The following is a 57,671-nucleotide window of genomic DNA, read 5'->3' as shown; positions in this document are numbered from 1 at the left end:
GCCTTGCCAATCGAGGCAGAAAGGCGTTCTGCCTCGCCCCGATAGATCACATGCGAAACACCAATAGTCGCCTCGGCGGGACCATAACCGTGATACATCGGGATATCGAGCTGACGGCGGAACCGGTCGTAGAGATCCTTGGTGAGCAACTCGCCACCGCACCAGACGTGCTTCAGGCTGCTCAGCTCGTTGCCGTGCTGCGCCATTTCCAGCAGCACGTCGAGCATTGAGGAAACCAAGTAGGTGAAGCTGACTCGTTGCCGGTGGATCACATCAAGCAGATAATTCGGATCGCGCTCGCCGCCCGGTTTTGCGATCACCAAACGGCCACCGGTGACGAGCGGCAAAAAGACCTCATTAATGGAAATATCGAAGGCCAACGGCGCCTTGAAAAGAGCCGCGTCCTCCGGGCCGAAATGCAGAATTTCACCGGATTGCCAAAGCAGCCGCTCCGAAATCGCCTCGTGTCTGATCATCGCGCCCTTGGGCCGCCCAGTAGAACCCGAGGTGAAAATTACATAGGCCAGTGCAGCTCCGGGGATCTGTAGCTGCGGCGCGGTCGCCGGATAATCTCCAAAAGCCCATTCTTCGAGCGATACTTCGACGCCGGGCAGCGCCTCGGCAGCGGCTTCAGTGGCTTTAGTGGCTTTAGTGGCTACCGTCGTTGAAGCCGCTTCGGTTACCGCGCAAAGCTGAAGCACCGCGCCAGCATCGGAACTGACCAAGGCGCGACGCTCGGCGGGCCATTGCGGATCAAGCGGCACAAAAGCGCAGCCAGCTTTCAAAATGGCTAACAGCGCCACCACCATTTCCGCGCCGCGCGGCAAAGAGACGGCTACCACTGATTCGGCCGCCAGGCCGCGAGCCAGCAGGAAATGCGCCAGCTGAGCGGAACGCTCGCTCAGCTGGCGATAACTCAGAGTGCGTTCGCCGTCAATCACTGCCGGGGCTTCTGGACGAAGCTCCGCCTGACGTTGCACCAGTTCGACCAAGGTGGGTCGCGAGCGCTCCTGCTCGGTGTCGTTCCAGCGCGCCAAATCAGCCAGCCGACTCTGCGCGTTACCGGCGTCGATGGTACCCAACTGACGTTCCGGGAAATCGACAATATTGGCAATCACGCTCGGTGGTACGGTGAGTTCCTCCGACTCCTGAAGCGACCAGCCAGAAGTGCTCGCGCTCAGTTGCCACTCCTGACCCGCATACCGCACTAGATAGTGCTCGGCAGGCTTGGTCAGCTGCACCGCAATGGTCGCCGCAAGCTCGGCCAGTTCTGTCTGACTCCCAAGTGGCAGCTTGAAGAGGAGCTGCTCGCTCGGGCAACTGATCTCGGCCAGTTCTTCAGCTGTCTGTTCCGAAAAGTCTGGGGTTTGTTCCCCAACTTCGGGCTGTTGGGGAGCCGCCCAGTAAGCCACCGCCGCAGTAACGGTGATGGCTAAGGCGGCCGCTGAATGATCACCGAGCCTGGCAGCCATTTCCGCAAGGTGCTGTGCCGAAATGGTCAGCGTGCCAGGCAAGGCTGAGTTAGTAGTCTCCATTGATCGTTCAGGGCTCCGTTCATCCACTGTCGGTGGTGGCTGCTGAGCGAGGGGCACGGCGGATCGAGTGCCATGCGCTCAGCGGGTGGGAAAGTGCTGTGTCGAGTGTGCTGGCTTAGTTAGTCCTGCAAAACCGCAGGACGCATGTCTGTCCAGTTGCGTTCGGTGAAATCAAGGCATTCCTGCCGCGAAGCTTCACCAAAAACAATCTCCCAGCCTCCCGGAACGGCAGCGAATACCGGCCACAGCGAGTATTGCCGCTCGGCGTTCAGCAGCACATAAAAACGGCCGGAATCATCATCAAAAGGGTTGTTGGTCATGCTCCCCAGCATAACAACTAAGCAAAGCCTAACCTAACAAAATCCTTGTGGTTGACGCCACATTGCTTAGCGAGTGCGGTACAACAAGTAAACGAAATAAGGTGTACCGATCAGTGCCACAATCAAGCCAGCCGGGATTTGCGCCGGCGCGATCACGGTGCGTCCGATAGTGTCTGCGACGCTCACCAAAACCGCACCGATTAAAGCGGCCAAGGGCAGCACCTTGACCGAATGGGAACCCACTAAGGAGCGCGCGATATGCGGTGCCACCAAGCCGACGAAACCTACCACGCCAACCACCGAAACCGCACTGGCGGCCAGTAGCACTGAGACCCCGAGAGTCAGCAGGCGAACCGGCTCTAAGCGAATGCCGACAATTCGAGGCGTGTTTTCATCAAGCCCAATCACGTCAATTTCGCGACGGAAGAGGAAAAGTAAGGGAACCAGCAGCGCTAGCGCAACTCCAACCGGAATCAGCTGGTCGAGGCTGCGACCATAGGTGGTGCCGGAGAGCCAGGTCAACGCCAGCGGAGTGTTCCAGGGATCGGCCTTGACCAAGAGGAACGTGGTGATGGCACCGCCAGCCGCGCTAGCGCCCACACCAATCAGCATGATCCGAGCCGAATCAATACCGCCCCGCCAGGACAAGCCGTACACCAGCGCAAAGGCGAGCAGCGCACCAAGCAAGGCAACAATCGAAACCTGCCAGGGGGCAGCCGTCGGCACCACGATCAGTAGACCGATCACACCGACGCCCGCGCCCGCGGTGATACCGGTGGTGTAGGGCTCGGCGAGTGGATTGCGGCTCACACTCTGGATCACCGCTCCGGCGACGGCTAAAGCAGCACCCGCGGCCACCGCAGCCAGTACGCGGGGAAAGCGTTCATCCAGCGCAAAGGCCACTCCGGGCGGCGCCTGTCCGGTGATCCAATTGAGCACATCGCCACCGAGTAACCAGGTGAAACCACCCAACATGCCGAGCACCACTGAGGCGGTCAACACTAAGCTGGCCGAGCTGATCATCAGAGTGAATTTCAGCCGCGAGGCTGGTCGACCGGTCTTTGCCGCGCTGGGCTTGCCGGCCGCGCCGGCATCCTTGACACGTCGCGCCAGCACGATCAGGAAGACAGCCCCCACCAGGGTGGTGGTCACGCCGGTGGGAATCTCGATTCCGGCACTCACCCCGCCGATCCAGCGAATCAGCACATCGGCGCCGAGCACCACCACGGCACCCAACAGCGCAGAAAGCGGAATCAAGGCTCGATGTTTCACCAGCCCCGGCACCTTAGCGGCGAGCAGCCTAGCAATTGCGGGAGCGCTCAGCCCGACGAAACCAAGCGGGCCGCAGAGCGCCACCGAAGCTCCAGTGAGCAGGACTGCGAGCAGGATTCCACCCAAACGAATCGCCCCGGGGCGTGCCCCAAGGACCGTCACGGCGTCGTCACCGAGGGCCAGCAGATCAAATTTATGGCCGTAGAGAACGGCTAGCAGCAGGGCAATCAGCACGATGGGGCCGACTTGCCAGACGCCGCGTAGATCAAGTTGACTGAGACTTCCATTGCCCCAAGCGAAGAGCCCGATAGTTCGCTGCGCGAAGAGCAATAAGAGCAGCGAAGTGGCGGCTTGCAGGGCCATCGCCACCGCGGTGCCACCCAGCACCAACCTGGTCACTGAGGTGTTCCGACCGGCGATCAACAGGAAAACCACTGCAGCGGCAAGCAAGCCACCAAGGAAACCGACCAGACCGCCCAGCCAGACCGGTAGGGCAATGCCGAGGGCGGCCACCAAAGTCACTGTGAAGGCTGCACCGGCGGTGACCCCGAGGGTGTCCGGTGAGGCCAGTGAATTACGCGAGATGGACTGCAGCAGAGCGCCAGCGGCGCCGAGCGCCACCCCGGCTACTAAACCGGCCAGCAGCCTGGGCAACCTGCTGGAAAAGAAGGTATCGCTAGCGCCTTGATCTCCATTGCCGATGAGCATCTGGAAGAGGTCGCCAACTCCCACCGTCGAGCTGCCCTGGGTCAGATGAACCAGCGAAATTAATACGGTGAGAATCAAAGCGCCGACGAGCACGCTCGGAGCAGAGAGCTTGCCCAATAACCTGGGGAAACCGGGGTTCTGCTCCGAGCGTTCTGGCGCGGCAGTCGCCAGTGACACGACTTAGGAGGTTACTGCTGCGACGAAAGCGTCGATGACCTGCTCGCCGCTCTTCGGCCCGCCGAAGGTCCAAATCCCGCTCGGGAAGGCCTTCACCTTGCCGTCTTTGACCGCCGGGATGTTCTTCCAGAGCGCATTGTTCTCCAAGGGGGTGAGCCAGTCCTTCGATTCCTCAGCGGTGTAGAGGATGCGGGAAGGCTTCAGCGCCGAGAGACCTTCGACGTCGGTGGCAGCAAAGCCGTAAACCGGGTCGGTATTGCCGGTCCAGAGATTCTTCAGCCCGAGCTGGCTGCCCAGATCTCCGATGAACGAGCCCTTGCCGAAGATTCGAATTGAGATGTTCGAGCCCTCAAGGTAAGCGTCAAGGTAGAGGAAATCCTTGCTGCTGGGGGCTGCTTCTTCGATCTTTTTCTTACCCTCGGCCAGCTTGGCATCAAAACTATTGATAGCTTCCTTAGCCTTATCCTGCTTACCCAAAGCCTCGGCCACCAGTTGGAAAGTCTGCTTCATCTTGGCAATCGAGTCCTTGCCATCGGCACCTTTGGAGACCAGCACCGCGATACCTTTAGCGGAAAGCTGCTTGACCAACGGAGTTTCGCTACTTGCCTCCACGATCACCAGATCGGGGTTGAGCGAGAAGATCGCGTCGAGATTGGGTTCCTGGCGGGTGCCGACATCCTTGACTGAGTCGGGCAGCGACTCTGCGGTGTCCCAGACCTTATACCCAGCGATATCAGCAACGCCTACCGGAGTGACTCCTAAGGTCAGCACGTCTTCGGTCTGCTGCCACTCGGTAGTGACCACCCGTTCGGCTGGCTTGTCCAGTTTCACGCTGCGACCCAGATCGTCTTTCACGGTAATCGACTCAACGGCTGTCGAACCGGGAGCTGTGGCAGCGGGCTGCGTGGTGCCGCAGGCGGAAAGCGCGACTGCACCAATCAACAGGGCGCCGATGACGCGAAGTTTCTTCACTGTGCTGATGTCCATTCTCTTCTCATAAGTGAGCAACCCGGCATTCCCGAGTTGCAAGCGATTGCGGTCGCCAAATATGTCTTGCTTCCCAGCTAGACTCCCCGGCTAGTAGACTCCCCGGCTAGCGCTTCAGTTCAGCGCTAACGCTGACCGGGCACGACGCGCCATCGGATGGGTACGTACCAATCCGGTATTGGCATCGATCTCCACCCGGATTCCGATGCCATAGACATCGGAAAGCAATTCCGCTGTCAAAACCTCTTCGGGTTTGCCAACTACCCTGATGCTCCCCCGGTGCATCACGGCAATGGTGTCCGAAACTTCGGCAGCATGGTTGAGGTCGTGAAGGACCACGCCCACCGCTACTCCGTGCAATTCGGCCAATTCACAAATCAAATCCAGAAATTCGACTTGGTGCCGCAGGTCCAGAAAAGTGGTGGGCTCGTCGAGCAGTAGCACCTTGGCGTCCTGGGCAAGACAGGAAGCCAGCCAGACTCGTTGCAGCTCTCCCCCAGAGAGCTCATCAATCGGCCGATCAGCCATCGCAACGACTCTGGTCTTCTCCATCGCAGCCTCAACGGCGAGTAGATCCTCGGCGCTACTGCGCCCCCAACGACGCAGATACGGCTGCCTACCATAGCTCACTAAATCGCGCACGCTGATCCCGCTCGGATTGGGACGATGCTGGGCCAACAAGGTAACGCGCTGGGCGAATTCGCGACGACTGAGCAGCGTGGCGTCCGGATGTCCTGCTAAGGAAACGGTGCCCGAATCCAACTGATGCAGCCGCGCCAAGGAGCGCAGCAGGGTTGATTTGCCGCTGCCGTTCGGCCCCACCAAGGTAGTGACCTTAGCTGCTTCAAGGCTCAGTGAGGCAGCTTCCACTACCCGGCGCTTGCCATAAGACAGCGTGAGGCTCTCTCCGGCCAGCGCTGTAGGGATCATCACATCAACCATGTCTGTAATAGTAACTTAGGATAAGCTAACCTAAAAACCGCCCCACAATTTTGAGGAAATCTTTACCGCAACGCCTGCTGGTTCCTCTGCCCAGGGCGCTGCGTTGTGATGCCCATCTGCTGGATCACGACGCAAGCACTTCAACAATTGCAACCGACAAAAGGACTTGCTGCCATGACTCAGACACTCAGCGAAGCACCAGCCGACAGCACCTTGACCGATGCCGCAGCGGAAAAAACCGGGCAGCGTCAAGCTAAACCTCAGCGATATCTGATGTGCCGGCCGGGAAACTTCGAGGTCTACTACTCGATCAACCGCTGGATGGACGTTAGCGTCGAGGTCAATGCCGAGTTAGCAATGTCACAGTGGGAGAACCTCCGTCAGACCTACCTCAAGCTCGGACACACCGTCGAGGTCATGGAAGATGTTCCCGGCTTGCCGGATATGGTCTTCACCGCCAACGCCGGCATTGTGAAAGGCAATAAGGCCTTGATCAGCAAGTTCCGCTCCGAGTACCGCCAAGCCGAAGAGGCCTACTTTGCGCAGTGGTTTGCGGCTCAGGGCTTTGAGGTTGTCCACCCCAAATTGGTCAACGAAGGCGAGGGCGATTTTCTCTGGACCGGGAGCGTAATGCTGGGCGGTAGCGGTTTCCGCAGCGAACTCGGTGCCGGCGATGAGGTCACCGAGCTACTCGGCCTCCCCACTGAAACTTTGGAACTCATCGATCCACGTTGGTATCACATCGACACAGCCCTCACCATCCTGGACGAGCACACCATTGCACTGGTTCCTGAGGCATTCTCCGAGCGTTCCCGGCAAATCCTGGACGGCCTTGGCTTGCAGCAGATCCATGTTTCAGTGGAAGACGCGGAATGGTTTGCGCTGAACGCGGTGAGCGACGGTAAGAACGTCGTAGTGGCCGAGCAGGCAGTGAGCTTCCAAGCACAATTGCGCGAGCATGGCTTCACTCCGGTTCCGGTGGACATCTCTGAATTCCTGAAGTCTGGCGGTGGCGCGAAGTGCTGCACGCTGATCCTGAACCGTTAGCCTAGCGCCCCGCAACCAGCACACCCCTGCCCGTCGAATCAAACGATTCACTGGGGAGAACTGGCCCTGCCCACCGAAACTGCGCATTCAGTGGGCGGGGCCAGCGCCGTTCTAAGTGTCAGGTCACTCGGGAAGAAACGAATATTCTGGCTTTGCGAGCGCGCTGGCGATTACCTTCAAATCATCCAGTTCCCCCGCAGCGACGGCCATCGTAAGCTGATAAGCATCCTCTTGGGAGAGCATCAATGGCTCGCCGTTTGCCACAAGAAATACTGCAGTGCAAGCGAAGCCAAGCCGCTTATTGCCGTCAACAAGACAATAATTTTTCACCAGGGAATGCAGCAGCGCAGCCGCCTTGAGATGCAATTCTGGGTAGGCGTCGTCACCGAACAGCTGGGTCTGTGGTCGCACCAAGGCGGATTGCAGCAAACCATAGTCCCGCACCTCCGGCGCCTGCCCCATCGCCGCAGACGCCAGCAATAGGGCCTCCTCTGCGGAGAGGAAGAAGATCATTCGCCAAGACGCCTCAAAGTATCGGAATAACGTGCGAGGGTGTCCCGGATAGCGTTATCCAACAGCTCTTTGCGGTCGCTGTGACGCAAGTACTCCTGAACGGCGGCGCGAGCAACTTCTTGCATCGAAACGCCAATCTTGCTCAGCTCGCTGCCGAAGCATCTGAGTATCTTCCTCGTTGACGCGAAGCGTCATTGCCATAAGCAGAAGGTATCATCGCTGATACCACTTCTCCAGATCCGACTGACGTCCTTGGGTAGACTCGGAGACATGGGCAAAATATTCGATTCCATTGACGACAAGCTCAAAGCCTGGATCGAACAGCAGCCAATGTGGTTCGTGGCAACGGCCCCTCTCGACGCCGCAGGCCACGTGAACATCTCTCCGCGCGGCCACGACTCCTTCTCAGTACTCGATGCCCATCGAGTGGGTTGGGTCGATTACACCGGCAGCGGGGTGGAGACAATTGCACACCTGCGCGAAAACGGCCGGGTCTGTTTGATGTTCAACTCCTTCGACTCACGCCCTCGGATTGTCCGATTGCATGGTCAGGGCACGGTGTCGCTCCCGGGCGAACCGGCTTTCGAAGAAGTCACCGCACTGCATCCTAAGCATCCGAGCACCCGGGCAGTTATTACTGTCAAGGTGACCCGAATCAGCGATTCCTGCGGTTGGGGCGTGCCAATTATGCAGATGAGCGGCGAACGCGATTTACTTCGGCTGCAAGCCGAGAAGAAAGGCCCAGAGGGAATGGCTGAATACCGCACAGAGAGAAATGCCCAAAGCATTGACGGTTTGCCGGGATTTCCCAGCCTCGGCTAGTTCACTAGAGGTTGGCGCTAAACGTTTGCGGTAATCATCGCCTGTTCTTGCTGCGCCGTTCGGTGCCGCCCTACGAACCGACAAGCAACAATAACTATTAGACCCTCAAAATCGCATCAATGTATACCTTCCTGAGATTTTCTGGCACCAAGCCTCGATAATCTCGCTTTTTTGTATACACTGTAACTATGCGCGCCAGCGAGAAGGCCTATCAAAGCCTGCACGAGGACATCGTGGCGTGGCGCCTGCTTCCCGGCACTGTGTTGGCCGAAGTCGAACTCTCTGAACGGCTCGGCGTCAGCCGCACCCCGGTGCGCGAGGCACTCTCCCGACTCACCGCCGAAGGACTGACGACGGCGAAGGGTGGCCGCGGCGTCGTAGTTACCGAAATTTCGCTAGAGACCGTGCGGGAACTTTATGAGCTGCGCGAAACTCTAGAGGCGAAAACTGCGGCCTTGGCCGCCGAACGCGGTATCGGCCAAGTTTTCGCTGATTTGCAGCACCGCTTCGAACTGGCACATCAGAGCCTGGTGGCAGGTCAGGCCATTGAGGAGTACTACCAGCTTTCCGGCGATCTCGATGCGGCGCTCGACGCGCACTGCGGAAACCCTTTTCTGGTCAGCACTCTGAAGAACTTGCGCCCGCTCTTAGCTCGTGCACGCCGAATGGCACAAGAACACCCCCGACGCTTAGCAGCCACCGCCTCTGAGCACGCGGCAATATGCGCCGCAGTGGCGGCCAAGAACCCGTTGCTCGCCGCCGCCACCACCACCGTGCACCTGAACAATTCACTCCAGCACATCCTCGAGAACAGTCGCACCACGAACCTAGAACCCGCAAAAGCCTGAAATTGAAAACGGAACAGCAGCAGAAAGGCCTCACGCCGTGAAAAACCATCCCGTTCGCGTCTATAAGAGCGAAGAGAACCTCGCTCGCGAAGATCAGCTCGCTTACAAAATTGCCCAGGTCGCCGTCGACCCGGTCGAGGTGAGCGAAGAAGTCACCGAAATGATCATTAACCGGATCATCGACAATGCCTCGGTCGCCATTGCCTCGCTCAACCGGGCTCCCATTGTCGCGGTCCGGGATCAGGCGCTGACCCATCAGCCGTCAAAGAACGGCAACGGCGCGGGTCTGTTTGGTTTGGACAACACAGTGAAGACCAGCCCGGAATGGGCTGCTTTCGCCAATGGCGTCGCAGTTCGAGAACTGGATTACCACGACACCTTCCTCTCCGCCGAATACTCACACCCGGGTGACAATATCCCGCCAATTCTCGCGGTTGCCCAGCACGCTGGGAAGAGCGGCAAGGACCTGATCCGCGGTCTCGCCACCGGCTACGAGATCCAGGTTGACCTGGTCAAGGCGATCAGCCTGCATAAGCACAAGATCGACCACGTTGCCCATCTCGGCCCCTCCGCAGCCGCCGGCATTGGCACCTTGCTCGGTCTAGACACCGAAACGATTTTCCAGGCAGTCGGCCAGGCCTTGCACACCACCACCGCCACTAGGCAGTCGCGCAAGGGTCAGATTTCCACTTGGAAGGCTTACGCTCCGGCCTTTGCGGGCAAAATGGCGATCGAAGCCGTCGACCGCACGATGCGCGGTCAAACCTCGCCTGAGCCGATTTACGAAGGTGAAGACGGTGTGATCGCCTGGCTATTGGACGGCCCCGAAGCAGCTTATGAAGTGCCGCTGCCCGAAGCTGGAGAAGCCAAGCGGGCCATCTTGGATTCCTACACCAAGGAGCACTCCGCCGAGTACCAGGCGCAGGCCTGGATCGATCTGGCCCGCAAGCTGCACGGCGAGCATCCAGAGCTGGCTGAGCCGAAGAACGTGAAAGCGATAGTGCTGCACACCAGCCACCACACGCACTACGTGATTGGTTCCGGCGCCAACGACCCGCAGAAGTACGATCCCACCGCCTCGCGGGAAACCCTTGATCATTCAATCCCCTATATCTTCGCGGTGGCGTTGCAGGACGGCAGCTGGCACCACGTGGACTCTTACACCCCGGAACGGGCTGGCCGTGCCGACACCGTTGAGCTGTGGAATAAGATCACTACCGCCGAGGACGCCGAGTGGACCCGTCGTTATCACTCGCTTGACCCGGCAGAAAAGGCTTTCGGCGGTCGAGTCGAAATCGAGTTGACCGACGGCAGCAAGATCGTTGACGAAATTGCCGTTGCCGATGCACATCCGCTCGGTGCTCGTCCCTTCGCGCGGGAAAACTACGTGAACAAGCTGCGCACCCTGGCCGCCGAGGCGGTGGAGCCCGCCGAGCTGGACCGCTTCCTGACCGCCGTCGAACGGCTCCCAGAACTGGCCGCGGGCGAACTCGAGCAGCTGAACATTCGGGCCAAAGACGGCTTTGTGATCACCAATGCCACGGAAGGACTGTTCTAAATGTTGTATGCCAAAACCAGCGCGGCGCAGAAAAGAATCGATCTGCGCACAAAGCTGAACTCGGGGACGCTACAGCAGTTCCCGGGTGCCTTCAATCCGCTCTCTGCCAAGCTGATCCAGGACAAAGAGTTTGACGGCGTTTACATCTCCGGCGCGGTGCTCTCTGCCGATCTGGGCTTGCCTGACATCGGCCTGACCACGCTCAGCGAAGTGGCCGGGCGGGCCAAGCAAATTGCTCGAATGACCGATCTGCCGGCCATCGTCGATGCCGATACCGGCTTCGGTGAGCCGATGAACGTGGCCCGCAGCGTGCAGGAATTCGAAGACGCTGGGCTCGCTGGCCTGCACATCGAGGACCAGATCAACCCGAAACGCTGCGGTCACCTCGATGGCAAGGCGGTGGTGGATCTGGATACCGCGCTGAAGCGGATCCGGGCCGCCGCGGACGCCCGCAGGGATGAGAACTTCCTGATTATGGCCCGCACCGACGTGGCTGCCGTGGAAGGTACCGCTTCGGCGGTGAACCGGGCCAAGGCTCTGGTTGACGCCGGAGCAGATGCGATCTTCCCGGAAGCTATGCACACACTGGCTGACTTCGAGGCAATCCGAAAAGCCGTCGAGGTGCCGATTCTGGCCAATATGACCGAATTCGGCAAGAGCGAGCTCTTTACCGTTGAGCAACTTTCCGGCGTCGGCATCAATATGGTGATCTACCCGGTCACTCTGCTGCGTAGCGCAATGGGCGAGGCCGAGCGCACCCTCGATGTGATCCGGGCCGATGGCACCCAACAAGCGACAGTAGAACGGATGCAGACCCGTGCTCGTTTATATGAACTCGTAGACTACGAGGGATACAACCAGTTCGACTCCGCTGTGTTTAATTTTTCAGCACCAGTGCAGTTTACGACCCAGCTGTAAACGCCAGCTCGCCCGAGCTGAGCACAGCTAAAGAGCCAATAATCTCGAAGGAGAGTGAGAACAGATGGCCGAAGAAACACAGGAAATTAAGAAGGGCCTAGCCGGCGTCGTCGTCGATTACACGGCGGTCTCGAAGGTCAACCCGGAAACTAATTCGCTGCTCTACCGCGGCTACCCGGTACAGGACTTGGCCGCGCAGAAAAGCTTCGAAGAAGTTGCACTGCTGCTGTGGAATGGCGAACTGCCGTCCGAAGCGGAGCTCACCGAGTTCGAAGCTCTTGAGCGGGCCAATCGTGCCTTGGACAGCAACGTCAAGGCCGCTATCGATCTGCTGCCCACCAGCTGCCACCCGATGGACGTCTGCCGGACCGCCACCTCGGTGATCGGTGCCAATCATGCCCTGGCGGAGGACTCCTCCGCCGAGGCCAATCTGCGTAAAGCCCAGGAACTCTTCGCGGCGATGCCAGCGGTGGTCGCTTATGACCAACGACGTCGGCACGGCTTGGCTCCGGTGGATCCCCGTGAAGATCTGGGTTATTCAGCGAACTTCCTCTGGATGACTTTCGGCGAAGAAGCTGCGCCCGAGGTGGTCGAGGCGTTCAACGTTTCGATGATCCTCTACGCGGAGCATTCCTTCAATGCTTCCACCTTCACCGCTCGGGTTATCACCTCGACGCTCGCGGATCTGCATTCGGCGGTGACCGGGGCGATCGGCGCTCTGAAGGGGCCTTTGCATGGCGGCGCCAACGAAGCCGTGATGCACACCTTCGAGGAAATCCAGTCCACCGGTGTCGACGCCAAGAGCTGGTTGGATGACGCCTTGGCTCAGAAGAAAAAGATCATGGGCTTTGGTCACCGGGTTTATAAGAACGGTGATTCCCGAGTGCCGACCATGAAGGAGGCGTTGGAAAAAATGTCGGCGCACTATCAGCGCGCGGACATGCTGGAACTGTACTCTGCTTTGGAATCAGCAATGGGCGAGGCGAAGAACATTAAGCCGAACCTGGATTATCCGGCCGGGCCGACCTATCACCTGATGGGCTTCGACACCCCGACGTTCACCCCGCTGTTCGTGGCCTCACGGATCACCGGCTGGACCGCTCACATTATGGAGCAAGCGGCCTCGAATTCGCTGATCCGTCCGCTGAGCGCCTACAACGGCCCCTCGGAGAGAGAGATCTGAGAGAGAGATCTGAGAGACAGCTCTGAGCGCTCTTTCCCATCGAGTGTGCAGTTCTGCACCTTTTGACCGCGTTTTAAGGTGTAGAACTGCACACTCGATCTGGTTTAACGGAAGCGCAACGAGGTGAGGATCTTTTTGAGGGTCTGGTACTCCTCGGTATTTTGATAAGCCTTGGCCGCCGCCAGGTCTTTGAAAGTGAGCGGAGCGGCCGAGTCGAGCTTCGCGGGTGTCACCTCGTCGCCAAACCCAATTAGGGCGATCCCGTCCGGTGCATAGATTCGATCCGGCGAAAGGCAACCGCCAATATTCGGCGTGGAGGATTCATTGCGCAGCAAAATCGCGCCACGAACCTCCCCGGTGACCGCGTCAGGGCTGACCCGGAAGACAAAGCTCGGCTTACCGGGCAACATATTCGGGTTCTGGATTGACTTCACCGGTAATTGCAAAGGCACGGTGTCCACCAGCTGCACACCCTGGTTCAGCTGGCAAAGCTCTGGGTAGGCGACTCCTCTTTCTAGGCTTAGCAGGGCGATTTGCGCACCGGCCGGATTGCGCACCGCCACGGTACGAATCTCGCCGCCGTTCTGGTCGTTTTTAAAGCTTTCCTGGGCCTGCCAGCCTGGCGGGTATTCAAAACTCAGCTGCCCGGAACCTTCCAAGTAAAGCTGCCATCCGGAATTTTGCACCGCGGGCTGCCCCGAGGCTGGCGAGATGGGTGTGGGCAGTCTGTTCACATTCAAGAAGACCACCAGTACTGCCACCGCAATAACTGCCAGGGAGGCGGCGAGCACCGAAACCCTGGGCCAGCGGCGTTTCTTCGGCCGGATAGGACTGGGGCTGCCCGGAGCGCCCCCAATCAGCTGAGCTTTTGGTTCAGCTTCGGTGACCACAGCTCGCAATTCTGCTGCCGCCTCGGGTAGCCGGGCCGGATCTCGACGCATCGGATCGCTCTCCGAAATAAGCTTCGCTATCGGATCCATTTCAGGCCTCCTGCTGAGTTGATGTTGTCAGGCCAGTCCTGGGCATCGCGCGACGAAACGCTTCCCGGGCCCGGTGCAACCTCACTTTGGCGGTAGTGGGGCTGATCTGCAGCACCACACCGATTTCGGCGAGTGACAGTTGCTCCCAGTAGGCCAGTTGCAGAACCTCCCGATCGGCGTTTTTCAAGGTTTCGAGTACCTCCAGCACGTAACTTTCTGGTTCGTTGGATCCGGACTGAGCCACTGCCTCGGCACGTAACCGCGACTGCAGCTGGCGTCGCCGCTCTCGGCTACGGTATTCGTTGCCAATCACATTGCGCGCCACCGCATATAACCAGGGCAGCCGAGGGGCCTCGCCCTGCCACTTTTGCCAGACGATGCGGAAAACGTCAGCGGCTAGCTCTTGACTAGCTTCAGGGTCATTGATCCGACGCTGCACGAAGGCATAGATCAGCGAGTAGCAATCTTGATGCATCGCCACGAACTGACTTTCGCGATCGGGTTCCACAGCCGTTCCTTTCGGTGCCGCCCAGGTCATCGCTTACTGATTCGAATACAGTCTGAGTTTCCGCCTCCATCAAAAAGGTTACAAGCGGCGCGCCTTTGATTCCCTGGCGAAACGCAATGGGTCGCCGCACCGAGTCAGCGAAGTCACACTTCGGCCAGCTCTTCCGCGAGCTGCCGAAGGTCACTAAACTGCCTGAATGATCAGGGCCGAAGAAGACACAGTGAAGCACCCCACGAACGCGCTCATTTCCCTGCAAGCCGCTCAGGTCGCCCTGGTGCTTGACTGCCGCGAAGGCAGGCTCCCTGAAGTCGTGCATTGGGGTGAAGCGCTCGGAGCGCTTAGCGATCAAGAATTATTAGCTCTAGCTGAGGCGAATATTTCCCCGGTGGTCTCAAATATGGTCGATCTGCCGGTTCGGGTCGCAATATTGCCGGCGCACAGCGCGGGCTGGCTTGGTCGGCCGGGCCTCTCGGGTAGTCGAGATGGCACCGCCTGGTCCCCACAGTTCACCGTTTCTGCTCTCCAGCTCGACGGGCACGCCGTCGAGGGACTCCCCGAGCCTCAAGGCCCAGTGGTTTTACAAGGCCAACGACTCATCGTGCAGGCTTCCGACCCGGCGGCCCAACTGGGTCTCCGGCTGGAGATAGAAATGACCGATTCCGGTTTGCTCCGAGCCCGCGCCGAATTGCAGAACCAGTCCACGCAGCCGTATCAGCTCGATGAGCTAAATTTTGCTTTCCCGGTGCCGTTGGCCGCTCAGGAGTTACTGGACTTTGCCGGACACTGGGGTAAGGAGCGCGTTCCGCAGCGGAGCAGGATGACTGTCGGCAGCCATCTGCGCGAGGGCCGCAAGGGTCGTACCGGTTCGGATGCTGCGACTCTGCTTTGCCTGGGAAAACAGGGTTTTTGCTTCCAGCAGGGCGAGGTTTGGTCGGTTCACCTGGGTTTCTCCGGTAATCATCGGCACTACGCAGAACGCACCTTTCACGGTGTGCAATTACTTGGTGCGGGCGAACTACTGTTGCCCGGCGAGGTACGGCTGACTCAGGGGCAGAGTTACCAGAGCCCCTGGGTTTACGCGAGCTATGGGCAAGGCTTGGATGAGGTGGCTGCTAAGTTCCATCGGTTCCTCCGCGAACTTCCCGGCCGGGCCAGCAAACCGCGTCCAGCCACCCTGAACGTTTGGGAGGCGGTATATTTCGACCACGATCTGGAGCGGCTGCTCGGCCTGGCCGAGACCGCTGCCCACATCGGCGTGGAACGTTTCGTGCTCGATGATGGCTGGTTCCTGGGGCGCCGTGATGATCGAGCCGGCCTAGGCGATTGGTACGTCGATCCGGCGGTGTGGCCCAATGGCCTAGCTCCGCTGGTGGGCCGAGTCGGTGAACTCGGGATGGAGTTCGGGCTGTGGTTCGAACCCGAAATGGTCAATCTTGACTCGGAACTCGCTCGCCGCCACCCGGAGTGGGTGATGGCTACCGGAGACCGCTTGCCGGTGGAGTCTCGACATCAGCAAGTACTCAATCTGGCCATCCCTGAAGCCTATGAATTCATCAGGGATCGAATGGTTGAATTACTCACCGAATACTCGATCAGCTATATCAAATGGGACCACAATCGCGATTTGGTCGACGCCGGGCGGCAGCCCAGCGGGGTGCCGAGTGTGCATGAACAGACTTTGGCGACCTACCGATTGATGGATGAACTCAAAGCACGATTCCCGGAACTGGAAATCGAATCTTGCTCCTCCGGTGGCGCCCGGGTGGACCTGGGCGTGCTGGAACGCACCGACCGGGTCTGGGCTTCGGATTGCATCGATCCGCTGGAACGTCAACACATTGACCGCTGGACCGGTCAGCTCATCCCGCCTGAACTGATCGGTTCCCACGTTGCCTCGACTCGTTCGCACACCACTGGGCGACGCCACGACCTCTCTTTCCGCGCTGGCACGGCGCTGTTCGGTCATTTCGGCATTGAGTGGGATCTCAATGCGGCGAGCGCCGAGGAACTGGCCGAATTAGCTGACTGGATTCGGCTCTACCAGCAAGAACGCCCGCTGTTGCATTCGGGGAAGGTGGTTCGAGTCGATCATGCCGATCCCTCGCTGCTGATTCGAGGTGTGGTTTCAGCGGACCAGCGGCAGGGACTTTTTCAACTGGCCTATTTGAGCCGTTCGGAATTCGCGCCCAGGGGACGTTTCCAGCTTGCTGGTCTTGATCCGGAGGCGCGTTATCAGGTCCGCCTGCTGGCACCCGGCGATAAGCCACATGGCTTGGTGGCACCGCACTGGCTCACCCAGTTATCGGCCGCGGCCTCGGACGATACACAGTATTCCGGTGCTGCCTTACAGAAGGTGGGTCTGCAATTGCCGGAAGCTTCACCGGAGCAGATTGTGTTACTGAAGCTCAGCGCTCTCTAGCTTCACTGACTTGCCGTTCACTTTCAGTCTGCACCGATTCGACGCTTTCGTTGTCGGTGGCCATCCGCACGATGAAGCGTTGTGTTATTTGTTCGCCCTCCGGATAGCTGAGCATGAGAGGCAGCCAGTGCTCCGCGTCCTGCCACATCTGTGTCAACGGCAGCGCGTCGAGCCGGTGCCAACGCGGTGCAATCTCCGCGCTTTCTTGAGGCTCGCCCTGCCAATTCAGTGCACTAAAAACCTCGGTGTCCATATCCCAGTCAGGCATAGCCGGAAAACGGAACCGCACACTGCCTCGGTAGTACAAATCGGCACTCTGCACCCTGACGGAGGTTTCCTCGAACACCTCCCGCACCGCGGCGTCCCGGGCGCTCTCCCCCGTTTCCAGGTGACCGCCGATGCCGACGACTTTTCCGGTGCCGAAACCTGTTTTCTTCAGACCAAGTAATACCTCGCCGGAGCGGAGTAAAAACACCAGAGTCACTTTCGCTGCCGACACTTGTTACCTCAGAAGCCTTTGATTTTATCTTGCTGATAGCCGTCAAGTTGGAGAGTGGCAGTTTCCAAGGTCAGATTGCTTTCACCCTCCGGGAAGATGACGAAATAGCTCTGCTCGACATCGTTGGCAGGGCTGCCGGTATATCCGGCTGGCTGCAACGCCACCGCCGGCACATCCGCTAACAATAATTGGTCTAGCTTCAATATCACCACTAGATAGTCTCATGCCAAGCGACCAGTTAGTTTATCTGCTGACCACCAGGCCCCAGGAGCCGATGTTGATAGGCAAACGCCACTAGCTGAATTCGGTTTTGCAGATCAAGCTTTGTCAGCACGGCGCGCAGATGTGATTTAACGGTGGCCTCTGAAACAAAGAGGCTCTGCGCAATCTCTGTATTGGAGAGAGCTTTGGCCGCGAGCAGGAAGACCTCGCATTCACGACTGGAGAGTTGCCGCAAAACCGACGTGTCCGGTGCGGCAGCTGGCAAGGTGCGGGCCGCGTGCTGAAACAACTCGTGTACGGTGCTGGGTGCAATCACCGCGTAGCCAGAATGCACCGTGCGAATCGCAGAGAGCAAGAATTCCGGTTCTGCGCTCTTCAACAAAAATCCACTGGCCCCGGCCTGAACCGCGTCGAGCACGGCCTGATCCCGATTAAAGGTGGTCAGCGCGATAATTCGCGGTTTTTGCGCCCCGCTGAGTTTGGCCTGATACATGATTCGTTGGGTGGCACTCACCCCATCCAGGCGAGGCATCCGCAAATCCATCAACACCACATCGGGCTGGTAATCCAATACCCGGGCGATTGCTTCGAGGCCGTCGGCCGCTTCACCAACCGTTTCCATATCCGGTTGGCTGGAGATCACCTTGCTAATCCCGACTCGGAAGAGCTCTTGATCGTCGACCAGCATGACTCGGATCACCGAATCCAGTTCGGTCGTCATGCTGCTCCCCCGGCGTTAGTCAGCAGCGACTCTGCTTGTTGCTTAGCGCGATAGGGAATGAACGCGGTGAGCAGAAACAAGCCTTCGGACTCGTCCCGTTGGCTGGATAGCCAACCACCTGCGAGCCGGGCGCGTTCTTGCATCCCCGGTATACCGCGGCCCCCGCTACCGTTCTCTACCGGAATCGAGGCGGAAAGTTCGGAAGAAATTTGAAGTACTAGACCCGGTTCTTTCCAATCGAAATGCACCAAGATCTCACCATCGACCGCTCCATGTTTTAGGGCATTCGCGGTACCCTCTTGCACTATCCGATACACCGCGACCTGCTGACTCGCGGCGAGTTCTTCAGGCATACCCGAGTCCCGTCGGCGTAATCTGATGTTTCCGTTCGCCGTTTGATCCAACAAGTCTGAAAGTTCTCGGAGTCCTGGTTGCGGTGCCTGTGAGGTCTCTCCGGTCGCTCCTGCTATGACCAGCTGAGCGTCTATTAGTGCTCGACGCGCAGAATCGGCAATGCTCTCCAATGCGGCGCCCACCTCGGTGGGCTGTTCCGGATTAGCGTATCGAGTGCCATCAGCTTGCGCAGCAATAACCGCTAGAGAATGTGCCAGAACATCGTGCAGATCGCGTGAGATTCGCCCCCGCTCCTGTTGGATGACGAGCTCAGTCTCGGCGTTTTGTAAGGCTTTTTGAGTGATTACCTGGGTACGAGAAAGCGCCAGTCGACTCTCATAAAGACCGAGTAATAAGCCAATGGCTGCGGCAAGCCCAGAGACTACTATCAGAGTCAAAACACGGCTAATAAAAGCATTATTTGCGTCGGTCGGGTAGGGATAATCATGCCCGCGAATTGCGGAAAGATATGCTCCGGCAGCAATGAAAAGGACGTTGGCTGCAATGGCGATCCAACGAAGCCGCTCCCTGGCAGTCCAGATAATGAAACCCAGAGCAATGGAAATACCGAAGTAGACAGCCCAGTTCGTCTCTTCCGGGGAGGGCAGGATATGGACTCCCTGAGCCAGCAATAATAAAGCGGTCAAGGCCAGCGAGACTCCAGGTAAGACAACTGCAATCCCGATGGAGGCGGTGATCAGCGCTAAGGGCCAGGCCGCAGACCAGTTGAGAAACGCTCCGCCAAAACGTCCTGCCTCAGCAATACACCAGGCCGCTGAGAACCAAACCGCAACGAGTAATGGCAGCCAGGTTTTACCAAAGTTCAAGAAGCGAGTCATGCTCCCAAGGCTAAGCTGTGTTCTCGCTTCAGAGCGCATGATTCAGAGATTTTCAGCCCGGTAGCCAAGAGATTCAACCACCGGGTTGACCGCTCAGAAATGCGAAGAACTACCCGAACCGGAAAAACTACCGCCGCTACTGCCGTAGCCGGTGCTGCTGGAACTGCTGGAGGTCCTACTGGTCTCCACTGCGCTCTGGCCGGCGCTAATGCCACTCTGGAAACTCATGATTGAGATTAACGGGATATTCGGGTAGCTGGTATCCACAATGCTGCCAGGATAGCGATGGCTCTGCCTGTTCCGATTTTCCTCTTCCTGGAGTTTTTGTCTCATGAGTTCGGCTTCTCGATCACTCTTGGTATTCGCCGCGATCACCGCATCCGCATGGTTACTCAGTAAGCTAGCCAACAAAGTGCGGGAGTCCTTGAGTGAATCGAGAGCTTGGTCGGGCGTCACCGATCCGTCGGCCAAGCCCGCGCCGCTGTGTTCAAGCATTTCCTTGCTCTGAGTCACCTGGGCGGTCAGCGCAGCGGCGGTCTCCTCGGAGCCAGCGGTCCGGGAGTTCGCCAGCATGCCCTTGACGCTATCCAGTTCCTCACTAAAGTCACGAACCTGTGATTCCCAAGCAGTCCGCCAGTTCGAGGAAAGATTGAGCAGCGAATTTGCGTCAGCAATGGCATCGTCAAGGCCATCCAGTTCCTGACTGGCATTGGCGAAATCGGTGGCCGCTGACACCGCCGGTTTCTTTGAGCGTTGTTTCTTGCTCATCGACTCAAGCCGGTCCTTAGCCTCGGTGAGTTCGCGATACTTAGCGGAGAAAGTCTGCCAGCGTTCCAATAGCTTTGAACCATATTTGGAGGAGGCTGGGATGGTGCTGGCATCGAGCTCAGTCACTTCCAGGTTCAAGCTCACCGAGGTATAGGCCGTCGTCCCCAGCGCTAACTGATCGGCGAATTTTTGCCGATTATTGGCCCGGTAAAGCTGCCAGCCGCCGAAACTCAGCAGCCCGCCGCCGCCGATGATGCCGGAAGCCCAATAAAGACCCGGTGAGCGGTACCAGGGCCGGCCAATCAGCTCGGCCGCCGATTTCACGCCCTGCACTACGCCATCCGTCCATTGCGCTTCACGCAGCATTTTTTTGGTGGATTCCTGGATGTTCTTCTGATCATCAAGGGATAACTTGCGGTCTTCGCCGAAATAGGTACCGACCTGTCGACCGATTGGATCAAGCACGAAGATGTAGAGACCGTTCGCCCATTTTTGACCGTCGCCACTTATCCATTCGGGATGCTTGGTGCGCGCGAACTTGAGTAGCTCCTCGTTCAAATTATCCGAGTACTTGCCATTCCGGGTGTAGATCACCACCTGAGTGGGCAGGTAGAAATCTATTTTCTGCAGCTCGGCGAGGAGCTGCGGTTGATAGAGCACACCAGCGGTATCCTCCACCACGATTTTGCTTGGTGCCTCGGCGAAGGCCGCAGGTGCGCTGAGCATGCCAGCAAAAAACAACGCCGCCACAAAAGACAGCAATCTCTTCACGGTTCTCATACCGGTCCCCTCCGAGTGCCCGCTCAGCCGAGGGCACGCGGATGGGCAGCCGCATAAACCTCGCGCAGAGTATCTACAGTCACTAGGGTATACACCTGGGTCGTGGTCACCGAAGCATGACCTAGCAGTTCTTGGACCACCCGGACATCGGCGCCGCCCTCTAAAAGATGAGTCGCAAAGGAATGCCGCAGTGTGTGCGGCGAGACATCCTTGGTGATTTCGGCTTTTTCGGCGGCCACTTTCAAGATCGTCCAGGCACTTTGTCGACTCAGCCTACCGCCACGGGCGTTGAGAAACAGGGCGGGCGTCGCCTTACCTTTTGAGGAAAGCAGTGGACGACCACGCACCAGGTAGGCGTCCACGGCCCGCGCCGCATACGAACCGAGCGGCACTACCCGCTCCTTGGAACCTTTACCGAAAAGCCGAACCACCGCGCCCTCCGGATCCTCCGCCGAGGCCCCGAGCACATCGTCCACGTCCAGGCCGATGGCTTCAGAGATTCTGGCGCCGGTGGAGTACAAAAATTCTAGTAGCGCGCGGTCTCGCAAGCCGGTGGCGGTGTCATCACCCGCAGCTTCCAAAATGCTGCTCACCTCGGCCACGCTAATCGCTTTCGGCAAGCGGCGACCCGGCATTGGAGGATGCACATCACTCGCCGGATCGGAGGGGCTGATGCCTTCCAGCGCCCAAAATTTATGCAAACCACGGACCGCGACAATGGTACGAGCGGCCGACCGGACGCCAAGCACGCTCAGCCCGTCGGTGCCGGTGGCAATTGCCTGCGCAAAGGCGGTGACATGTTTGGCCGTCACCTCAGCTGGCGCACCGAGGCCTTGGCCCACCAGGAAGTTCAGGTAGCGCTGCAAATCTCGGCGATAAGCCGACATGGTATTGGCAGCAAGGCCACGCTCCACAGCTAGATGCTGCAGATAATCGCGCAGCGCACGGCGCAATGGCCCGGGCAGCTCCGGTACCGTTTGCTCCGGAACCGCTGCCGTCATGAAGTCTTCTGAGAGCCGGAATCGCCGCTAACCGCTGAGGCTGGGAAGCAGCTGGGATGTTCTGGCCAGGGAGCATCGGCCGGACGAAGCTGTTCGAAGCCCTGGCGCTGCACAGCGGCAGCCGCCAACACCCCGCTAATCGCGCTAAAAGAATGCAAGTCGCCACTGAGCGCGGCTGTGACGGCTTCGGTCAGCGGGACCCAGCGTAAGGTAATTTCTGCTTCCTCGGCGGTGCGCTGATGACGCTCGGCTTCAGGAACCGCGGAGATGCCACGTGCCAGGTAGATCCGGACCGCTTCGGCCGATGATCCAGCCGAATTGTTCACATCCAGCAAAACCTTCCAGTCGCTGGCGACCAGATCCGCCTCCTCGGCTAGTTCGCGGGCGGCCGCGATGTGGAAGTCCTCACCCTCAATATCGAGCAGTCCGGCCGGGATCTCCCATTGCGAAGCCCGTACCGGGTGCCGATACTGGCGTAGCAGCAGCACATTGTGTTCCTCGTCAAGCACCACCACGGCAACTGCGCCGGGGTGATCGATGTACTCACGGGTCAGCTGCTCGCTGCCCGGCGAGAGTTCAAAGGTGTCCCGCAGCACGTCCCAAATCCGGCCGTGAAAAGCCGTCTCACGGCTGACCACCTTGCGGAAATCAGGCTCATCCTTGACGCTCATCAGCTGGTCCGCTCAGACTTCCAGCAGCCGGGTTTCGCTCTGCCGCACCAAGGCCGCCTTGACCAGGCCGATAAAGAGCGCATTGGGTCGGGTGGGACGTGAAGAGAGTTCGGGGTGTGCCTGGGTCGCAACATAGTAAGGATGCACCTCACGCGGCAATTCGACGTATTCCACCAGTTTGCCGTCCGGAGAAGTCCCGGAGAAGACCAAGCCAGCCTCGGCGAGCTGGGGTCGGTATTTATTATTGACTTCGTAGCGGTGCCGATGCCGTTCGCTCGCAGTATTGGCGCCATAAGTCTCAGCGACCACGGACCCCTCCAGCAACTTAGCCTCGTAGAGTCCTAGCCGCATGGTGCCACCTAGGTCGCCTTTGCCATCAACAATCTCAAGCTGTTCTTCCATGGTGGCGATCACGTGATGCGGCGCGTCCGGTTCGAACTCTGAGGAAGAAGCGCCTTCCAGTCCGAGCACATTGCGGGAGTATTCAATCACCATGCACTGCAAACCTAGGCACAAGCCAAGCGCGGGCAGCTGGTTCTCCCGAGCAAATCTCAAGGCACCGAGCTTGCCTTCCAAGCCGCGAATCCCAAAGCCACCAGGCACGCAGATAGCGTCAACCCCGTCGAGCGCTTTGGCGGCGCCTTCGGGAGTGGAGCACAAATCGGAAGGCACCCAACGGATCGCGACCTTGGCGCTATTGGCGAAGCCGCCAGCACGCAGTGCCTCGGTGACCGAAAGATAAGCATCGGGCAGATCAATGTACTTGCCGACTAGGGCCACCTCAACCTCGTGGGAGGGGTTGTGCACAGCGTCGAGCAATTTATCCCAGGTGCTCCAGTCCACATCGGTGAAGGGCAAGTCAAGGGCCCGCACAATATAGGCGTCAAGGCCTTGGCTGTGCAGCGTCTTGGGGATGTCGTAAATGCTTGGTGCATCGGCGGCATTGATCACCGCATCAGTATCCACATCGCACATCCGGCCGATTTTGGCTCGCATCGCGTCCGGCACTTCGCGATCCGAGCGAATCACGATGGCATCCGGTTGAATACCGATGGAACGCAGCGCCGCCACCGAGTGCTGAGTGGGCTTGGTCTTCAGCTCCTGAGAAGGACCGATATACGGCACCAACGAGACATGCAGGAAGAAAACATTGGCACGACCGATGTCCTGACGAACTTGGCGGGCGGCCTCCAGGAAGGGCTGCGATTCAATATCTCCGACCGTGCCACCGATCTCGGTGATAATAATGTCCGGAGCCTTACTTGGATGCTCAGTGGCGGGCAACCGCATCCGGCGCTTGATCTCGTCGGTGATATGCGGGATGACCTGGACGGTATCACCCAAGTACTCACCGCGACGCTCTTTAGCGATCACCGTGGAGTACACCTGACCAGTGGTGACATTGGCCGAGCCTTCGAGGTTTTCATCGAGGAACCGCTCATAGTGCCCAATGTCCAGATCGGTCTCCGCACCGTCATCGGTGACAAAAACCTCGCCATGCTGGAAAGGGTTCATGGTGCCGGGATCGACATTGAGATAAGGGTCGAGTTTCTGCATGGTCACTGACAGACCACGAGCTCGCAGGAGATGTCCCAGGCTGGAGGCGGTCAGGCCTTTGCCGAGGGAAGAAGCCACGCCTCCAGTGACGAAAATATGGCGGGTAAGAGCCGCCGAAGAGTTGCTGGAGGGACTTGAGAACCGGGAGAATGATCGCTGCACCACGGAATTCAAGCCTATCATCGATTTACGACTTGACTAGACTGACACGCATGGAGCAACCCCGTTTTAGCTCGAGCGCATTGGCCGATATGCCACGTCCTGACTACGCCGACGTGATTATGGTGCCGGTTTCATCGAATTCGGCCGCGAGCAAGGTCACAGATCCGGAAGTCTGGGCACGCACCATGTTTTCGGCGCAGACGATGCCTCGTTGGGTGGTAACGCTCATGAGCTTACGACAAATGCTGGTCGGACTGATCGGAATCAAACGCGCACCGCGCACTGTCTTCGATCGGATCAAGGTGTACGGCGAAGAAGCGTTGATCATAGCCGACGACTCACATCTGAACTTTCGTTGCGGTGTCGCCTTCGACGCGGAACGCTTGTTATTGCGGACCACTACGGCAGTGGCTTTTCAGAACTGGCGAGGTAGGTTGTACTTCTTGCCGGTACGAGTATTCCATCCGCTCGTGGTGCACGCCATGATGGTCCGCACCGTCCGTGAACTTTCGCGGCTGAGCTGAGCCGTCCTATCTCAGCTGCCGAACTGGGACCCGATTAACCTCGTGCCTCGTCCAGCAGTTCCTGGGCGTGCGCTTGAGCATTCGCCGAATCTTCTTGGCCGGCCAGCATCCGGGCCAGCTCGCGGACTCGCTCGGCATCACCCAGCGCCCGCACATCGGAAGAAGTGAAGCCACCTTCCGATGTTTTGAGCACCCTGATGTGATTATCGGCGAAAGCTGCTACCTGAGGCAGATGAGTCACTACCAGGACTTGGACGTGCTTCGCCAGCATGGCCAATCTACGACCGATTTCCACTGCTGCCTTACCGCCGACGCCAGCGTCGACCTCATCGAAGACGAAGGTCGGCACCGGATCCACGGCGGCCAATACCACTTCGATCGCGAGCATCACCCTGGAGAGCTCGCCACCGGATGCCCCCTTACCGACCGGCCTGGCCGGGGAACCGGGGTGTGGTTGCAGGAGGAAGGCAATTTCATCGGCACCCTGTGGGCCGCGCGCGGCATCGGTCACCTCGATCTGCAATTTCGCCTCAGCCATTGCCAGGGCAGCCAATTCCTTGGTCACCCGGGTCGATAACTCAACCGCAGCACTTCGACGTTGCTGAGTCAGTTCATTGCTCAGCACGCTCAACTCGGCATCTGCCGCCTCAACCTCGGCCTGCAGCTCCTCGATTCGACTCGAATCATCCTGCAATTCATCCAGCCGGGCCCGTGAAGCAGCCGCCCACTGCAACACTTCATCGATACTCGGCGCGTACTTCCGGGTCAGGGCCCCGAGTTCACCCCGACGGTCCTCAATGGCTGCCAACCGCCCTGGAGCGTCGGCATCCAAAGTCGAGAGATAACTAGACAGTTCAGCAGCCGCATCAGCGATCAGATACCCCAACTCGGCTACCCGGGCCGCTACCGCCGCCAGACTTTCATCGTGTTCGGCAACCTGCTCCAGAGCGCGCTTCGCGGAGTCCACCAAGCTACTGGCATCGACGTCGTCGCCGTATTCACTGGCGATCAATGCTTCTTGCGCTTGCCCGGCCGCCAAGCGGAGCGACTCAACATTCGATAATTTAATCGCCTCGACCTTGAGATCTTCGTCTTCATTAGGCTGCGGGTCAACCTGATCGATCTCCGCGAGCGCCGTGCTGAGCTCGGCGGCTTGCGCTGCCCGTTCTCGGCCCTGGCTGCGCAAATGCTCGAGTTCCTGCTGCGCTTGGCGCCAACGCTGGTAACGGTTTTGGTACTCTTCCAGGGCTACCGCGAATTTCGGTCCGGCAAAGGAGTCCAATGCCTCGCGCTGCGCAGCCGCGCTCTTCAATCTGATCTGATCGGACTGACCATGCACCACTACTAATTGCTGACCGATTTCGGCGAGCACCGCGATCGGAGCCGTTCGGCCCCCTACTATCGCCCGGCTACGGCCATCAGCCGCAACCGTACGAGTGAGCAGGAGTTCAGCGCCCCCTTGGAAGCTTTCGATTTCACCTCCTGCGTCCGCAACCTGTTGCAGCACCGAATGTTCATTGGAGAGCTGCACAGTTGCTTCAGCGGCAGCGGCCTTTGCGCTCAGACGCACTGCACCAGCGTCGGAACGGGCACCCAACAGCAGACCGACAGCGGTTACCACCATGGTTTTACCCGCCCCGGTCTCACCGGTGACCACGTTAAAGCCGGGTTCCAAAGGCAGCGTCGCCTCGGCTATCACGCCGAGATCCCTGATTCGGATTTCTTCAATCACTGAGTGGCCTCCCCCTCTGAGCCCAGATCACCACTCGTTTCCGATCGTGCTGACATCTCTGTCGTCTCGGCTGCTTGCGCACCAGGGTTAAACGGCATCCGCCGCTTCGCCCGGACCACCGGAATCGGCTTGGTACCGGCCCGCTCAGCTTCGGGCACTGGTCCCCGCCAGCCCTGGATGGGCAATTGGAATTTGCGTACCAGGCGCGCCGAGAACGGCACATCAGAGGTGCGTGCCAGCCGAACTGGAATGTTTGAACGAGTCACTTCGATGCGCGACCCCGGCGGCAGCGGCCAGGAGCGCCTGCCGTCACACCACATCACCCCGTGCGCACCATTGCGCTCCAGGACTTCAACGGCAAGCCGAGACTGCGGCGAAACCACCAAAGGTTTAGCAAACAGCGCGTGGGCACTGATCGGCACCATTAACATGGCATCGACGCCCGGCCAGACAACCGGCCCGCCCGCCGAAAAGGCGTAAGCAGTGGAACCGGTCGGCGTTGCCATCACGACGCCGTCACAGCCGAAAGCACTGAGCGGCCTGCCGTCGACCTCGGTGACCACCTCCAGCATCCGCTCTCGGTCACTTTTTTCCACCGAAACCTCATTGAGAGCCCAAGTATGCGCTGCCTTTTCACCGGCCACCCAGAGCGTGACATCAATCGTCATCCGCTCTTCCACGGTGTAGGTTTTCTTCACCACCCAGTCAACTGTCTGAGCTAGATCGGCACGCTCACTCTCGGCTAAGAAACCAACATGTCCCAGGTTGACACCGAGCAGCGGCACGTCGAGACCGTGCACTAATTCGGCCGCTCGCAAGATGGTACCGTCCCCGCCGAGCACCATCACTAGCTCCAACTGGGCAAGCTCCACGCCCTGTCCCAAGGTCTGAGCCGGTACCTGTAGCGGGCCGAAGTGGGTCAGGATGTCGGTGATGTCCTCAGCGGTCATCACCGCGCGCAGTCCGGCTGCCTGCAATTGTTCACAGACCTGCAGGGCGGCGATCATCGAATCTTCCCTGCCGGTATGGGCAAGGATCAGCACTCGACGTTCAAGACTCATTCCGTTCCTTCCGCTTGCTTCGGCGATCCTTCAGCAGGCCAATGTTGCGCTAAGAACTGCTGCACTCCGAGCTTAGACTGCTGCGGCATTATTCGGCTCAGCCAAAGAAAGTACTCAACGTTCCCATCCTGGCCGGGAAGCGGACTAGTTGCCAAGCCACGCAGCGCGAGCCCAGCGGCAACCGCCGACTCGGCCACCCCGCTAACCGCTCGACGACGCTCCGCCGCCGCGGAAACCACCCCGGTCTTAGCCAACCGTTCTTTGCCGACTTCGAACTGTGGCTTGACCATCAGCAACAAATCACCGCCCGGAGCGGTTGCTGCTGCCAAGGCATCAATCACCAGTTTCAGTGAGATGAATGACAGATCGGCTACCGTCAGCTCAGCTTGGCTGCCGAGCTGGGATACCTGAAGATCCCGCACATTGAGGCCCTCGAAAACCTTCACCCGAGGATCATCCCGAAGTTCCGGGACCAGTTGCTGATGTCCCACGTCAACCGCGAAGACGCTGGCAGCTCCTGCCTCTAAAAGTACCTGGGTGAAGCCGCCGGTAGATGCACCGGCGTCGAGACAAGTTTTGCCCGGCACTGTCACCTCGGGGAAGCAGCTCAGTGCCCCAAGCAGTTTGTAGGCTGCCCTAGAGACGTACCGATTCGATAGGCTCGCAGTGACTTCAACGTGCTGCTCTGCCGCGATCTGCTGGGATGCTTTGCTGGCTTTCACGGCGCCGATTTGTACAGCACCCTCGGCGATCAACTTGGCGGCTTGGGTCCGGGACCGGGCCAAGCCGCGGCTGACTAGCTCCTGATCAAGTCGTGGCATTACCCGGGCCGGACTCGAGTTCGGCAAGCAATTCATCGTGCAACCGCTGATAGCTGGCGGGATGCTCGTCAATTGGCGTTTCAGGCAATTCGTCAAGACCGCCGAGCACCTGATCCACTGCTGAGTCCCCGGTCGCGGTGACCGCCTCAGGCCAATTCGCCGGTTCTGAATTGAGCAAGGAACTCTGGCCACTCGGTGCCTTGAATTCTTCGGTATCAGCCATGCTGCCAGTTTAGCCTTGGCGCGGTGGTTTGCTCGGTCTCGGGATGCTCGAACCACCAAGCAGCGCAAGCCGCTCGCCAACCGTCCAGATCACCTTCCGGCGCGGAGATGGTGATTCTATCGTCAGCGACGCTCGCCTCCGCAGCGCGGCAGCGCCAGCCAGTTCCGTCCCGATCAACCAAGGGATAAACCCGGCCTAGTTCAGCCAGTTCGCCAAGCAGGAAATTAGGCCGCTCAGCGCTCACCGCGGTCAAGGCATGCCAGGCAGAATCGATGCCGGTCAGCACCAGCGCGGTTGCCATCTGTGCCCGGTTGCCGCCCAGAATATCGGTGTCTAAGCGATCCCCCACCACCAAGGGCCGTTGTGCACCGAGCCGCTCCGCAGCCAGCCGGAACATGGTGGGCTGCGGCTTGCCTGCCACCGACGGCCGGGTGCCGGTGGCGTTGCTCACCGCGTCGACCAGAGAACCATTGCCGGGGGCAACGCCGCGGGACTGTGGGATGGTGAGATCAGTGTTGGTGGCCACCCAGAGCGCACCGGCGTTAATGGCGTAGGCTGCCTCGGCCAAGTCGGCCCAGCCCAGATTGGGGTCAAAACCTTGAATCACCGCATCCGGCTGTTCCTCGGCGCTACCAACCAGTTGCAGCCCGTGGCTTTCCACTTCAGCCGCCAGAGCTTGGCTCCCGGTGACTAGAACTTTAGCGCCGCGGGGCACTTTTTCGGCAAGCAGCGCAGCACCGGCCTGGGCCGAGCCGAACACCTCTGCAGCGTTGGCTGGCGCACCTAGTTGCCGCAGATGCTCGGCCACCTGCTCAGCTGTCCGGGAAGCGTTATTGGTGATGTACCCGAGCGCTAGCCCATCTTGTCGCAGCCGTTGCAGGGTCTCAACTGCACCCGGAATCGCCTCCGGCCCGGCGTAAATCACGCCGTCCAGATCGCTGAGCAGCGCGTCAAAGCCGCTAATCAGGCTCTGGGTCACTGTTCAGGTGCCGCCGAGTCGGTTTCTCCGTCTCCGTCTCCATCCTCATCGAGATCAATGATCTCGGGCTCCTCATCACCGCTCAAGGCATGATCGGCAAGTGCTGCCTGACGCCGCCAAGAACTGGCTTCCTCGGCACGCCCGACGGCTTCAAGGGCATCCGCATAAGCACGGAAGAGTCGCGGCGAGTAGGAGAACGCTCGGTTCTTATCCAGTTGAGGGATCTCCAAGGCAGCCAAAGCGGCGTCCTGCTGACCTAAATCGGCCCGGGCCCCGGAGACCACCATGGCAAGTTCCACTTGACCGGCCACATCCAGCTCGGCGACCTCCTCGCCACGGGCAATATCAAGTGCCCGATCCGGACGCCCCAGGCCACGTTCGCTATCCGCCATCAGCGGCAGATGCACATTGGAGCCGGAGATCCGCCGGAAGGTGCGGAATTCTCGTAGCGCCTCACCGTAGTGACCCGCAGCGTAAGCGGTCAGTCCGACGGCCTCGCGGACCGCGGCCAACCTGCCGCCACGTCGGCTGGCGGCGAGCGCGTGCTGGAAAGCGAGCTCTGGATCGTCGTCAATCAGTCGGCCTGCCATCACCAGATGCTTGGCCACCCACTCACCATTGCGAGTTTCCAAGGTGCGCAGCTGCGCCCTGGTGACCTTGTCTAGCTCCGCACCGGTAACGCCCTCTTCGATATCTGGCGAGCGCTCCCGCTCGGGACGATTGGCGCTGCGCAAGTCACGCGGATTGTGCACCTTCGCTGGGGCCTCGGACCGGTCCCTTTGCTCTGCGCGAGGATTGTGCTCCGATCCGCGATCATTGGCCGAGGCGAACCGCCGGTAGCCATTCGCATCGCGGTCCTTGTCGCGGTCCTTATTGAACCGCCGTTCACTGCCCCGGCCGGTTTTGTCGCCACGGTCGCCACGATGTGAGTGGTCTTGACGATCAGGCCGGTCTTGACGGTCTTGACGGTCTTTCCACGGGGCCCGGCGTTCGCCATTGAAAGGTCGATCCGAGCGGGCGTTGCGAGCAAAACGATCACCGTCGGGCCGTTCAGCGCGGTCGCTCTCGCTCGATCTTCCGCCCCGAGACTCCCACCGCTGGCCGGAGGATCGGTCCTGGCGCGAAGCGTCCGAGCGTCGATCTGAACGTCGATCTGAACTTGGTCGATCAGATCGGTCGCCCCCTTCAAATCGCGATGAATCATTACCGTAGCGTCGGTTAGTGGATTGCCCGTCTTTGGAATACTGATCGCGGCGCTGGCCATCACGAGATTGGCTGCCTCGGGCTTGACCATCACGGGCTTGGCCACCTCGGGCTTGACCTTCGCGCGGTTGTTCGCTTCTCGACCAGCCATCCCGGTTCCGCTCGCTGCCGGAGCGTTCGGATCTAGCACCGCCACGGTACTCACCATCGCGGGGGGCACGTCGCGGCGCATCGGAACGGGAATCTTTGCGGGGCGCAGCATTGCTTGATCGGGCAGGACTGCCATCTCCGTGCCGTCCACGGGAACCGCCCTCACGAGATCCACGGCTCCGGTCGTTGCTACCGTATTCAGCCATTAGTACTCCTCACCCGTGAGCAGCTCCAAGCACCGCTCTCCCCTATTGATCATTGTTTAGAGCTATATTCTAGTCGACTCAGCAGTACTGCACATCTGGCAGCGCCTCGCCGAAAAGTAAAGCTTCCGCTCTGCTTCAGCCCACCCCGCCCATGAATCGCGCATAGCGGCCAAGGATGAGCGGCCATTCTGAATACTTTTGGTATTGCGCCGCGCCGCGGGCACCAGTCGCCCAACCGTCATGAATCAGCCGGACCAAGGTGCCCTTTTCGGCGGCTTCGAAACTCACCGAAAGTCGGGTTGGGGTTGCTGGGTCGTCGCCCAGGTAAAACTCTAGGCGAAGAGCTGCGGCTGGTTGCCAGTCCCGCACCGTTGCCCACAGGTATTGCCTGCCGTCAAGCGCCTCCTCGACCAACGATTGTCCTTCAAAACCGAGATGCGATTCCGCTCCGAACGCGCTGTACTCGGCCAGCGGCCACCAGAGATGAATCAGCTCGGTAAAGCCTTCAAAAGCCTGTTCCTGATCCGCTGGAACCCTCACCTCGGCTTCCCTCGCGCCCAGATTCGGCGGCGAGCTGCTTTGCTGCGGCGCGCGGTCTGAGAACAATTCATCCATAAGCTCAAGCCTATCCCCGTTCCATCCGACCCCTTCTCCTCGCCGACTTCGGAGATCTGCACGGTATAGCGATCTGAGAACGTGCAGATCTCCGAACTCGGTGGGGGTTAGCGACTGAGGTCGTAGAGCGTGACGCTACCCACTGTGGTCGCCTGATAATTCTGCGCCACCCAGTTATTGATTTCGCTGGCGTCGTTGCTCCCGGAAGAACTAGCACCGGCAATGCTGCCGCCAATGAAATAGTGAATCTCCCCGGCCGCGACCAAGAGCTTGAACTGCTCAAGAGTTGGTGCCGGGTCGGTGCCATTGAAACCGCCCACTGCCATCACCGGTAACTCGCTGGCGAGTTGGTAGCCAGCAGCATTGTTCGAGCCAACCACGGCGGCCGCCCAGGTATAGCTTGAAGCGTCGGCCTTCAGCAGGGCCAGCAGCTCGGTGCTCGGCGTGCTGGAGTTGAGCAGCCCACCCATACCGCCCATACCAGCGCCACCGCCGCCAGCGGGGCTGCGCCCGTTCGATAACGGCTGACCGCCACCGAAACTCCCGGCTGGGCCGCCCGCTGAGGGGCCGGCGGTGACGATGGCCCCGCTGTGTCCGGAGCCCACTGTGGCCAAGCTGAAGGAGGCTGGGCCGAGTAGCGCGGCGACGATCGCCGTGACAAGCACTGCCTTACGCCACAGCTCGGGCAGGAAGGCATTGAGAATTAGCCCCACTCCGGCCAGCACAGTCAGTAGCAGCACTAGCCACTTCAGCCAGGGCAGAAATCCAGAAACCCGGCTGAGCAGGATCCAGCTCCAGATTCCGGTGGCGAACGACGTCGTCGCCAAGAGGATTGCGCTGAGCGGTTGTTCCCGCCGCTGCCAGAACAAAGCACCACCCAGTCCGATCAGCGCAGCAATCGCGGGTGCCAGCGCCACCGAATAGTATTCGTGAATGATGCCCGCCATCAGGCTGAATGTCAGCCCAGTGACCAGCAACCAGCCGCCCCAGATAACGAATGATGCCTTCCATCCTCGCCAGGAGGCACTGGCTTCGCGCTGCCAGTGATAGCCGAACTTTCCAACATCAGTTTCTGCGGGCCGCTCCGCAGCCGGTCGCGGGGAACCGAGCAATGCGCTCAAACCCTCAGCTCTGCTCCGCCACAGCATCACCACGCTACTGAGCAGCAAAATCAAGGCGGCGGGAAGCAGCCAGGATATCTGGCCACCGAAACTGGAGCTAAAAAGTCGACCAAGCCCGGTTTGCCCCCAACCGTTACCGCCGCCGACGCTGCCAACCTGGTTACCGTCGATCCGCCCCAAACCGTTGTAGCCAAAGGTCAGTTCAAGAATCGAGTTGCTTTGTGAGCCCCCAATATAAGGCCTCATACTCGCCGGGGTGAGTTCTACCAAAGCCACCCACCAGCCTGCAGCAAGCACCGCGGCGGCAGCCATGCTGAGCAGCTGCACAGCACGTTTCAGCCAGGAAACCGGGGCATAGAGCAGGTAAGCCAGGCCAAGGCCAGGCACCACCAACAGGACTTGCAATTGCTTGGTCAAAAAACCGAATCCGATCAGCAAACCGGTCAGGATTGCCCATTTCCAGGCGCCCGATTGCACCGCACGCACCGTGGTGTAAGCGGCCAGCGTGATCAGCAAAACCAGCAAAGCGTCCGGGTTGTTGTAACGGAACATCAACACCGCTGCCGGGGTGAGCGCCAATACCGCTCCGGCGAGCAGCCCCGCACCACGGCTACTGACGCGCTTGACCGCAAGATAGAGCACACCAACGGAAGCCACCCCCATGAGGACTTCTGGTACCAGAATGCTCCACGAATTCAGGCCGAAAAGCTTCACCGAAAGCGCCATAAACCACAACGAAGCCGGCGGCTTGTCGACGGTGATGGCGTTAGCGGCATCGGATGAACCGAAAATAAACGCTTCAAAGTTCGCCGAACCAGCCTGAGCCGCAGCCGAATAGAAAGCATTAGCCCAGCCAGAAGCACTGAGGTTCCATAGATAGAGCACTGCGGTTGCCAGCAGCAACACGACGATACCGCTGCGCTGACGCCAGCTTTCCCGGGGGTTCCTCTCGGCTGCGGCAGATGCTCGAGGGCCGTTACCGCGATCCCCCTTACCGTGCTCAGGTTTGCCCGGCGGCGATTGTTGTTCGGCAGAACTCCTGGTGGCTCTTCGACTCGTCGAACTGCCTAGGCTTAGCGGAGTCTCTGTTGCTGTCATATCGTTTTCCCGTTCACTTGCTCAGCGCATAGACGGTGCTGTTTCCCACCGTGCTTGAACTGAAGTTTTCGGCCACCCAACTGGCAATCGCCGAGTTCCCGCCGCCTGGACCGCCACCAAAACCACCCTGGCCGCCCACAATGAAGTAGCTGACCTCACCGTTGGCCACCATGGTCTTAAATTGTTCCAAGCTGGGGTAAGGGTCCCCGCCGTTCCAGCCGCCTAGGGCGATTACTGAAGTACCAGAGGCCAATTCGAGCTCGGCAGCACTGGACGCCCCAGAGGTGATAGCTGACCACTTAGTATCGGTCTTCGCCAATAACTGGCTTAGTGCAGTGGAGGAGCTAGTTGCCATGCCGCCACCAAAACCACCCATCCCCGAAGAACTGGGACCTGAGGTGGGGATTGAGCCGGTGTGCCCTTGGGCTGCTGTGGCCACAGTCCAGGCGGCACCGCCGAGCCCTACCGCAAAAACGGAGACGATAATGAGGGCCGAGGCACCGAACTTCAGCCCGGCAATTCGCCACCGATCCGCACCCAGCAGTACCCCAACGGCGGCGAGCACACCGAAGAAAATGATCAGATACTTCAGCCAGGGCAACCAGTTCGCGTCCCGGCTCAGCAGCACCACCGACCAGATCGCCGATGCAGCGATCAACAGTGCCAGCACGATTCGCACCGAAAGCATCGCCCTGCCCCGCCATAATTCGGCCGCCCCGATGCCCAGTAGTGCTGCAATCGCAGGGGCCAGCGCCACCGCATAGTAGGGATGAATGGTGCCGCTCATAAAACTGAAGGTGGCCGCGGTGACCAGCAGCCAGCCGCCCCACAGCAACAGTGAAGCCCGTACCGCATCGGTTCGGGCAGCCCGTCTGCTGAACCAAAAACCAGCGATCAAGGCGATCAACGCAGCCGGCAGGTACCAGGAGATCTCGCCGCCAAAGGCTGTGCTGAACATTCTGAACAGTCCAGTGGCACCGCCAAAGCCGGTGTTTTGGCCACCCATCCCACCACCTCCGCCGCCGTTCCCCTGGCCGCCGAAGATCCGCCCGAGGCCGTTGTAGCCTAGCGTGAGCTCCCAAAAACTATTGTTCTCGGAACCGGCCATATAGGGTCGCACGCTAGTTGGGGTGAGCTGGAAGACCAGTAAGTAGCTGCCGGCAACCGCCACGACGCCGCCAATCGCGACGAGCAAGTGCGCGATTCGTCGGCCCAGGCTGGTGTTAGCCGCCCATAAATATGCCAAGCCTAAGGCCGGAACGGTGAGGAAGCCCTGCAGCATCTTGGTCAGGAAGGCCAGACCAATCAAAGCACCGGCCAATGCCATCCACTGCCAACGGGGTTTAGCAATAGAACGCAGCACAGCATATCCAGCGGCGACCAAACACAGCGTCAGCATGGCATCGGGGTTATTGAACCGGAACATCAGAGCGGCCACCGGGGTCGCGGCGAGCGCCCCACCAGCGATCAGCCCTGCTGCAGGCCCGGACACCCGTTTAACCGCGGCATAGAGCAGGGCTACCGCGGCAACCCCCATTAAGGCTTGCGGTAGCAGCACCGTGAAAGAAGAGAACCCGAAGACTCGCCCCAGCAAAGCGGGCAACCAGAGCGAGGCGGGTGGCTTATCCACCGTAATGGCGTTACCGGCGTCCAGCGAGCCAAACAGCAACGCCGTCCAACTTTTAGTGCCCGCCTGCACGGCGGCCGCATAGAAACTGTTCCCGTAGCCGGAACTGGTCAAATTCCACAGGTACAGCAGCGCAGTCGCCAGGAATAGCCCAGCTGCTGAGGGGCGGACCCAAAGCGGTCGTTTGGCAGCGCTCCTGCCGCGTTTCAGGACGGCCTCAGCAGCGGCTGGCTGCGGCTGAACATCTAATGGTTTCGATGTTTGTGGGTTAATCGCTGTTGTTGACATCTCAGGCTTCTTTCGCGGTCGTGGAGGTTTCTTGGCTGGGCCGCTCGCGGAACACCCAGAGCCGGAAGAGCAGGAATTTCACCAAGGTGGCAAGCAGATTGGCCAATACCACGGCGAAGATCTCGATCAGCAGCGAAGGCTGAGAAAGCTGATGAACTGCCCATAACGAACCGGCGCTAAGTGCCCAGCCAATGCCGAAAACCAGCAAGCCATGAAACTGATGGCGCACCGCCCCCGAGCCACGGTGTCCGAAGGTAAAGCTCCGGTTGACCGCAGTATTGACCACCGCTGAGAGCAGTAGTGCGAACGCATTGGAAAGCTGAGCATCCATCGCCAGCCTGAAGAGCAGGAAAAGTACCAGGTAGAGACCAGTGGAAGCAACGCCGACAATACCGAACCTGACCAGCTGGCCGAAGAGGCCGCGCTTCGCCGCGACCGAGTCAGCCTCCGGGAGAGGCGCGCGGGCCACCGCCGCGCGCAATTGCTGTACCGGAATGCGCCCATTCACCAGTTCTCTGCTGATCCGAGCCATGCCCCGCAGATCAGCCCAAGCGGTGGCCGCTATATCCACTTTGGACAGCGGGTCATCGGTCCAATCAACCGGCACTTCGTAGACCCGTAGACCACAACGTTCCGCTAATACCAGTAGCTCGGTGTCGAAGAACCAAGCCGGATCGCTGGTGTGCGGTAATAACAGGTGGGCCACGTCTGCACGAATGGCCTTGAACCCGCACTGCGCATCGGAAAAACCGGTTTGCAAGAAGCCTCTCAGCATTAAGTTGTAGCACCGTGAAATGATCTCTCGCTTCGGGCCGCGAACCACCCGCGAACCCCGGGAAAGTCTGCTACCGATAGACAGGTCGGAATGCCCCGAAATCAGCGGCGCCACCAAGGGAGCTAAGGCGTTGAGGTCGGTGGAAAGATCAACATCCATATAGGCAAGGACCGGGGAGAGCGATGCCTCCCAGACTGTTCGCAATGCATTGCCACGCCCCTTCTCAGCCAGATGAACAACTCTCACCTGCGCATTTTCCCGGGCTAATTGCTCGGCGATCTCCAAGGTGTCGTCCGTGCTGGCATTATCGGCAATGGTGATCATGAAACTATAGGGGAAGTGCTCGGTCAAATGACCGTATAGACGCTGCACACAGGCAGCTAAATCGAGCTCTTCGTTAAAGACCGGAATAGTGATGTCAAGAACCGCTATCTGGGGTTCTTGCTGGATCGGCTGATGAAACGCCGGAGAAGTGGATTGCTGCTCCACTTGCGCTCGCTGCGGTGAAGTTGTGATGGTCATACTTCACTGTCGAGCCGAGCTGTTAGCCCAGCTTAGATCGAGGCTTTGCGGAAGCTGTGGGTTACTTCGAGTCGCCGGGTAAGCGAATCAGGAACTCGGTCCGGCCCGGTACTGAAGTAACCTGGACCTTGCCACCATGCGCCTCGACAATGGCTTTGACAATGGGCAGACCGAGCCCACTGGTGCCGTCGGTGCCAGAACGGGCAGCGTCGGCACGGGCGAATCTGGAAAAGATTTCGGGTAGGAAATCGGCGTCAATCCCCGCACCATTGTCGGTGACCGTGACAATCGCGCTGCCGTCGGCGGATCGGCTCAGTCCAGCGACAACCTCGGTGCCGGGGTCCGTGTGCTTGCGGGCATTTGACAACAAATTCATGAGCACCCGATGCAACTGGCTCTCATCCCCTTGCACCAGCACCGGTTCATCGGGAACTTTGATCTCCCAGTGGTGCACCGCATCATTATTCGCCGCGACATCGCTGATTTGCATATCGCTGACCGTCTCGATCAGCAATTGGGTCAGATCTACCTCGGCCATTTCTACTTCGCGAGACTCATCGTAGCGGGCCAGCAATAGCAGATCGTCGACCAGCCCTGACATTCGGGCGGCCTGCGAACGGACTCGCTGCAAGGACTCTTGTCCGGCTTCGCTGAGCTGTTCGGTGCGCGCCACCAATTCGGAATAGCCCTGGATTGAGGTCAATGGTGTGCGCAGTTCGTGGCTGGCGTCGGCAACGAACTGGCGTACTTTGAGTTCGCTGAGATGCCGTGCGGCTAAGGCGCCGGCTACGTTATCCAGCATCCGATTGAGCGCGTACCCTACCCGACCCACTTCGGTCTCGTTATCGCTGGGATCAACCCGATCCACCAGCGCCACCTGACCGGCGTCAAGCGGCATACTGGCCACCCCGTTCGCCACCGCCGAAACGTGCTCAAGTGGTCTCAGACTTCGCCGAATCAACAGGGTGCCGATGACGCCGCTGAGCGCCAGAGTGCACAGCGCGACAAAGATCAAGATAACGCGCAGCGAGGACAGGGTGTTATTGCGGGCAGTCAGCGGCAGGCCCGCGATCACCGTGCTGCCATCAGCTGCTTTGATCGCCAATAGGCGGTATTCTCCCATTGACATTGTGTAGTTCGCTGCCGCAGCCCCCGGAGTAAGGGCTTTGAGTATTGGCACATCGGCCTCGTCGAAGCTATGTTGTGCTCTGCTTACCGGGTCTACCCAACCGCCTTTGGCGTCCAAACTGCCATTGATGATGCGGGCGCTCAGAATCCCCTCCCCTTGCCCTGGGGCGTCCAAGGGATTGGGCGGGCTACCGTTGGGATTCTGCGGTGGTCTCATTTTGATGAAATTAGCCGCACCAAAAGCAGAGCGTTGCAACTGATCATCTAATTGACTGGTCAGATAGGAATCCATCGAAAAATAGCTAGCGAATCCCATTCCGGTGCCCAGCGAGGCGAGCAGTAGCAGCGAACCAAGGATGAGCTTGGTCCGCAACCTGAGTCGTTTGAAGCGGCGAGGCCGCCGGGGCGTTGGAGTCGCACCGGAGAGAGAATTCACGTGGCCGCTTTGAGCACATAACCGGCACCACGCACGGTGTGAATGAGCGGCGGCAGATCGGCATCGATCTTTTTGCGCAGATACGAGATGTAAAGTTCGACAATATTAGCGTGTCCGCCGAAATCTGATTTCCAGACCTGGTCGAGAATCTGATTCTTGCTGACCACGGTGCGGGCGTTCTCCATCAGATAGCGCAACAATTCGAATTGGGTGGTAGTCAGGCTAATGTCTCGACCGGCGCGATGCACCTCGCGGGTGTCTTCATTGAGCACTAGGTCCCCGACCACCAGCTCAGCGCCACCAACATCAGCAATACCAGAGCGACTAATCAGTCGGTAAAGCCGCAGCACCAGCTCCTCCATGCTGAACGGTTTGGTGACGTAATCATCGCCGCCGAGCGCCAGGCCTTGGACCCGGTCGGCTACTGCGTCCTTCGCGGTCAGGAAGACCGCTAAAACGCCGGGCTGGAACTCCCGCACTCGCTTGAGCACCTCTAAGCCGTCAAAGACCGGCATCATAATATCGAGCACCATAATGTCGGGCCGGAACTCTTTAGCTGCCGCCACTGCACTGGGGCCGTCAGTCGCGGTCCGCACCGTCCAGCCAGCCATTCGCAGGCCAATATTGATCAGATCCAGCAGATTAGGTTCGTCATCGACGACTAAGGCGCGGATCGGAGAGCCGTCAGGGTGCGATAAATTCCGAAAGCGCTCAAGGAACGCATCGTTGTCAGTTTCTGATCTCATGCCATCAGTCTCCTTCGCCCGATTACGCCCAAGTTAATTCTGAGCTGTGCGCACGCTGTGCCCAAGTCTGCCCGCTAATCACAGAATAGCGAGAAATTGCACACAGCTAGGACTTATCAGTGCTGTTGATGCTGAAGATACGAAGAATCAGTGACTCGAACAAAGGAAAACGCCATGTCGACAACACCAGAATTCCCTCAATCGGACAGTAACAATACCAATCCCACTCAAGTACTGCCGAGTGCCGTGCCCGGGACCGACCCGGCAGACACCAGCGCGGCCTGGGGCACGCCCAGTACTCGCAGCTCGAAAGGGTGGACGCTCAAGCGCGGACTCGCCGCGGCTGGTATCGCTGTCCTAGTGGCCGGCGGAGGCGGCGCCGCGGTCTATGCGGCGACCGCTGCATCGAATAGTAGCCAAGCGCAGGGCGGCCCCGGCGGTCAGGGGATGGGCGGCGGCCCCGGCGGACAAGGCATGGGCGGGCAGGGCATGGGCGGTGCGATGTCCGCCGGGCTGGGAAATTCAATTCGAGGCGAATACGTGGTTGAGCAAAACGGTAGCTACCTGACAAAGCTCTCGCAGACCGGCGAGGTGACAGCGGTCAGCTCCACCTCCATCACTGTGAAGAGCGCGGATGGCGTGAGCCAGAGCTACCAAGTCAGCGATTCAACAACCGTGGGAACCCTCTCCTCAGCTCAGCAGGGCGGACCTCCAGCAGCTGCGCAGGGCTCGGCTAATCAGAGTGGGAGCGCCCAAAACAGTGGAAACTCAGGTAACTCAGGTACTAGCAGCGGGTCGATTGCCGATATTGCCACCGGCGATAGCGTGAGAATCATTGCGCTCAAAGAATCCTCCGGCAATAGCGCCGAAAGCATTAGCAAGGTAAGCAATTAGCAAGTTTCGTTGGGAAATCTCGACGGCGGTGGGGCGAATCGATCCTCGGTTCGCCCCATCGCCGCTGCTTTTGCCGCAAAGCGGTGGACCGAACGCCCGGACAGGAGCATGATCGAAACCGTCAAGCTGGAAGCCGAGTTACCGGACTAGTGTCAGTTAGTCGGTGGCCTGACACTTTGCCATAGCGTGCTCGGCAGTCCCTTTCAGAACCGAGTGATGGATCTAATCGAGTCAGTGGACACTATGCTTCTCGGAGCGGTCACCTACCAGCAGATCAAACGATGTCTGAGCAGTCGTGCGGGGTTTTTAGACAGAGGTGGCCTGCGCCTGGCCGTGTGGTTGTGTTTTGGGTGTTAAAGTGTGTTGCCCCCAGGTTTGGCGTCGTTGCTTTTTTCTGGGGGCTTCACGTAAGGGTTGTCCGGCGGTGTCCTACTCTCCCACACCCTTCCGAGTGCAGTACCATGGGCGCTGTGGGGCTTAGCTTCCGGGTTCGGTATGGGTCCGGGCGTTTCTCCCACGCTATGGCCGCCGTAACTCTTTTTCCGCCACATCACCTGGGGTTTTCCAGGGTGTGGGGAAGTCTTTGTGTTACGTGTGTTGCGTGTATGTAGTTATATGGTTCCCGGTGTCAACGTAGCCGCCGTGTGTGGTGGGTTTGTTGGTTGGGGACCGTAGAGTGGACGCGTGCATGCAGGTGTTTTTACCAGATCATGGTGTGAATATTCTTTTGAAGGATAATATTCACTGATGTTGGTGTGTGTTGTAGGTTATCGGCCTATTAGTACCGGTCAGCTTCACGAGTCGTTAGTCCTCGCTTCCACATCCGGCCTATCAACCCAGTGGTCTAGCTGGGGGCCTCTCACACAAAAATGTGTATGGAAATCTCATCTCGAAGTGGGCTTCCCGCTTAGATGCTTTCAGCGGTTATCCCTTCCGAACGTAGCTAACCAGCGGTGCACCTGGCGGTACAACTGGCATACCAGAGGTTCGTCCGTCCCGGTCCTCTCGTACTAAGGACAGCTCTTCTCAAATTTCCTGCGCGCGCAGCGGATAGGGACCGAACTGTCTCACGACGTTCTAAACCCAGCTCGCGTACCGCTTTAATGGGCGAACAGCCCAACCCTTGGGACCTACTCCAGCCCCAGGATGCGACGAGCCGACATCGAGGTGCCAAACCATGCCGTCGATATGGACTCTTGGGCAAGATCAGCCTGTTATCCCCGAGGTACCTTTTATCCGTTGAGCGACGGCCATTCCACAATGTGCCGCCGGATCACTAGTCCCGACTTTCGTCCCTGCTCGAGATGTCTCTCTCACAGTCAAGCTCCCTTGTGCACTTACACTCGAAACCTGATTGCCAACCAGGCTGAGGGAACCTTTGGGCGCCTCCGTTACTTTTTAGGAGGCAACCGCCCCAGTTAAACTACCCATCAGGCACTGTCCCTGACCCGGATTACGGGCCGAAGTTAGGAATCCCAAGTGATCAGAGTGGTATTTCAACGATGACTCCACCATAACTGGCGTCATGGCTTCAAAGTCTCCCACCTATCCTACACAAACCACTTAGAACACCAATACCAAACTATAGTAAAGGTCTCGGGGTCTTTCCGTCCTGCTGCGCGTAACGAGCATCTTTACTCGTACTGCAATTTCGCCGAGTTTATGGTTGAGACAGCGGGGAAGTCGTTACTCCATTCGTGCAGGTCGGAACTTACCCGACAAGGAATTTCGCTACCTTAGGATGGTTATAGTTACCACCGCCGTTTACTGGGGCTTAAATTCTCAGCTTCGCTCCGAAGAGCTAACCGGTCCTCTTAACCTTCCAGCACCGGGCAGGAGTCAGTCCGTATACATCGTCTTGCGACTTCGCACGGACCTGTGTTTTTAGTAAACAGTCGCTTCCCCCTGGTCTCTGCGGCCCTTACCCGCTCCGAGGAGCAAAGTCCTCATCACAGTCCGGGCCCCCCTTCTCCCGAAGTTACGGGGGCATTTTGCCGAGTTCCTTAACCATAATTCTCTCGATCGCCTTAGTATTCTCTACCTGATCACCTGTGTCGGTTTGGGGTACGGGCGGCTAAAACCTCGCGTCGATGCTTTTCTTGGCAGCATAGGATCACCGAATTCCCCCCTACGGGGGTCCCATCACGTCTCAGCCACATGTTTCCCGGATTTGCCTAGGAAACGGCCTACCTGCTTAGACCGGGACAACCATCGCCCGGCTCGGCTACCTTCCTGCGTCACACCTGTTAATACGCTAACCGCACCAGATCAAAGAACACCACGCTCCCCCGAAACCAAACACCCCGAAGGGTGTAACAGGCCCGGGCTCGGGCAATGAACATCACTGGATTAGCTTGGGCGGTTTTTCGCCGGTACGGGAATATCAACCCGTTGTCCATCGACTACGCCTGTCGGCCTCGCCTTAGGTCCCGACTTACCCAGGGCAGATTAGCTTGACCCTGGAACCCTTGATCATTCGGCGGACGGGTTTCTCACCCGTCATTCGCTACTCATGCCTGCATTCTCACTCGTGTAGGCTCCACCGCTGGTTTACACCGCGACTTCACTGCCCACACGACGCTCCCCTACCCATCCATACGGCTGAACCACGAAGGCTTACCACTAATATGAATGCCACAACTTCGGCGGTGTACTTGAGCCCCGCTACATTGTCGGCGCGGAATCACTTGACCAGTGAGCTATTACGCACTCTTTCAAGGGTGGCTGCTTCTAAGCCAACCTCCTGGTTGTCTGAGCAATCCCACATCCTTTCCCACTTAGCACACGCTTAGGGGCCTTAGTTGGTGGTCTGGGCTGTTTCCCTCTCGACTATGAAGCTTATCCCCCACAGTCTCACTGCTACGCTCTCACTTACCGGCATTCGGAGTTTGGCTGACGTCAGTAACCTTGTAGGGCCCATTAGCCATCCAGTAGCTCTACCTCCAGTAAGAAACACGTAACGCTGCACCTAAATGCATTTCGGGGAGAACCAGCTATCACGGAGTTTGATTGGCCTTTCACCCCTACCCACAGCTCATCCCCTCCATTTTCAACTGAAGTGGGTTCGGTCCTCCACGACGTCTTACCGTCGCTTCAACCTGGCCATGGGTAGATCACTCCGCTTCGGGTCTAGACCCAGCGACTCAAACGCCCTATTCAGACTCGCTTTCGCTACGGCTGCCCCACACGGGTTAACCTCGCCACTGAGCACTAACTCGCAGGCTCATTCTTCAAAAGGCACGCCATCACTAGAACAAGCTAGCTCTGACGGATTGTAAGCACATGGTTTCAGGTACTATTTCACTCCCCTCCCGGGGTACTTTTCACCTTTCCCTCACGGTACTAGTCCGCTATCGGTCATTAGGAAGTATTTAGGCTTATCAGGTGGTCCTGACAGATTCACACGGGATTTCTCGGGCCCCGTGCTACTTGGGAAACACACATAGAGCGGTGCAAAATATTTCAGTTACGGGACTCCCACCCTCTCTGGCCGACCATTCAAAGCCGTTCACCTATACCTGCACACTCACCCCCCTGGCCCGGTAGAACCAGGACAATGCGTCCCACAACCCCGTACCTGCAACCCCTACCGGGTATCACACAGACACGGTTTAGCCTGATCCGCGTTCGCTCGCCACTACTAACGGAATCACTATTGTTTTCTCTTCCTGTGGGTACTGAGATGTTTCACTTCCCCACGTTCCCCCCACACAGCCTATGTGTTCAGCTGCGGGTCACTACCCATAACAGGCAGCGGGGTTTCCCCATTCGGACATCCTCGGATCAAAGTTCGGTTATCAACTCCCCGAGGCTTATCGCAGATTCCTACGTCCTTCTTCGGCTCCTAATGCCAAGGCATCCACCATGCGCCCTTAAAAACTTACAAACACAAAAACCAGAACACACACCCCAAACACTCAGGCAACCAACCACCCCACAAAAGGAATGATCAACCACCATCAACGTGCGGCGAAGGGGCATGCTTCTATAAGATGCTCGCGTCCACTATACAGTTCTCAAACAACAACCCCACCCCCCACAACACACCACCAACAACCCCACCAGCCCCAGCAAAAACCAGAACCAAAGGATCATCACTAGTGATCAGTGACAAGGGGAGGAACACTAAAACAACAAACCCCTCAAACCCCACACCCACACCCAAAGGCACAAGCACAAGAATCTGAAAGGCCCTGTTGCTTCAGAACCCCAATAGTGTGTTTCATCCAACCCCGCCCAGCAACAACCAGACCCTCTTTCCACGCCCATCCCGAAGAACAAGCAGTACTCAAAAACCCAGCCATCACATCAATGACAGAATTCACATCATTCGCTCACACAAACAACATGTTGTTGATATTCCACCCATGAGCACCCACCGAGAAACAATCGTTCTCGCAATGGGCTAACTCCTCACACCCACACCCGAATCCATGCGGAAACGAACTGGATGATCGGTGCTCCTTAGAAAGGAGGTGATCCAGCCGCACCTTCCGGTACGGCTACCTTGTTACGACTTAGTCCCAATCGCCAATCCCACCTTCGACGGCTCCCTCCCAAAAGGGTTAGGCCACCGGCTTCGGGTGTTACCAACTTTCGTGACTTGACGGGCGGTGTGTACAAGGCCCGGGAACGTATTCACCGCAGCGTTGCTGATCTGCGATTACTAGCGACTCCAACTTCATGGGGTCGAGTTGCAGACCCCAATCCGAACTGAGACCGGCTTTTTGGGATTAGCTCCACCTCACAGTATCGCAACCCTTTGTACCGGCCATTGTAGCATGCGTGAAGCCCAAGACATAAGGGGCATGATGATTTGACGTCATCCCCACCTTCCTCCGAGTTGACCCCGGCAGTCTCCTATGAGTCCCCACCATAACGTGCTGGCAACATAGAACGAGGGTTGCGCTCGTTGCGGGACTTAACCCAACATCTCACGACACGAGCTGACGACAACCATGCACCACCTGTCAACCAGCCACAAGTGGGGGACCCATCTCTGAGTCTTACTAGTTGATGTCAAGCCTTGGTAAGGTTCTTCGCGTTGCATCGAATTAATCCGCATGCTCCGCCGCTTGTGCGGGCCCCCGTCAATTCCTTTGAGTTTTAGCCTTGCGGCCGTACTCCCCAGGCGGGGCACTTAATGCGTTAGCTACGGCGCGGAGAACGTGGAATGTCCCCCACACCTAGTGCCCAACGTTTACGGCATGGACTACCAGGGTATCTAATCCTGTTCGCTCCCCATGCTTTCGCTCCTCAGCGTCAGTTAATGCCCAGAGACCTGCCTTCGCCATCGGTGTTCCTCCTGATATCTGCGCATTCCACCGCTACACCAGGAATTCCAGTCTCCCCTACATCACTCTAGTCTGCCCGTACCCACCGCAGATCCGGAGTTGAGCCCCGGACTTTCACGACAGACGCGACAAACCGCCTACGAGCTCTTTACGCCCAATAATTCCGGATAACGCTTGCACCCTACGTATTACCGCGGCTGCTGGCACGTAGTTAGCCGGTGCTTCTTCTGCAAGTACCCTCAACACCACAAAAATGATGCCTTGTTCCCTACTGAAAGAGGTTTACAACCCGAAGGCCGTCATCCCTCACGCGGCGTCGCTGCATCAGGCTTTCGCCCATTGTGCAATATTCCCCACTGCTGCCTCCCGTAGGAGTCTGGGCCGTGTCTCAGTCCCAGTGTGGCCGGTCACCCTCTCAGGCCGGCTACCCGTCGTCGCCTCGGTAGGCCATTACCCCACCGACAAGCTGATAGGCCGCGAGTCCATCCAAAACCAAAAAATCTTTCCACCCACACACCATGCGGTGAAAGGTCATATCCAGTATTAGACCCAGTTTCCCAGGCTTATCCCGAAGTCAAGGGCAGGTTACTCACGTGTTACTCACCCGTTCGCCACTAATCCACGGTGCAAGCACCGCTTCATCGTTCGACTTGCATGTGTTAAGCACGCCGCCAGCGTTCATCCTGAGCCAGGATCAAACTCTCCGTAAAATTCATTACAAAAAATGATTCCCAGCATCAACCCACCAACACCACACAGGGGCGCAGCATCAGCGAGCAAATACCAAAAACAAAAAACATTGGTATCAACAAAAAACAAAACACACTATTGAGTTCTCAAACAACAGGCGCATTCAAGTAATTCTCTAAATACTTTTGAAAGCAATTTAATTACTTTCTTTTCTTTAGTTTTCCTTGCTGCGTTGTTACTAGCTTATTTCATTCATTTCTTTCTTGTCAAATCCGCGCCATCTTCTAGAAATCTAAACACAGCGGCGAATTCATCAAAAATTCATGAATGACCCCACAAAAAATTGAAGCTTTTCTGCTTTTAGCCGTAATGGCACAGACAGAATCGCAACTCTAATTAGTAGGGGTTTGGCCCCCGCTCCGGCAGCTTACCCGGCCATGTTCCAGACCGTCGTAATCTTGCCCCTCAGCGGGCGACTCAGAAAACATTACACGGCACTTCGCGCTCGTGCAAATCGTCATCGATCAGCGCTGAAAAACCGCTTTAAAGCCCGACGGCGACCACCCGCAAATCATTGCGGGGGCCGCCGTCGGCAGCTAGAAATCAAGCAAGTCGAGCCTGAACGCTGGTTAGCTGTCTTGGACTTCAACCATTGCCATAGTGCGCTTCCCGCGGCGCAATAAGAGGTAACGCCCGTGCAGTAGCTCGGTGGTCTCGATCACACTTTCCAGATCTGCCACTTTGCGGTTATTGACGTAGGCACCACCCTCGGTCACAGTTCGACGCGCGGCGGAATTACTTTCTGAGAGGCCAGCGGCCACCAATAGCTCTACGATGCCTAGCCCATCAGCTGACACGGTGGCTCGCGGCAACTCGGCGGTGGCCGCACTCAGGGTGGCCTCGTCGAGTTCCGAAAGTTCACCATTACCGAAGATCGCCGCCGAAGCGGCAATCACCTTTTGGGTGGCGTCGACTCCGTGCACTAACGAGTTCACGTCCCAGGCCAAGGCTTTCTGAGCGGCACGTTCGTGCGGCCGCTCAGCAGTGGCCAATTCCAGCTCGGCGATCTCGGCCCGCGAGCGGAAGGTGAAAATCTTCAATCGCTCAACGACATCCGCATCCGCAGTGTTCAACCAGAATTGGTAGAACTCATAAGGGCTGGTCATCTCCGGGTTGAGCCAAATGGCGTTCCCCTCGCTCTTACCAAACTTGGTACCGTCTGAATTTGTGATCAGCGGCGTACCAATAGCGTGCACCGATTTGCCCTCGGCCTTGCGAATAAGTTCAGTTCCGGAGGTGAGGTTACCCCACTGGTCCGAACCACCCGACTGCAGGGTACAACCGTATTGCCGGTTGAGCTCGAGGAAGTCGAGTCCCTGCAAGATCTGGTAGCTGAACTCCGCGTAGGAAATACCTTCATCGGAATTCAGCCGTGAGGCGACAATGTCCTTTTTGATCATGGTGCCAACCCGGTAGTGCTTCCCGATCTCGCGGAGGAAATCGATGGCACTCAGCGGCGCCGTCCAATCCAGATTATTGACCATCCGGGCGGCGTTATCGCCCTCGAAAGAAAGGAAGGGCTGCACCTGGGCCTGGATATCGGCCACCCACTCGGCCACCTGCTCCTTGGTTTGCATGGATCGCTCAGTGGTCGGACGTGGATCACCGATCAAGCCGGTAGAGCCGCCGACCAAGGCCAGTGGCTTATGGCCGGCTAACTGCAAACGACGCATGAGTAACAGTTGGACCAGGTGTCCTAGATGCAAGCTGGGCGCCGTCGGGTCAAAACCGCAATAGTACGTCACCGTCTCTTCGCTCAAGGCTTTTTCCAGCTCGCCTTGATCGGTTGATACCTGGATCAGGCCACGCCAGAGCAGTTCCTGCCAGACATTGGCAAAGCTCACATCATTCTGCTGGGCCTGTTGATTATCGATATCTATTGCGTTTGACACAGCTCAACGGTAGCAGCATTACGGCTTGAAATGGCAGCTCACACCCCGGCCACTGGCTGACCCTAGGCCTCGATACCGGCCGGCAAATCCGTACTGCTGATCAACCGTAAACGCTGCGTGGGTCGGGTCATTGACACATACAGGTCACCAACCCGGCTGGTTTTCACCAGCTCGGCAGGTTCAATGATCACCACGCCGTCGAACTCCAAGCCTTTCGCATCGTGCGGGTCGATCACCACGATGTCCTGCTCAAGCGAGCCAGCGCCGTGGCCAACTCGCCCCGGGAAGTCTTCCCGTAACCCCGCAGTGATCTCGGCAAGCCGAGCCGGTGCGGCTATCACCGCAAGCAAGCCGCCATCGACAGCTGAGAGTTCGTCGGGCAGCACCCGGCGCAGGGTGCCTAAGGTCTCGGTTGGCTCGGCGACCCGATCGATAATCGGCGACCAACGACCCTCCCGAACCGCTTTCGGTGCCGAAACCACCTGACCCGCAGCGTTTGCCATCCGGGCTGCGGCGTCGGCGATCTGGGCTGGAGTTCGGTAATTGACGCTGAGTTCCTCAAGCCGCCAACGATCACCGAAGTGCGGGCTCAGGGCCTGCTGCCACGAGCTTGCGCCAGCGGCTGCCGAGGTCTGCGCAATATCTCCCACAATGGTGAAGGACTTGATCGGACAACGACGTACCAAGAGCCGCCATTGCATTGCCGAGAGTTCCTGAGCTTCATCGATCACCACATGGCCGAACGCCCAGGTTCGATCAGAAAGCGCGCGTTCCGCGGTGCTGAACTCCTCCTCTTGGACGGCATTATGGGCTGCCAGCTCCTCGGCGCTGAGTACACCGTCAACGCCGGAGTCTTCAAGCGATTGCTGCACGTTTTGCAAGGTACGTTCCGCATTAGCCAGATCCCGACGCCGATCCGCCTCGCGGGCAGCGGCTTCCCGGCCCCCGCTCGGATCGGACTCACCGAGCAATTCGGCTGCTTCATCGAGCAACGGCACGTCGGCTTCGGTCCACGGCGAGTCGACCTGGCGGAATAGCAGCTCTCGCTCGGCATCAGTGAGTTCAGGGGCAGCGGCCGCCAATAACACCGGCTTAGCGAAGAGCTCGCTGACCAGTTTTTCCGGACTCATCGGCATCCAAGCTAAGTTCAGGGCAACCCGGACATCTCGTGAGGAGCGCACGTCTTCAGCGAGGTAGCTACGATCCGCGTTATTACCGATCGAAGCGGACTCGACCTTTTCGGTGAGCTGTTCGGTTAGCTCACGGAGCAGAATCTTCACAAACGTCAGCCGCGCCTCATTATGCGGCTTCCCGGTGGCACGTGCCTTATCCCTGGCCCGGCGGACCTGCTTCGGCGTCAGGATAATTTTCTGACCCTCAATATCGAGTACCCGATCCTCTGCCGGAATCCGTTGTCGGTTAGCTACCGCTTTGGAGATGACCTGCGCCATCAGCGACCGCCCCTTAATTTCGGCCACCCGAGGGTCCTCTTCAAGCACCGCGTTAATACCAGGCATTAACCGACCAAGGCTCGCCATGACCACTCCGGTCTCACCGAGTGAAGGCAGCACTCTTTCGATATAGGTCATAAAAGAGGAGGACGGACCAACCAACAAAACCCCCGCTGAGCGGAGTCGATCTCGATGCGTGTAAAGCAAGTACGCTGCCCGGTGCAGGGCCACCGCAGTCTTGCCGGTGCCGGGACCACCCTGAACCACCATTGCTCCGGGCAATTCCGATCTAATAATCCGGTCCTGCTCGGCCTGAATGGTGCCGACAATATCGCTCATCTTGCCGGTGCGCTTGGAGTTCAGCGCTGCCAATAAGGCCCCTTCGCCCTGCAACGATTCGCCTTCGGTCAGCAGGCTGGGGTCAAGCACATCGTCCTCGATGGCTTTCACCTCTCGGCGCTGCAAGATCAAGTGCCTACGACGTCGCACCCCTTGCCGCTCGAAGGCGGTGGCTTGATAGAAGGTGCCAGCCTCCGGGGCTCGCCAATCAACCATCAACTGCCGCAGATCCTCGGTGGAGAGACCAATTCTGCCAATATAGCGTTGTTCGCCTTGGTCCAAATCCAGGCGCCCGAAAACCAAGCGATCATCTACCGCGTTAAGTTGCGCCAGCCGGTCCTCGTAGAGCGTGGCAAAGGCATCGCGTTCCGAACGGTTCTGGTGGGAACCCATCGCCGTGGTTCGTCGCACCTCAGCGAGCTGCTCGACTTTCTCAGCGCGTAGTTCATCAAGCCGGGCGTAGAGTCCCGCGACGTATTCCCGCTCGTGGTCCAGCTCTTCGTGGCCTGTTCCGGGGTTGTGATGCGTTGATTCGGCCTCAAGCATTGGGCCATCCTTTCAGCCAGCAGACCGTCAATTCTACACCCTGCGGCTTAGCTCAACCGAAGCAAAGATCTGACCCGATGACCGGCCAGCGCCGCACGACCATGTAACTGAACAAGTTCTAAAACCACTCCATAGCCAACCACTTCTACCCGGGCATCCGCAAAAAGCTTTGAGGCGGCGGCGAGAGTGCCGCCGGTGGCGAGCACATCGTCAAGGATCAGCACCCGGCTGCCCTCCGGTAATTCGTCGCGGTGCAGTTCAAGTGCTGCGCTGCCGTACTCGAGTTGATACTCCTCGTGGTAGACAGCTCGTGGCAGTTTGCCGGCCTTGCGCACCGTGATCACTCCGGTTCCGCTGGCGTAACCAGCAGCGGCCGCGAGCAAGAAGCCACGCGCTTCAACCCCGGCCACCGCATCGAACTGGCCGGCAAATGGTTCGATCAGCGCATCGACCACTTGCCGAAGAGCAGCCCCGTCGGCAAAGACCGGGGTCAGATCACGGAAAGTAACACCGGGTTCTGGATAATCCGGGACTACCGCGCATAGTCGTTGTAAAAGGTCCTCGAGCGATTCGGCCACGTTATAAATGTCCTAACCAGGAAATACCCAAATTTATTAGTGGTATCGCTGCCAAGCCCAGATTAAAGCTAGCTGCTGCGAGTACCGCTGCAGCTAACGCACTGTATCGGCTGCGGGCTTTGAAGGGGCCAATGGAAAACCCTAAGGAAATGCCAAAAAGTAATAGCTCAAGGGGGTAGAAGAAGAATCTCCATAGCCCAAACTCCGATGGGTCTTTAAGTAAAGTGGTGTAAACCAGTGCGGTTTGCACCACTGATAAGGCAAAGCCGGCAATGCCGAACCAGAGGGCGAGAAAGGCACTGCGACGTAACCTGGCGAGCTGTTCGAGGCCCAAGGCCTGTTCATTCGCGGTCTGACCGTGTATCGCCTGACCAGGTTGAGCAACGTTGGCCGGATGCCAGGGCGGCGGAGCGGTCATTAGAGGCCTCCCAATGACAAAATCAGGTGACCAAGCTGGGAAGTCAAGAAGCCAGCAACGATCACACCACCCAGGCCTAAGCCTGCCGCTGCGGCACGTTTCGGCAACCGCTTTTGCAGCAGCCCGATAACGCTCAGTAAGACGGCCACTGCGGCAATAACTAATTTCAGCCAATCCGTCACTCTGGTGACGACATAGACGGCTTGGATGGGAAGATCTAGCTGCCGTTGCAGTACGAACCAGTAGGGGCTTAACACCGCCATTAGAAGCACCAGGGCGGCGGCCAGAATTGCCGCAATGAGCCCGGTCACTCCCCAGCCGTTGCGCCCCGGCAACCCTGCCCCCGTTTGCAGTTGATTTGTACCGTATTGATAAGGCAGCTGGGTCATGTGTCCCCCTTCCATACGCCCTTAATTGCACCGTCCAAATAGCCGCGTAACCCGCAACTCAACGCCACCAAGCCTAGTCATTTCCGCTGGGCTACGCTACCGTGATGGGCAAGTGGCTGATTAGCTATTAGCACGTTGAAAGGAAAACAAATGAAAACATTGAAGAAGCTGGCTTCTTTGGGTGCCGGTGTTTCACTTTTGGGTCTGGCACTCTTTGCCAGCGGCCCCGCACAAGCCGCAGTGGTCTGCGGCTCTGAACCGCTTTCGACCTCGCAGTCCGCCGAGGCCACCCCGATGTGCGGAGCAACCGATCCCTCACATTCACAGTGGGTCTGCCCGGCTCGGGATTCCTCGATCAAGGTCTGGGTCAGCACCCCGCGCTGCCCCTAGTCATTCATTAATGACTCACGATGGTGCCTCGGATGTCTTCTTCCGAGGCACCATTAATTTAAGATTTTTCCTGCCCATAACGGCTATTTGACAAGGCGTTCAGGCGCTTCCACTTATTTCGCTGTTATTTCGCTTTAATTTTCCCTTTGAGCGGTTTGCCTGGGCGATATTGGCTAACGCTGGGCTCCTCCGGCAGCCAGAAGCGCCAGGGGTAATCGGAACTGCCACCGAGCCCGGAAACTCCGACGCGTGGGCCCGAAACACTCGGTAGGGTTTTCTGAGAAAACTGAAACTCAATGGGGGCTCCGGGAAGATCCGAAATTTCAGCCCCATTATTACCGAGGTTGAGTCCGAGCGCTTTGGTTAAACTGCCGGGACCACGAGCTAGCTGATTATTGGAAACATTTCCTCTTCGCGCCTTCGCCAGCTCGATGCCCTCCAGCACTTTGCCGGCGCGCAGTAGCACGGCTGAAGCCTCACCCAGTGGACCGCAGACAATGTTGATGCAGTGATGAACTCCGTAGGAAAGATATACATAAAGGTGAGCGGGTTCACCAAACATGATTTTGCTGCGCGGGGTGATACCCCTAAAGGAATGTGAGCCAGGGTCAGGGGACGCCGAATCATGCGGTCCCAGATAAGCCTCCACCTCGGTCAGCATAATTGCCACTGCACCTGCTTCGGTATCCACCCGAAGCATGCCCCCTAGTAAGCGAGGGGCCACGGTCAAGGCATCCGGCAGAAATCCTTGCCGGAAATCCTGCTGCTCTAAACTCACTCGTTCGCTCCTTTTGGCCATCACCGACCTCGTCTCATGGCCGTTCATCTGCAGCCAATTATGCAGGACCCGTCGCAGTCACGTCGATTTCTTGGTGTTACCAAGCGGTATGCTGGATTGGTGAATTATCCCTATCCACTCGGCATTATATTGTCCGCGATTTTGTTAGCCGTGCTCGCAGTTATTTTTGCGCTATTTCATCGTTGGACATCTCTTACTTTGGCGCTGCTGGGAATAGCTTTTTTTATTCAAAGTTTCATCGCTACCCGGCGGATGTATCACAAAATGGCTGAATCAGCATGAAATTTTTTTGGATCGCCTCCTTATATACGCTATGCATTGCTGCTCTTGGCGTGGCTGGCTTTCATGTGTATGCCTCGGTGGTTACCGGTAAGTTTCACTTTCTGATCTTTGCTGGCCAAATGCTGCTCTCGGCTGCCAGCATTTTCTGGTTCACCCGGCGCTTGCAACGAAATACCTGTGTCCCAGGAATAAGCAAATCAACGCCAGCCGGTCCCAATCGAGGATAGACGCTCTCCGTTGCTTCGTTGCTTCGGTGCTTAGAGATGAGTCATCTGCGTTCGGCGAGGCTCCGTACTCGACGTGGAGCATCAGCGTCGACCCTCACGGTCAGGCGTTTGCTGGCTGTTGCTGGGTGGCGCAGTGGATCCCACCACCGCCCGCCGCGACCGGGTCAATGTTGAGCTGGACAATCTCCCAGCCGGGGAACAATTTGGTCAGCGTTTGGCGGGCAAAGGCGTCGGCCTGCGGATCACCGAATTCCGGTGAGATGACCGCACCATTACAAACATAAAAATTGATGTAGCCGGCGGCAAAATCGTCGCTTTCGTAGTCCGGGCGAACCGTTTCCGGACCGGGGATGACATGTAGTTCGAGCATCCGCCCAGCCGCGTCGGTGGCCTTTTCCAGAATCTCCAGATGCCTGCGCGTCACCTGGTAGTCAAAGCTCTTTGGATCGTCATCTCGGCTGGCCACCACCACCCCGGGACCGGCAAACCGGGCGTAAAAGTCGGTGTGCCCATCGGTGATGTCTCGGCCAACAATGCCCGGAAGCCAAATGACTTTGCGAATGCCTAGCAGCTTCTCCAGTTCAGCCTCAACATCCGCCTTCGACCAACCGGGGTTGCGATTCTTATTGAGCACGCAGCTTTCAGTGATGATCGCGGTGCCTTCACCATCAACTTCCAAGGCGCCGCCTTCCAAGACCAGCTCGGTGCTCAGAGCACTTGTATTCGCGGCAGAAACGACCGCCTTAGCCACCAAAGCATCCCGCTGATGTTTTTGTTTGTTTCCCCAACCATTGAAGTTGAAATCTACCCCGGCGAGGATTCCACACCCCCCCGCACAAACGTCGGGCCGGTATCGCGGATCCACAAGTCATTTGCTGACTGCTCAATCAATTCAACGTTCTTCAGCTGCGGTGCGCTACTTCCCTTCGACGCCACTAAAGCCTTGACCGGTTCGTAGCGAGCGATGGTTTCGGCAATGTTTTCAAGAGTTCGACGAGCAGCGGCGCCCAGTTTTCCACCCCAGATCGCATCATCGACTTGGAGGGACATCCAGGTCGCCGAGTGTTTCACCCCCTCCTCGGGCATCAGCCAGCGCACCGGTTGATCTGACTCGCTCACGCTGGAATTCGAGGATTCACTAGCACATCCCATGAGGGCGACTCCCATCGCGGTCAACCCGGTACCGACCAAGACATCTCGGCGAGTTATCCGCATATTCGATTGCTCCTACCAGCTTGTCTTGGCTTTGCCACGGTTAGGAAGCCCGACGGCAGCACCGTCGGCTAATTACCTAACGAGGCGACGGCGGCACCAATCAAGGTATCTCCGGAAATCAGTTCCAGCACTTGTCCGCCGTCAGCTCCGCTGCTCAGCAATTCAGCCACCACTGCTGCCACGTCCGCTCGCGGCACTTCGCCCCGCGGAGTGGAAGCCGCTAGCAACACCCGCCCGGTGGCGTCCTGATCGGTCAATCGCCCGGGGCGCAGAATTGTCCAGGCGAGCTGAGTCCGGGCGCGCAAGTCTTCCTCGGCAGCTAGTTTGGCGACTAAATAAGCGTGAAATTCCTCGTCCATTCCCTCGGGTTTCACACCGTCCCGCACCGTCTCGACACCCATCGAAGAAATCTGCACATAACGCCGCACCCCAGCCGCTTCAGCCGCCTCCGCGAGCCGCACCGCACCAGCCCGATCCACCGTGTCTTTTCGAGCAGCGCCGCTGTTGGGCCCGGCTCCAGCGGCGAATACTGCCGCATCAGCTCCGCTGAGCACCGAACCGAGCCGTTCAGTGGAAACATTCTCCAAATCAAGCAGCACAGGCTCAATACCGCGTTCCAACAAATCCGCTTGCTGCTCTGGTTTCCTGATCAGGCCCTGCGGCTGATGCCCAGCTTGAGCCAGGAGCTCGCCCAGAAAAAGCGCTATTTGACCGTGTCCACCAGCAATCACTATTCGCATTTCACCATCCTTTCACAGCGGTCAAGGGCAGCACGGTGATGTCCGATTTCCGCTAGTTTTGCTCCCGCTCTACTGCCACAATGAGTTTATGGATTTCGAGCAGAGATTTCGGGCGATCGACGCCCGGGACACCCGCTTTGACGGGCAGTTCTTCACAGCGGTGCGAACCACCGGCATCTATTGTCGTCCGTCCTGCCCGGCGCGCACCCCGCATCGGGAGAATGTCACCTTTTATGCCACCAGCGCTGCTGCTCACGAGGCTGGCTATCGAGCCTGCAAGCGCTGCCTGCCCGAGGCCACCCCGGGCACCCCGGAATGGAACTTGCGTTCCGATGTGGCAGCCCGGGCGATGCGGCTGATCATCGATGGTGAGATGAACGCGGAACGCGGCGGCGTCGATCAGCTCGCCAAGCAGCTGGGTTATTCGAGTCGACAGCTAGGCCGGATTTTGCGGGCTGAGCTGGGTGCCGGTCCGCTTTCCTTGGCGAGGGCGGCCCGGGCGCAGACGGCTCGCACGCTGCTTATTTCTACCGAGATGAAATTTGCCGATATTGCCTTTGCCTCCGGCTTTTCCTCGATCAGGCAGTTCAACGAAACCATTCAGCAGATCTTCGACTCAAGCCCCGGTCAGTTGCGTACCGCCGGGCTGAAGAGGCATCCCCAGAATTCCGTAACCGTCGGACCGGGCACCACCCTGGAGTTGCGGTTGCCGCTACGGCCACCTTACGACGCCGGAATTTTCAGTTTTCTGGCCGCACGTGCCATCGACGGTGTGGAGTTAGCCAGCTCGGAGAGCTATTCACGAACGCTGGCACTCAAACACGGCAAGGCGAGCATCGAGGTCCGGTTGCCTGAGCTTTCCGTGGGACTGAATTCGGTGGAACGCGCCTGGGCGACCGATCACCTGCGGTTAAAGGCGCATCTGGATAATCTCAAGGATCTGCCGACTCTCTTGGCTAGGGTGCGCCGGGTTTTCGACCTCGACGCCGACCCGCTCGCCATCGACCACCAACTCAGCCGCTCCGAGGCACTGAGCGCCCGTGTCGCCAGCATCCCGGGAATCCGGTTACCGGGTGCTGTCGATCCGGCTGAAATGCTGCTCCGGGCGATGGTTGGTCAGCAGATCACCGTGGTAGCGGCCCGCGGCCAGTTACATCGGCTGGCTACTCTGGGCGCCCCCTTCGAGGATGCCAGCGGGCAACTGCAACGAGTCTTCCCAACACCTCAACAGCTGGTCGAGGGCAGCATTGGCTTATTGAGAGGCCCCGCTCGACGAATCGAATCGATCCACAACGCGATGCGCCAATTAGCCGAAGGCCTCCACTTAGGCCTCGATGACGATCTCGATTCGCTGCGCGCCAAGTTGCTACCGTTGCCCGGGATTGGCCCCTGGACGGTCAATTACGTCGCGATGCGTTTCCTCGCCGCAACAGATATTCATCTGGACGGCGATGTTGCGGTACGCAAAGGACTCGGCCTGCTGAACCTCGAAGCCAACGAAACCGATGCCCTTAGTCCGTGGCGCTCCTATGCAACCCTTCATTTTTGGCGCACTGCCGCCGAAAGCAGCGCGAAAACTTCTAGCCAAGGAAAACCATGAGCAATTCAACAGCAGCAGTGGCCTCCCTCTTCACTCTGAGCACCCCTGATGGCCCGTTCACCGTAATCGCCCGTCCGGATGCCGTCGTGCTGGCCTCCGGCTGGACCGATCAGGCGAGTGAGCTGACCGGCCAAATTCATCGGGACCTATTGCCGAAGACAATTAAGGAATCTACGCCGCTGAAGAGCATCGAGGAGGCGGTAACCGCCTTCTACTCGGGTGAGCTGACCGCTATTGACCAGGTTGAGGTGCTACAACACTC

At 58.5% G+C, this 57,671-nt stretch carries 53 protein-coding genes and 3 rRNA genes (2 of these 56 cut by a window edge); 14 read left to right on the top strand and 42 right to left on the bottom strand.

The window, feature by feature from the left end; genetic code table 11:
- The 5 genes from UM93_RS02395 to UM93_RS02375 all read right to left on the bottom strand — a co-directional run.
- Positions 1–1,535, bottom strand: the 5' end (the start) of a protein-coding gene (locus UM93_RS02395) for a non-ribosomal peptide synthetase (protein ID WP_045073435.1). Its footprint begins 10,213 nt before the window's first position; the window shows 1,535 of its 11,748 coding nt (coding positions 1–1,535); the start codon lies at positions 1,533–1,535; its stop codon lies off the left edge, out of view.
- Between the two features lie 119 nt (positions 1,536–1,654).
- Positions 1,655–1,855, bottom strand: coding sequence for an MbtH family protein (locus UM93_RS02390; protein WP_045076732.1), 201 nt, complete (start codon positions 1,853–1,855; stop codon positions 1,655–1,657).
- A 66-nt stretch (positions 1,856–1,921) separates the two neighbouring features.
- Complete coding sequence (locus UM93_RS02385) at positions 1,922–4,012, bottom strand: iron ABC transporter permease (protein ID WP_082056986.1); 2,091 nt, start codon at positions 4,010–4,012, stop codon at positions 1,922–1,924.
- 3 nt (positions 4,013–4,015) lie between these two features.
- Positions 4,016–4,999, bottom strand: coding sequence for an ABC transporter substrate-binding protein (locus UM93_RS02380; RefSeq protein ID WP_045073434.1), 984 nt, complete (start codon positions 4,997–4,999; stop codon positions 4,016–4,018).
- 114 nt (positions 5,000–5,113) lie between these two features.
- Positions 5,114–5,929 (bottom strand): ABC transporter ATP-binding protein, encoded by an 816-nt coding sequence (locus UM93_RS02375; RefSeq protein WP_045076730.1) that lies wholly within the window; start codon positions 5,927–5,929, stop codon positions 5,114–5,116.
- Positions 5,930–6,115: 186 nt separating this feature from the next.
- Between UM93_RS02375 and ddaH the strand changes: the two genes are divergently transcribed.
- On the top strand, positions 6,116–6,988 hold the full coding sequence (gene ddaH / locus UM93_RS02370) for a dimethylargininase (protein ID WP_082056985.1): 873 nt from the start codon (positions 6,116–6,118) through the stop codon (positions 6,986–6,988).
- Between the two features lie 123 nt (positions 6,989–7,111).
- On the opposite strand, the gene UM93_RS02365 is transcribed toward ddaH, so the two are convergent.
- Both UM93_RS02365 and UM93_RS18025 read right to left on the bottom strand, forming a co-directional pair.
- Positions 7,112–7,501: a type II toxin-antitoxin system death-on-curing family toxin gene (locus UM93_RS02365; protein ID WP_045073433.1), complete on the bottom strand. Its 390-nt coding sequence runs from the start codon at positions 7,499–7,501 to the stop codon at positions 7,112–7,114.
- Positions 7,498–7,626, bottom strand: coding sequence for a hypothetical protein (locus UM93_RS18025; protein WP_267884333.1), 129 nt, complete (start codon positions 7,624–7,626; stop codon positions 7,498–7,500). The genes UM93_RS02365 and UM93_RS18025 overlap by 4 nt, the downstream gene beginning before the upstream one ends.
- 145 nt (positions 7,627–7,771) lie before the next feature.
- On the opposite strand from UM93_RS18025, the gene UM93_RS02360 reads away from it, so the two are divergent.
- The 5 genes from UM93_RS02360 (at position 7,772) to UM93_RS02340 (ending at position 12,830) form a co-directional block, all read left to right on the top strand.
- On the top strand, positions 7,772–8,323 hold the full coding sequence (locus UM93_RS02360; RefSeq protein WP_045073432.1) for a pyridoxamine 5'-phosphate oxidase family protein: 552 nt from the start codon (positions 7,772–7,774) through the stop codon (positions 8,321–8,323).
- Positions 8,324–8,511: 188 nt separating this feature from the next.
- Positions 8,512–9,171 (top strand): GntR family transcriptional regulator, encoded by a 660-nt coding sequence (locus UM93_RS02355; protein WP_045073431.1) that lies wholly within the window; start codon positions 8,512–8,514, stop codon positions 9,169–9,171.
- Between the two features lie 37 nt (positions 9,172–9,208).
- Positions 9,209–10,729, top strand: a complete 1,521-nt coding sequence (locus UM93_RS02350) for an MmgE/PrpD family protein (RefSeq protein WP_045073430.1) — start codon at positions 9,209–9,211, stop codon at positions 10,727–10,729.
- The gene (gene prpB / locus UM93_RS02345; protein ID WP_045073428.1) at positions 10,730–11,647 is read left to right on the top strand and encodes a methylisocitrate lyase; all 918 of its coding nucleotides are present in this window, start codon (positions 10,730–10,732) and stop codon (positions 11,645–11,647) included.
- Positions 11,648–11,711: 64 nt separating this feature from the next.
- Positions 11,712–12,830: a bifunctional 2-methylcitrate synthase/citrate synthase gene (locus UM93_RS02340; RefSeq protein ID WP_045073426.1), complete on the top strand. Its 1,119-nt coding sequence runs from the start codon at positions 11,712–11,714 to the stop codon at positions 12,828–12,830.
- Positions 12,831–12,934: 104 nt separating this feature from the next.
- On the opposite strand, the gene UM93_RS02335 is transcribed toward UM93_RS02340, so the two are convergent.
- Together UM93_RS02335 and UM93_RS02330 are read right to left on the bottom strand one after the other, a co-directional pair.
- Complete coding sequence (locus UM93_RS02335) at positions 12,935–13,810, bottom strand: hypothetical protein (RefSeq protein ID WP_045073423.1); 876 nt, start codon at positions 13,808–13,810, stop codon at positions 12,935–12,937.
- Between the two features lies 1 nt (position 13,811).
- Positions 13,812–14,318 carry an RNA polymerase sigma factor gene (locus UM93_RS02330; RefSeq protein ID WP_157874074.1) on the bottom strand — a complete coding sequence of 169 codons (507 nt, stop codon included), beginning with the start codon at positions 14,316–14,318 and terminating at the stop codon, positions 13,812–13,814.
- 196 nt (positions 14,319–14,514) lie between these two features.
- Here UM93_RS02330 and UM93_RS02325 point away from each other — a divergent pair, with 196 nt between their 5' ends.
- Positions 14,515–16,737, top strand: coding sequence for an alpha-galactosidase (locus UM93_RS02325; protein ID WP_045073421.1), 2,223 nt, complete (start codon positions 14,515–14,517; stop codon positions 16,735–16,737).
- Here UM93_RS02325 and UM93_RS02320 read toward each other — a convergent pair.
- The 8 genes from UM93_RS02320 to UM93_RS02285 all read right to left on the bottom strand — a co-directional run bounded on the left by UM93_RS02320 (position 16,724) and on the right by UM93_RS02285 (position 24,371).
- Positions 16,724–17,236, bottom strand: coding sequence for an 8-oxo-dGTP diphosphatase (locus UM93_RS02320; protein WP_045073420.1), 513 nt, complete (start codon positions 17,234–17,236; stop codon positions 16,724–16,726). The two genes, UM93_RS02325 and UM93_RS02320, sit on opposite strands and share 14 nt — an antisense overlap.
- Positions 17,237–17,244: 8 nt before the next feature.
- Positions 17,245–17,448 (bottom strand): hypothetical protein, encoded by a 204-nt coding sequence (locus UM93_RS02315; protein ID WP_045073418.1) that lies wholly within the window; start codon positions 17,446–17,448, stop codon positions 17,245–17,247.
- A gap of 26 nt (positions 17,449–17,474) precedes the next feature.
- Positions 17,475–18,179, bottom strand: a complete 705-nt coding sequence (locus UM93_RS02310) for a response regulator (RefSeq protein ID WP_045073416.1) — start codon at positions 18,177–18,179, stop codon at positions 17,475–17,477.
- Positions 18,176–19,411: a sensor histidine kinase gene (locus UM93_RS02305; protein WP_052663538.1), complete on the bottom strand. Its 1,236-nt coding sequence runs from the start codon at positions 19,409–19,411 to the stop codon at positions 18,176–18,178. Before UM93_RS02305 ends, UM93_RS02310 begins: the two co-directional genes overlap by 4 nt.
- A gap of 93 nt (positions 19,412–19,504) precedes the next feature.
- On the bottom strand, positions 19,505–20,959 hold the full coding sequence (locus UM93_RS02300) for a DUF5129 domain-containing protein (protein ID WP_045073414.1): 1,455 nt from the start codon (positions 20,957–20,959) through the stop codon (positions 19,505–19,507).
- Between the two features lie 23 nt (positions 20,960–20,982).
- Positions 20,983–21,960, bottom strand: coding sequence for a site-specific tyrosine recombinase XerD (xerD, locus tag UM93_RS02295; RefSeq protein ID WP_045073412.1), 978 nt, complete (start codon positions 21,958–21,960; stop codon positions 20,983–20,985).
- The gene (locus tag UM93_RS02290; protein WP_045073411.1) at positions 21,957–22,631 is read right to left on the bottom strand and encodes an NUDIX domain-containing protein; all 675 of its coding nucleotides are present in this window, start codon (positions 22,629–22,631) and stop codon (positions 21,957–21,959) included. The genes xerD and UM93_RS02290 overlap by 4 nt, the downstream gene beginning before the upstream one ends.
- Positions 22,632–22,643: 12 nt before the next feature.
- Entirely contained in the window at positions 22,644–24,371 is a 1,728-nt protein-coding gene (locus UM93_RS02285) for a CTP synthase (protein ID WP_045073410.1), read from the bottom strand.
- 29 nt (positions 24,372–24,400) lie between these two features.
- Here UM93_RS02285 and UM93_RS02280 point away from each other — a divergent pair, with 29 nt between their 5' ends.
- Entirely contained in the window at positions 24,401–24,874 is a 474-nt protein-coding gene (locus UM93_RS02280) for a DUF2867 domain-containing protein (RefSeq protein WP_045073409.1), read from the top strand.
- A 34-nt stretch (positions 24,875–24,908) separates the two neighbouring features.
- Here the strand turns inward: UM93_RS02280 and recN are convergent, their stop codons facing one another.
- The 13 genes from recN to UM93_RS02220 form a co-directional block, all read right to left on the bottom strand.
- Entirely contained in the window at positions 24,909–26,606 is a 1,698-nt protein-coding gene (recN, locus tag UM93_RS02275) for a DNA repair protein RecN (RefSeq protein WP_045073407.1), read from the bottom strand.
- On the bottom strand, positions 26,603–27,667 hold the full coding sequence (locus UM93_RS02270) for an NAD kinase (protein WP_045073405.1): 1,065 nt from the start codon (positions 27,665–27,667) through the stop codon (positions 26,603–26,605). The genes recN and UM93_RS02270 overlap by 4 nt, the downstream gene beginning before the upstream one ends.
- Positions 27,664–28,488: a TlyA family RNA methyltransferase gene (locus UM93_RS02265; RefSeq protein ID WP_082056983.1), complete on the bottom strand. Its 825-nt coding sequence runs from the start codon at positions 28,486–28,488 to the stop codon at positions 27,664–27,666. Before UM93_RS02265 ends, UM93_RS02270 begins: the two co-directional genes overlap by 4 nt.
- Positions 28,475–28,711, bottom strand: coding sequence for a hypothetical protein (locus UM93_RS02260; protein WP_052663536.1), 237 nt, complete (start codon positions 28,709–28,711; stop codon positions 28,475–28,477). The genes UM93_RS02265 and UM93_RS02260 overlap by 14 nt, the downstream gene beginning before the upstream one ends.
- The gene (locus UM93_RS02255) at positions 28,704–29,690 is read right to left on the bottom strand and encodes an HAD-IIA family hydrolase (protein WP_045073404.1); all 987 of its coding nucleotides are present in this window, start codon (positions 29,688–29,690) and stop codon (positions 28,704–28,706) included. The genes UM93_RS02260 and UM93_RS02255 overlap by 8 nt, the downstream gene beginning before the upstream one ends.
- Positions 29,687–30,442, bottom strand: a complete 756-nt coding sequence (locus UM93_RS16980; protein WP_234399360.1) for a tetratricopeptide repeat protein — start codon at positions 30,440–30,442, stop codon at positions 29,687–29,689. Before UM93_RS16980 ends, UM93_RS02255 begins: the two co-directional genes overlap by 4 nt.
- Positions 30,352–31,194, bottom strand: a complete 843-nt coding sequence (locus tag UM93_RS16975) for a hypothetical protein (RefSeq protein WP_157874073.1) — start codon at positions 31,192–31,194, stop codon at positions 30,352–30,354. The genes UM93_RS16980 and UM93_RS16975 overlap by 91 nt, the downstream gene beginning before the upstream one ends.
- Before the next feature lie 190 nt (positions 31,195–31,384).
- The gene (locus tag UM93_RS02245; RefSeq protein ID WP_045073401.1) at positions 31,385–31,864 is read right to left on the bottom strand and encodes an SRPBCC family protein; all 480 of its coding nucleotides are present in this window, start codon (positions 31,862–31,864) and stop codon (positions 31,385–31,387) included.
- 107 nt (positions 31,865–31,971) lie between these two features.
- On the bottom strand, positions 31,972–34,083 hold the full coding sequence (locus tag UM93_RS02240) for an ArnT family glycosyltransferase (protein ID WP_082056982.1): 2,112 nt from the start codon (positions 34,081–34,083) through the stop codon (positions 31,972–31,974).
- A 13-nt stretch (positions 34,084–34,096) separates the two neighbouring features.
- Positions 34,097–35,998 (bottom strand): glycosyltransferase family 39 protein, encoded by a 1,902-nt coding sequence (locus UM93_RS02235; protein WP_045073399.1) that lies wholly within the window; start codon positions 35,996–35,998, stop codon positions 34,097–34,099.
- 1 nt (position 35,999) lies between these two features.
- Complete coding sequence (locus tag UM93_RS02230) at positions 36,000–37,295, bottom strand: bifunctional glycosyltransferase family 2/GtrA family protein (protein WP_082056981.1); 1,296 nt, start codon at positions 37,293–37,295, stop codon at positions 36,000–36,002.
- Positions 37,296–37,356: 61 nt separating this feature from the next.
- A complete protein-coding gene (locus UM93_RS02225) occupies positions 37,357–38,859 on the bottom strand; it encodes a sensor histidine kinase (protein ID WP_045073398.1) in 1,503 nt (500 codons plus the stop codon).
- Positions 38,856–39,605 (bottom strand): response regulator transcription factor, encoded by a 750-nt coding sequence (locus UM93_RS02220; RefSeq protein ID WP_045073397.1) that lies wholly within the window; start codon positions 39,603–39,605, stop codon positions 38,856–38,858. The genes UM93_RS02225 and UM93_RS02220 overlap by 4 nt, the downstream gene beginning before the upstream one ends.
- Before the next feature lie 174 nt (positions 39,606–39,779).
- On the opposite strand from UM93_RS02220, the gene UM93_RS16970 reads away from it, so the two are divergent.
- Positions 39,780–40,499 carry a hypothetical protein gene (locus UM93_RS16970; protein ID WP_052663530.1) on the top strand — a complete coding sequence of 240 codons (720 nt, stop codon included), beginning with the start codon at positions 39,780–39,782 and terminating at the stop codon, positions 40,497–40,499.
- A 9-nt stretch (positions 40,500–40,508) separates the two neighbouring features.
- Positions 40,509–40,649, top strand: coding sequence for a hypothetical protein (locus UM93_RS17615; RefSeq protein WP_157874072.1), 141 nt, complete (start codon positions 40,509–40,511; stop codon positions 40,647–40,649).
- Between the two features lie 266 nt (positions 40,650–40,915).
- On the opposite strand, the gene rrf is transcribed toward UM93_RS17615, so the two are convergent.
- The 8 genes from rrf to UM93_RS02170 form a co-directional block, all read right to left on the bottom strand.
- Positions 40,916–41,032 (bottom strand): 5S ribosomal RNA (gene rrf, locus UM93_RS02210).
- A 225-nt stretch (positions 41,033–41,257) separates the two neighbouring features.
- A 23S ribosomal RNA gene (locus UM93_RS02205) occupies positions 41,258–44,385 on the bottom strand.
- Between the two features lie 582 nt (positions 44,386–44,967).
- Positions 44,968–46,503 (bottom strand): 16S ribosomal RNA (locus UM93_RS02195).
- The 16S, 23S and 5S rRNA genes sit together here, the layout of an rRNA operon.
- Before the next feature lie 609 nt (positions 46,504–47,112).
- Positions 47,113–48,435, bottom strand: coding sequence for a tyrosine--tRNA ligase (tyrS, locus tag UM93_RS02190; protein WP_324606743.1), 1,323 nt, complete (start codon positions 48,433–48,435; stop codon positions 47,113–47,115).
- Between the two features lie 62 nt (positions 48,436–48,497).
- Positions 48,498–50,771 carry a HelD family protein gene (locus tag UM93_RS02185; protein WP_045073395.1) on the bottom strand — a complete coding sequence of 758 codons (2,274 nt, stop codon included), beginning with the start codon at positions 50,769–50,771 and terminating at the stop codon, positions 48,498–48,500.
- Positions 50,772–50,818: 47 nt separating this feature from the next.
- Positions 50,819–51,349: an adenine phosphoribosyltransferase gene (locus UM93_RS02180; protein ID WP_045073394.1), complete on the bottom strand. Its 531-nt coding sequence runs from the start codon at positions 51,347–51,349 to the stop codon at positions 50,819–50,821.
- A 1-nt stretch (position 51,350) separates the two neighbouring features.
- On the bottom strand, positions 51,351–51,767 hold the full coding sequence (locus tag UM93_RS02175) for a hypothetical protein (protein WP_045073392.1): 417 nt from the start codon (positions 51,765–51,767) through the stop codon (positions 51,351–51,353).
- A complete protein-coding gene (locus tag UM93_RS02170; RefSeq protein ID WP_045073391.1) occupies positions 51,767–52,156 on the bottom strand; it encodes a hypothetical protein in 390 nt (129 codons plus the stop codon). Before UM93_RS02170 ends, UM93_RS02175 begins: the two co-directional genes overlap by 1 nt.
- Positions 52,157–52,306: 150 nt before the next feature.
- On the opposite strand from UM93_RS02170, the gene UM93_RS02165 reads away from it, so the two are divergent.
- Positions 52,307–52,546 (top strand): hypothetical protein, encoded by a 240-nt coding sequence (locus UM93_RS02165; RefSeq protein ID WP_045073389.1) that lies wholly within the window; start codon positions 52,307–52,309, stop codon positions 52,544–52,546.
- Positions 52,547–52,670: 124 nt separating this feature from the next.
- On the opposite strand, the gene UM93_RS02160 is transcribed toward UM93_RS02165, so the two are convergent.
- Complete coding sequence (locus UM93_RS02160) at positions 52,671–53,324, bottom strand: DNA-3-methyladenine glycosylase (protein WP_045073387.1); 654 nt, start codon at positions 53,322–53,324, stop codon at positions 52,671–52,673.
- 36 nt (positions 53,325–53,360) lie between these two features.
- Between UM93_RS02160 and UM93_RS17795 the strand changes: the two genes are divergently transcribed.
- Positions 53,361–53,627, top strand: a complete 267-nt coding sequence (locus tag UM93_RS17795) for a hypothetical protein (protein ID WP_162183371.1) — start codon at positions 53,361–53,363, stop codon at positions 53,625–53,627.
- 327 nt (positions 53,628–53,954) lie between these two features.
- On the opposite strand, the gene UM93_RS02150 is transcribed toward UM93_RS17795, so the two are convergent.
- The 3 genes from UM93_RS02150 to UM93_RS02145 all read right to left on the bottom strand — a co-directional run bounded on the left by UM93_RS02150 (position 53,955) and on the right by UM93_RS02145 (position 55,809).
- Positions 53,955–54,719, bottom strand: a complete 765-nt coding sequence (locus UM93_RS02150) for an agmatine deiminase family protein (RefSeq protein ID WP_199921801.1) — start codon at positions 54,717–54,719, stop codon at positions 53,955–53,957.
- Entirely contained in the window at positions 54,659–54,973 is a 315-nt protein-coding gene (locus UM93_RS18020) for an agmatine deiminase family protein (protein ID WP_199921800.1), read from the bottom strand. Before UM93_RS18020 ends, UM93_RS02150 begins: the two co-directional genes overlap by 61 nt.
- A 164-nt stretch (positions 54,974–55,137) precedes the next feature.
- Complete coding sequence (locus UM93_RS02145) at positions 55,138–55,809, bottom strand: SDR family oxidoreductase (RefSeq protein WP_045073384.1); 672 nt, start codon at positions 55,807–55,809, stop codon at positions 55,138–55,140.
- An 88-nt stretch (positions 55,810–55,897) separates the two neighbouring features.
- Here UM93_RS02145 and UM93_RS02140 point away from each other — a divergent pair, with 88 nt between their 5' ends.
- Both UM93_RS02140 and UM93_RS02135 read left to right on the top strand, forming a co-directional pair.
- Entirely contained in the window at positions 55,898–57,409 is a 1,512-nt protein-coding gene (locus tag UM93_RS02140; RefSeq protein ID WP_045073383.1) for a DNA-3-methyladenine glycosylase 2 family protein, read from the top strand.
- Positions 57,406–57,671, top strand: partial view of a methylated-DNA--[protein]-cysteine S-methyltransferase gene (locus UM93_RS02135; RefSeq protein ID WP_045073382.1) — the 5' end (the start) only. The gene runs 277 nt beyond the window's last position; the window shows 266 of its 543 coding nt (coding positions 1–266); it begins with the start codon at positions 57,406–57,408; its stop codon lies off the right edge, out of view. The genes UM93_RS02140 and UM93_RS02135 overlap by 4 nt, the downstream gene beginning before the upstream one ends.

The sequence above is a fragment of the Psychromicrobium lacuslunae genome, from assembly GCF_000950575.1.
GTDB lineage: Bacteria > Actinomycetota > Actinomycetes > Actinomycetales > Micrococcaceae > Renibacterium > Renibacterium lacuslunae.
Note: the sequence above shows the minus strand (reverse complement) of the source record. Positions and strands in the feature narration are given on the sequence as shown.

Coding starts and splice junctions, on each gene's coding strand:
- UM93_RS02365 (WP_045073433.1), bottom strand. CDS start 7,501: ATGATCTTCTTCCTCTCCGCAGAGGAGGCCCTATTGCTGGCGTCTGCG.
- UM93_RS02375 (WP_045076730.1), bottom strand. CDS start 5,929: ATGATCCCTACAGCGCTGGCCGGAGAGAGCCTCACGCTGTCTTATGGC.
- UM93_RS02355 (WP_045073431.1), top strand. CDS start 8,512: ATGCGCGCCAGCGAGAAGGCCTATCAAAGCCTGCACGAGGACATCGTG.
- UM93_RS02230 (WP_082056981.1), bottom strand. CDS start 37,295: ATGACCATCACAACTTCACCGCAGCGAGCGCAAGTGGAGCAGCAATCC.
- UM93_RS02170 (WP_045073391.1), bottom strand. CDS start 52,156: ATGACCCAGCTGCCTTATCAATACGGTACAAATCAACTGCAAACGGGG.
- prpB (WP_045073428.1), top strand. CDS start 10,730: ATGTTGTATGCCAAAACCAGCGCGGCGCAGAAAAGAATCGATCTGCGC.
- UM93_RS02235 (WP_045073399.1), bottom strand. CDS start 35,998: ATGTCAACAACAGCGATTAACCCACAAACATCGAAACCATTAGATGTT.
- UM93_RS02165 (WP_045073389.1), top strand. CDS start 52,307: ATGAAAACATTGAAGAAGCTGGCTTCTTTGGGTGCCGGTGTTTCACTT.
- UM93_RS02310 (WP_045073416.1), bottom strand. CDS start 18,179: ATGACGACCGAACTGGATTCGGTGATCCGAGTCATGCTGGTCGACGAT.
- UM93_RS02185 (WP_045073395.1), bottom strand. CDS start 50,771: ATGCTTGAGGCCGAATCAACGCATCACAACCCCGGAACAGGCCACGAA.
- UM93_RS02360 (WP_045073432.1), top strand. CDS start 7,772: ATGGGCAAAATATTCGATTCCATTGACGACAAGCTCAAAGCCTGGATC.
- ddaH (WP_082056985.1), top strand. CDS start 6,116: ATGACTCAGACACTCAGCGAAGCACCAGCCGACAGCACCTTGACCGAT.
- UM93_RS02240 (WP_082056982.1), bottom strand. CDS start 34,083: ATGACAGCAACAGAGACTCCGCTAAGCCTAGGCAGTTCGACGAGTCGA.
- UM93_RS02290 (WP_045073411.1), bottom strand. CDS start 22,631: ATGAGCGTCAAGGATGAGCCTGATTTCCGCAAGGTGGTCAGCCGTGAG.
- UM93_RS02390 (WP_045076732.1), bottom strand. CDS start 1,855: ATGACCAACAACCCTTTTGATGATGATTCCGGCCGTTTTTATGTGCTG.
- UM93_RS02245 (WP_045073401.1), bottom strand. CDS start 31,864: ATGGATGAATTGTTCTCAGACCGCGCGCCGCAGCAAAGCAGCTCGCCG.
- xerD (WP_045073412.1), bottom strand. CDS start 21,960: ATGACGGCAGCGGTTCCGGAGCAAACGGTACCGGAGCTGCCCGGGCCA.
- UM93_RS02340 (WP_045073426.1), top strand. CDS start 11,712: ATGGCCGAAGAAACACAGGAAATTAAGAAGGGCCTAGCCGGCGTCGTC.
- UM93_RS16970 (WP_052663530.1), top strand. CDS start 39,780: ATGTCGACAACACCAGAATTCCCTCAATCGGACAGTAACAATACCAAT.
- UM93_RS02270 (WP_045073405.1), bottom strand. CDS start 27,667: ATGAGTCTTGAACGTCGAGTGCTGATCCTTGCCCATACCGGCAGGGAA.
- UM93_RS02265 (WP_082056983.1), bottom strand. CDS start 28,488: ATGCCACGACTTGATCAGGAGCTAGTCAGCCGCGGCTTGGCCCGGTCC.
- UM93_RS02145 (WP_045073384.1), bottom strand. CDS start 55,809: ATGCGAATAGTGATTGCTGGTGGACACGGTCAAATAGCGCTTTTTCTG.
- UM93_RS02380 (WP_045073434.1), bottom strand. CDS start 4,999: ATGGACATCAGCACAGTGAAGAAACTTCGCGTCATCGGCGCCCTGTTG.
- UM93_RS02285 (WP_045073410.1), bottom strand. CDS start 24,371: ATGATAGGCTTGAATTCCGTGGTGCAGCGATCATTCTCCCGGTTCTCA.
- UM93_RS02305 (WP_052663538.1), bottom strand. CDS start 19,411: ATGACTCGCTTCTTGAACTTTGGTAAAACCTGGCTGCCATTACTCGTT.
- UM93_RS02220 (WP_045073397.1), bottom strand. CDS start 39,605: ATGAGATCAGAAACTGACAACGATGCGTTCCTTGAGCGCTTTCGGAAT.
- UM93_RS02335 (WP_045073423.1), bottom strand. CDS start 13,810: ATGGATCCGATAGCGAAGCTTATTTCGGAGAGCGATCCGATGCGTCGA.
- UM93_RS02300 (WP_045073414.1), bottom strand. CDS start 20,959: ATGAGAACCGTGAAGAGATTGCTGTCTTTTGTGGCGGCGTTGTTTTTT.
- UM93_RS02325 (WP_045073421.1), top strand. CDS start 14,515: ATGATCAGGGCCGAAGAAGACACAGTGAAGCACCCCACGAACGCGCTC.
- UM93_RS02260 (WP_052663536.1), bottom strand. CDS start 28,711: ATGGCTGATACCGAAGAATTCAAGGCACCGAGTGGCCAGAGTTCCTTG.
- UM93_RS17795 (WP_162183371.1), top strand. CDS start 53,361: ATGGCCGTTCATCTGCAGCCAATTATGCAGGACCCGTCGCAGTCACGT.
- UM93_RS02175 (WP_045073392.1), bottom strand. CDS start 51,767: ATGACCGCTCCGCCGCCCTGGCATCCGGCCAACGTTGCTCAACCTGGT.
- UM93_RS02280 (WP_045073409.1), top strand. CDS start 24,401: ATGGAGCAACCCCGTTTTAGCTCGAGCGCATTGGCCGATATGCCACGT.
- UM93_RS18025 (WP_267884333.1), bottom strand. CDS start 7,626: ATGCAAGAAGTTGCTCGCGCCGCCGTTCAGGAGTACTTGCGTCACAGC.
- UM93_RS02140 (WP_045073383.1), top strand. CDS start 55,898: ATGGATTTCGAGCAGAGATTTCGGGCGATCGACGCCCGGGACACCCGC.